Source organism: Actinacidiphila rubida (assembly GCF_900110255.1).
Lineage (GTDB): Bacteria > Actinomycetota > Actinomycetes > Streptomycetales > Streptomycetaceae > Actinacidiphila > Actinacidiphila rubida.
On sequence record NZ_FODD01000003.1, the window covers coordinates 173014 to 229649 of the forward strand.

A 56636-nucleotide genomic window follows, 5' to 3' on the forward strand; every position below is an offset into this window, starting at 1 on the left:
GTCGTCGCGGGCGACGCGGGCGACGCGTCGGGGCTGGCGTTCTCGCCGGACTCCGGCTGGCTGGCCTGGTCGCATCCCGGCCCCGGCTCGCTGCGGCAGATCAGGCTCGCCGCGACCTCCGACCTCACCGTGGTCGACGCGACGCCCCTGCGCTTCCAGGACTTCGCGCCCGCCTTCACCGCCGACGGCAGGCACCTGGCGTTCCTGTCCGAGCGGGCCTTCGACCCCGTGTACGACGCGCAGGTCTTCGACCTGTCCTTCCCCAACGCCTGCCGTCCCTACCTGCTGACGCTCGCCGCCGCGACGCCGTCGCCGTTCGGCCCGCAGCGCCACGGCCGCCCGTACGACGACGACGGCGACGACGCCCACGGCGAGGCCGACGGCGGCGGGCAGCAGGGCGACGACAAGGAGCACGGCGACGGCGACGGCGCCGCGGACCGGCCCCGCCCCACCACCGTCGACGCCGACGGGCTCGCCGACCGCATCGTGCCCTTCCCCGTGGAGGCCGGCCGCTACTCGGGGCTGCGCGCGGCCAAGGGCGGCGTGCTGTGGCTGCGGCACCCGCTGACCGGCGTCCTCGGCTCCGCGCTGGCCACCCCCGAGGCGCAGCCGCCCGGCACCGTGCTGGAGCGCTACGACCTCACGCGGCTGCGGCTGGAGGAGATCACCGACGACGCCGACGACTTCGCGGTCACCGGCGACGGCACGAAGGTGCTGGTCGCCGGTGACGGGCGGCTGCGGATCACGGCCGCCGACAGCAAGGCCGACTCCTCCGACGACTCGGACTCCACCACGAGCGTCGACCTCGGCCGGATCCGGGTCACCGTCCGTCCGGCCGCCGAGTGGCGGCAGATGTTCGACGAGGCGCACCGGCTGATGCGCGACAACTTCTGGCGGGCCGACATGGGCGGCCTGGACTGGGACGCCAGCGCCGCCCGCTACCGCCCGCTGCTGGACGCCGTGGCCACCCACGACGACCTGGTGGACCTGCTGTGGGAACTCCACGGCGACCTGCGCACCTCCCACGCCTACGTCACCCCGCGCGGCGGCTACCGCGACCCGCTGCACCGCCAGGGCCTGCTCGGCGCGGACATCTCCCGCGCGGAGGACGGCACGTGGCGGATCGACCGGGTGCTGCCCGGCGAGTCCTCCGACCCGCACGCCCGCTCACCGCTGGCGGCGCCCGGGGTCGCGGTCCGCGCGGGCGACACCCTGCTGGCCGTCGGCGGCCACCCCGTCGACCCGGTCACCGGGCCCGCGCCGCTGCTCGTGGGCACCGCGGGCAAGCCCGTCGAGCTGTCCGTCGGCCCGGCCGGCGGCGGCGCCGTCCGCCATGTGGTGGTCGTACCGCTCGCCGACGAGGAGCCGCTGCGCTACCACGACTGGGTGGCCGGCCGCCGTGCCCACGTCCACGCCGTGTCCGAGGGCCGGCTCGGCTACCTGCACGTCCCCGACATGGTCGGCAGCGGCTGGGCGCAGCTCCACCGCGACCTGCGGGTGGAGGTCGCGCGCGAGGGCCTGGTGGTGGACGTCCGGGAGAACCGCGGCGGCCACACCTCGCAGCTGGTCGTGGAGAAGCTGGCCCGCCGCATCATCGGCTGGGACGTGCCGCGCAACGGCCTGCCGTTCAGCTACCCGCAGGACGCGCCCCGCGGTCCGGTCGTCGCGGTCGCGAACGAGTTCTCCGGCTCGGACGGGGACATCGTCACCGCGGCGGTGCGCGCCCTGGGCATCGGCCAGGTGGTCGGCACCCGGACGTGGGGCGGTGTCATCGGCATCGACAGCCGCTACGAGCTGGTCGACGGCACCGGGGTCACCCAGCCCAAGTACGCGATGTGGCTGGACGGTTACGGCTGGGACCTGGAGAACCGCGGTGTCACGCCCGACGTCGAGATCGTCACCACCCCGCAGGACTGGGCGCACGACCGCGACCCGCAGCTCGACCACGCCGTCACCCTCGCGCTGGACGCGCTGACCGCCAGCCCCGCGAAGCAGCCGCCGTCGCTGCCCTGACGCCGGTCCGCCCCCCCGGGCCCGCGGCGGCACCTCCCCGCACGCGGCGCCCGGCGGGGCCGCGCCCTGCCGATCAAGGCCCGTGCCGAGCGAGTAGCATCGGCGCTGCCCGGACCCGTGCCCACGACCCGAGGGGGAGCCGCCATGGCGGGAGAGCCGCAGCCCGACTGCCTGTTCTGCAGGATCGTCACGGGGGAGATCCCGGCGACGGTCGTGCGGGAGACGGAGACGACCGTCGCGTTCCGCGACATCAGCCCGAAGGCTCCGACGCACGTCCTCGTGATCCCGCGGGTGCACTACCCCGACGCCGCGTCGCTCGCCGCGGGCGACCCCGCCGCCGCGGCCGACGTGCTGCGGGAGGCGGGCGAGGTCGCCGCGCAGGAGAAGGTCGACGGCAGCGGCTACCGCGTGGTGTTCAACACCGGTCCGGGGGCGGGCCAGACCGTGTTCCACGCGCACGCGCACGTCCTGGGCGGCGGCGACATGCCGCACATGGTCTGACCCGGCACGACCGGCCGCACACCGTGTCCGCCCGCGAGCTCGTCGTCCTCGGCACCGCCAGCCAGGTGCCCACCCGCCAGCGCAACCACAACGGGTACGTGCTGCGGTGGGACGGCGAGGGCATCCTGTTCGACCCCGGCGAGGGCAGCCAGCGGCAGATGCTGCACGCCGGGGTGTCGGCGACCGACCTGACCCGGATCTGCGTCACCCACTTCCACGGCGACCACTCGCTGGGGCTGGCCGGCGTGATCCAGCGGATCAACCTCGACCGGGTGCCGCACCCGGTCACCGCGTACTACCCGGCGAGCGGGCAGCGGTACTTCGACCGGCTGCGCCACTCCACGGCCTATCACGAGACCGCCGACCTGCGGGAGCGGCCCGTCACCGGTGACGGCGCCGTCGCGGAGACGCCCGCGTTCACGCTGTCCGCGGCCAGGCTGTCGCACCCCGTCGAGTCGTTCGGGTACCGGCTCGTCGAACCCGACGGGCGCCGCCTGGTGCCGGAACGCCTCGCCGAGCACGGCATCGCGGGCCCCGACGTCGGACGGCTGCAACGGGAGGGCTCGCTGCGCGGCGTGGACCTGGCGGAGGTCAGCGAGCCGCGTCCCGGCCAGCGGTTCGCCTTCGTGATGGACACCCGGCTGTGCGGCGCGGTCCACGAACTGGCCGCGGACTGCGACCTGCTGGTCATCGAGTCCACGTTCCTCGACGCCGACGCGGAACTGGCCGCGGACCACGGGCACCTGACGGCCGGACAGGCCGGCGCGGTGGCCCGCCGGGCGGGTGTCCGCCACCTGGTGCTGACCCACTTCTCGCAGCGCTACAGCGACCCGGACCTGTTCGCCGCCGACGCGCGCGCCGCCGGCTTCACCGGTGAACTCACCGTCGCCGAGGACCTGATGCACGTCCCCGTCCCCAGGCGCCGCTGACCGCCGCGGTGGTGCCGCGTGCCGTCCGCGGGCCCGGGGACCGGGTGTGCGCGCGACGCGCTACGGCAGGTAGTACATCGGGTTCGGGAGCTTGTAGGACTTCTGCGCGTGCCCGCCGGACAGGTCGCTGTACTGGTCGCCGAAGTTGGCGACGATCGTGTAGCCGAGCGACTCGATGTGCGCGCGGGTCCCCGACTTGTAGTCGATCGTCGTGCAGGACGCGCCGCACGGCAGGTACGCGGGCGGGTTGGCGGGGTTCTTCAGGTACAGGTGGGCGGTGTCGGCCGGGGCGCGGTAGCCCACCGCGGTCAGGTTGCGGACGGTGTCGGCCCGCTGCGCCTCGGGCCGGCCGGTGATCCAGAAGACCGTGTAGCCGTGGTCCGCCGCCCAGTTGGCGAGGGTGTCCATGCCGAACACCGGCGCCATGTTCTTGCTGTCCAGGTACGCCTGGTTGCTGGCGGGGGAGTAGTTGAAGCCCACCTCCAGCTCGTAGTTGTAGGTCAGCAGCGAGGTGTCGTCGACGTCCAGGACGATGGCCGGGCGGTCGGCGTGCCGTCCGGCCCGCGCCAGGTAGGACGTGGCCTTGGACTCGATGCCGGCGAGCTGCGCGGCGTAGTTGCCGGTGGCCGAGGCGTAGTGCTCGCCCGAGGCGTCCACCGTGTCGCCGTAGTACGCCTTGATCTGGGAGATCTCGGTGGTGAGGTTGGTGATCTCCTTGTCGCTGCGCGGCACGGAGTTGTCCGCGGAGGCCGCGCCGACGCCGTAGAGGGTGGCGCCGAGCGTGGCCGCGGCGGCGGCCAGTGCCAGGGAGCGGCGGACGGACAGACGTGCACGGGGCATGGCGGTGCTCCTTCGATGCTCGTTGGTGCGGCGCAACTTAGACCCCCTGATCTGAGCAGGTCAAGGGTTGTCTACGCGCGTCAGGCATCGTTGACGTACCGTCGGTTTTACTTTCGCGTTAATCCCCAGTTCAGGGCGGGTTCACCAGCCGGACGCCCGCAGGATGCGGTCGGCGGCGGCCGCGGAGTCCACCAGCGGGTGCAGGGCCAGCGCCCGCAGCGCGGCCGTCCGCGCCCCCGTCGACGCCGCCTCGATCGCCGCGCGCTCCACCGACTTCACCGCCAGCATCAGGCCCGCCTGGTGCTCGTCGGGCGGCGCCACCGGCAGCGGTCGCGCCCCGAACGCCCCCACCTCGCACGGCACTTCGACCACCGCGTCGGCGTCCAGGAACGGCACCGCGCCGCCCCCCGGCACGTTCAGCACCAGCGTCGTCCGTTCGTCGCGCGCGATCGCCCGCATCAGCGCGAGCGCCACCCGGTCGTAGCCGCCGCCGTCCAGGTCGTGCGGGTCGCGCTCCCAACCGCCGGTCGCCGCGCGGTTCTCCGCCATGTACGTCTCCTCACGCTCCCGCCGCGCCGCCTCCCACAGCGCGAACGCCGAGGCCGGCGCCTCGTCGGCGGCCGCCAGGAACGCCTCCTGCCGGGCGTCCAGGAACTCCCCGCGGGTCCGCCCGGAGGAGCGCACCGCGGCCAGCGCCTCGCGCGCGAAGTAGTAGTAGTGCAGGTACTCGTTGGGCAGCGACCCCAGCGCGGAAAGCCACCCGGCCCCGAACAGCCGCCCCTCCTCGAACCCTTCGAGGGCGGCAGGGTCCGCGAGCAGCCCCGGCAGCAGGTCGGGACCGTCCGGCTCGGCCCACATCCGCCGCAGCCAGCCCAGGTGGTTCAGCCCGACGTAGTCGAAGCCGAAGCCGGGCGCGTCCGGGTCCGCGCCGGCCGCCCGCGCGGCCCGCCGCACCAGACCCACCGGCGAGTCGCAGATCCCGATCACCCGCGGGCCCAGGACCCGCGCCATCGCCTCGGTCACCATGCCCGCCGGGTTGGTGAAGTTCACCACCCAGGCCTCCGGTGCCAGCGCCCGCACCCGCTCCGCGATCGCCACGGCGACCGGCAGCGTCCGCAGCCCGTACAGCACCCCGCCGGCGCCGACCGTCTCCTGCCCGAGCACGCCTTCGCCCAGCGGCACCCGCTCGTCCCGCACCCGGCCCGCGGTGCCGCCCACCCGGATCGCGGAGAACACGAAGTCCGTGTCCCGTACCGCGTCGTCCAGGTCCGCGGCGATCCGCACCGCGGGACCCGGCACCGGCAGCGGCATCGACGCCAGCACCGACGCCACCACCCGCAGCCGCCGCTCGTCGGTGTCGTGCAGCACCACCTCGGTCACCGTCGGATCGCCCGCCAGCGCCCGGTACACCAGCGGCACGCGGAAACCGCCGCCGCCCAGGACCGTCAGCCTCATGACCCCTCCTCCGGTTCACCCGCGGCACCCGCGGGTCCGCCACGCGCCCGCCGCCACCCGCCGGCCTGCTGGGCACTGTCGGTGCCGTCAGGCACAGTGTGAACCATGGACGACCAGCCCGTTCTCGACCCGCTGGGCGCGCTGCGCGCCCCCGGCGACCCGGAGGCCGACGTCTACCTGACCGGCACCGTGTTCCTCGACATCATCTTCACCGGCCTGGACAGCGCGCCCGTGCGCGGCACCGAGTCCTGGGCCCGCGGCATGGGCTCCAGCCCCGGCGGCATCGCCAACATGGCCACCGCCCTGGCCCGCCTCGGCCTGCGCACCACCCTCGCCGCGGCCTTCGGCGACGACGTCTACGGGGACTACTGCTGGGACAGCCTGGAGAGCGGCGAGGGCATCGACCTCGGCCCCTCCCGCAAGGTGCCCGGCTGGCACTCGCCCGTCACCGTGTCGATGGCCTACGAGGGCGAGCGCACCATGGTCAGCCACGGCCACCAGGCGCCGCCGCCCGAGGACACCGTCCCCGCCTGCCCGGTGCCCGCCCGCGCCGCCGTGGCGTCCCTGGGCCGGCGCGGGGAGCCCGGCGAGCACGACGAGGCGTGGATCGCCCGTGCCGCCGCCTCCGGCACCAAGGTCTTCGCCGACGTCGGCTGGGACGACAGCGGCCGCTGGGACCGCGCCGACCTCGACGGCCTGCGGCACTGCGCCGCCTTCCTGCCGAACGCGGAGGAGGCCATGCGCTACACGCGCACCTCCAGCCCCCGCGAGGCCGCCCGCCGGCTCGCCGACCTCGTCCCGCTCGCCGTCGTCACCCTCGGCGCGGAGGGCGCCTGCGCCGTGGACTCCGCGACCGGCCAGACCGCCGAGGTGCCGGCGCTGCTCGTCGAGGCGCTGGACCCCACCGGCGCGGGCGACGTGTTCGTCGCCGGCTTCGTCACCGGCACCCTCGCCGGCTGGCCGCTCGCCGACCGGCTGGCGTTCGCCTCGCTGTCGGCGGCGCTGTCCGTCCAGGAGTTCGGCGGTTCGCTGTCCGCCCCCGGCTGGACCGAGATCGCCGCCTGGTGGGAACAGGTCAAGTCGCTGTCCGGGCAGGCCCACGCCGACCCCGAGGCGCTGCGCCGCTACGCCTTCCTCGACGCGCTGCTGCCGGCCGCGCTGCGCTGCGGCCCGCGCCGCCGCGCCGTCCCCACCATCGGCTTCCGCCATGCCTGAGGGGCCGGGCGGCAGCTCTAAACCCCTCGGCGGCGGGCGCCTCACGTCGTACGCTTGGAACCTCCAGGACACCCTGGGAAACCTCGAACAGCAGAAGGCGGGATGAGCAGGCCCTAGCGCCGGCCCATGACTCAGACACCGACAAAGCACCAGCCGCAGCCGCCGGAGCAGGCGCGCGCGCACTTCGTCGTACCGGCCAAGCACCCCATGGTGACCGTCCTGGGATCCGGGGACGCCCTGCTCCGCGTGATCGAGAAGGCGTTCCCCGCCGTCGACATCCATGTACGGGGCAACGAGATCAGCGCCGTCGGCGACGCCGCCGAGGTGGCCCTGGTCCAGCGGCTCTTCGACGAGATGATGCTGGTCCTGCGCACCGGCCAGCCGATGACCGAGGACGCGGTGGAGCGCTCCATCGCGATGCTGCGGGCCAACGGCAGGGCCGCGGCCGAGGGCGCCGAGACCCCCGCCCAGGTGCTGACGCAGAACATCCTCTCCAGCCGGGGCCGCACCATCCGCCCCAAGACGCTGAACCAGAAGCGCTACGTCGACGCCATCGACAAGCACACCATCGTCTTCGGCATCGGCCCGGCCGGCACCGGCAAGACCTACCTGGCGATGGCCAAGGCGGTCCAGGCCCTGCAGTCCAAGCAGGTCAACCGGATCATCCTGACCCGCCCGGCGGTCGAGGCCGGCGAGCGCCTCGGCTTCCTGCCCGGCACCCTCTACGAGAAGATCGACCCCTACCTGCGGCCGCTGTACGACGCGCTGCACGACATGGTCGACCCCGACTCCATCCCGCGCCTGATGGCGGCCGGCACCATCGAGGTCGCCCCGCTCGCCTACATGCGCGGCAGGACCTTGAACGACGCGTTCATCATCCTCGACGAGGCGCAGAACACCAGCGCCGAGCAGATGAAGATGTTCCTGACCCGGCTCGGCTTCGACTCCAAGATGGTCGTCACCGGCGACGTCACCCAGGTCGACCTGCCGGGCGGCACGAAGAGCGGGCTGCGTCAGGTGCAGGACATCCTGGAGGGCGTCGACGACGTCCACTTCTCCCGGCTCACCAGCACCGACGTCGTACGCCATAAGCTGGTCGGACGCATCGTGGACGCCTATGAGCGGTACGACAACGCCGACGGCGCCGCACCCCGACCGCACGGAAAGTAGCCGAACGACCATCATGGCGATCGACGTCAACAACGAGTCCGGCCGGGACATCGACGAGCAGGCGCTGCTCGACGTGGCCCGTCACGCCCTGCACCGCATGCGCATCCACCCGCTCTCGGAGCTGTCGGTGATCGTCGTGGACGAGGCGGCGATGGAGCAGCTGCACCTGCAGTGGATGGACCTGCCCGGCCCGACCGACGTGATGTCGTTCCCGATGGACGAGCTGCGGCCCGGCAAGGAGGACGAGGAGTCCCCGCAGGGGCTGCTCGGCGACATCGTGCTGTGCCCCGAGGTCGCGGAGAGGCAGGGCGAGGAGGCGCCGACCAAGCACTCCATGGACGAGGAGCTGCAGCTGCTCACCGTCCACGGCGTCCTCCACCTGCTCGGGTACGACCACGAGGAGACCGACGAGAAGGCCGAGATGTTCGGGCTGCAGAAGGCGATCCTGGACGACTGGCGGGCCGGGCGCGGGCTGGAAGGCCCGTCGCCCGCGCCCACCACCCACTGAGCGGCACTCATGATCGTCTCAGCTGTCCTGCTGGTGCTCGTCGCCTGGCTCGCCGCCTGCGCCGAGGCCGGTATCGCCAGGGTGTCCCGGTTCCGGGCCGAGGACGCGGTGCGCTCCGGCCGCAGGGGCGCGGCGAACCTGCTGGCGGTCGCCTCCGACCCGACCCGCTACCTGAACGTGGCGCTGCTGGTCAGGGTCGCCTGCGAGACCGCCGCCGCGGTGCTCATCACCGTCGTCTGCGACCGGCACTTCGCCTCGACGTGGCAGGTGCTGACCGTCGCCATCGGCGTGATGGTGCTGGTGTCGTACGTCGCGGTCGGGGTGTCCCCGCGCACCATCGGCCGCCAGCACCCGCTGAACACGGCGACGGCCGCCTCGTACGTGCTGCTCCCGCTGGCCCGCGTGATGGGTCCGGTGCCGGGGCTGCTCATCCTGCTCGGCAACGCGCTGACGCCGGGCAAGGGCTTCAAGCGCGGCCCGTTCGCGAGCGAGGCGGAGCTGCGCGCACTGGTGGACCTCGCCGAGTCCGAGTCGCTGATCGAGGACGAGGAGCGCCGGATGGTGCACTCCGTCTTCGAGTTGGGCGACACCATCGTGCGCGAGGTGATGGTGCCGCGCACCGAACTCATCATGATCGAGCGGTTCAAGACGGTGCGTCAGGCGATGACGCTCGCGCTGCGCAGCGGCTTCTCCCGGATCCCGGTGACCGGCGAGAGCGAGGACGACGTGGTGGGCTTCGTCTACCTCAAGGACCTCGCCCGGCGGGTGCACATCAACCGCGACGCGGAGTCGGACCCGGTGACGTCGGTGGTGCGGCCGGCCTCGTTCGTGCCGGACACCAAGAACGCCGGCGACCTGCTGCGCGAGATGCAGCAGGAGCGCAACCACGTGGCGGTCGTCATCGACGAGTACGGCGGCACCGCGGGCATCGTCACGATCGAGGACATCCTCGAGGAGATCGTCGGCGAGATCACCGACGAGTACGACCGGGAGACGCCGCCGGTCGAGGAACTGGGCGACGCCCGCTTCCGTGTCACCGCCCGGCTGGACATCGGCGACCTCGGCGAGCTGTACGGCGTCCTGCTGGACGACGACGACGTGGAGACCGTCGGCGGCCTGCTCGCCAAGTCCCTCGGGCGGGTGCCCATTCCGGGTGCGACGGCGGTCGTGCCGCTGCCGGAGGACGCGTCGGGAGCGCGCGAGGTCTCCGCGCTGCGGCTGACCGCGGAGACGCAGGCAGGGCGGCGCAACCGCATCGGCACCGTGCTCGTCGAGCCGGTGCGGGAGCCGGTGCCGTCCTGACCGGTCCGGCCGGCACCCGATGACGGTGCCCGGCCGGTGCGGCCGGTCGCGCTAGTTGCTGCGGATCGCGAAGATCACGCCGATCACGAAGATCGCCGCGATGATCGAGAACCAGATGATGTCCTGCTGGGCGTCACTGGTCAGAGCCAGCTGCACGACGTCGCTGTGCATGGGGCAACCCCTCTCGCGAACGAGCCGTTTCCCCGGACGCTACCCGCGCACGGGCCCTTCACTCGCCCCCGGCCGGGTGACGCCGCCCGCGGTGTGCGGGCGGGCGCACCCGCCGGGGGACCGGAGGGGCGACGTCGCGGGGGACGTCAGATGGTGAACTGGTCGAGCATGCCGAGGAGATTGGCGCTCGCGGCGTGGATGGACCCGGACAGGCTGGTGTCCGAGAGGTAGAAGCCGAAGGCTCCGCAGGCGAGCGCGTGGCTGATCTTCAGCGCGCCCTTGCGGCTCAGGAAGAAGGTGATCAGCGCGAGCGCGATCACCAGGGGCATGTGCAGCAGCATGTCTCATCACCTCAAACCGGGACACTGCTCCCCTCAGGCTAGGGCGAGTTGGCTGTACGCGCATCTTTGACCGCGGAGCGTGACATCGACCGGGAGGGCCTGGTGGCAGGACGTGTGCGGGCCGGCGGCGCGCCCCGCACCGGGCCGTATGATCGCGCCCATGAGCGACGAGAACCCCGAAGACCGCAAGCTCATCACGCTCGCCCGGTCGGCCCGTGCCCGCAACGGCGTGCCGGAGGGCGCGGCCGTCCGTGACGAGACCGGCCGCACCTACGTCGCCGGCACCGTGGCACTGGAGTCGCTGCGGCTGACCGCGCTGCAGACCGCCGTCGCCATGGCGGTGGCCAGCGGCGCGCGGTCCCTGGAGGCCGCCGCGATCGTCACCGCGGCCCAGGCGCCGGCCGAGGCCGACCGCGCGGCCGTCCGCGACCTCGGCGGCGCCGGGACCCCCGTGATCCTCGCGGGGCCGGACGGCACGGTCGTCACCACCGTCACCGCGGGCTGACCCCCGGCCCGCCGGCCGCACCGGCGGACCGTTCGGCCGGGGGGCGGGGTCAGACCGCGTCGGGCCCGCGCTCGCCGGTGCGCACGCGCACCGCCGTGTCCACCGGCACCGCCCAGACCTTGCCGTCGCCGATCTTGCCGGTCCGCGCGGCGGCCACCACCGCCTCGATCACCGCGTCCGCCTCGGCGTCCTCGACCAGCACCTCGATCCGCGCCTTGGGCACCAGGTCGACGCGGTACTCCGCGCCCCGGTACACCTCGGTGTGCCCGCGCTGGCGGCCGTAGCCGCTGGCCTCGGTGACGGTCAGGCCCTGCACGCCCATCTCCTGCAGGGCCGTCTTCACGTCGTCCAGCTTGAAGGGCTTGATGACGGCGGTGACCAGCTTCATCCCTGGGGGCTCCTGTCCTGGGCGGGCGCGACGAGGTGGTGCGCGGCGGCCGTCGCGGCGCCCGTGCGGAGCAGGCCGTGCGTCGTGCCGTGCGTGAGTACGCCGTGATCGTAGGCGGTCTCCGCGTGCACGGTGAGGTCCAGGCCGGTCCTTTCCTCGTCCTCGCCGGCCCGGAAGCCCATCAGCCGCTCCACGGCCCAGCCGATGCCGTAGGTGACGGCGAACGCGTAGCTGCCGACGGCCGCCACCGCCACGGCCTGGCGGCCCAGCTGGCCCAGCCCGCCGCCGTACAGCAGGCCCTCGGGGCCGCCCGTCATGGTGGCCGTGGCCAGCAGGCCGATCAGCAGGGTGCCGACGATCCCGCCCATCAGGTGCACGCCGACGACGTCCAGCGAGTCGTCGACGCCCCAGCGGAACTTCCAGCTGACCGCGTACGAGCACAGCACGCCGGCCGCCAGGCCCACCACGACGGCGCCGAGCGGGTCGACGCTGCCGCACGACGGGGTGATCGCCACCAGGCCGGCGACCGAACCCGAGGCCGCGCCCAGCGTCGTCGCGTGCCCGTCCCTGCGCTTCTCCACCGCCAGCCAGCCGAGCAGGCCCGCGCAGCCGGCGGCCTGGGTGTTGAGGAACACGGCGGCCGCCGGCCCGTTGGCGCCGAGCGCCGAGCCGGCGTTGAACCCGAACCAGCCGAACCAGAGCAGGCCCGCGCCGAGGACGACCAGCGGCAGGTTGTGCGGCCGCATCGCGTCCTTGCGGAAGCCCAGCCGCGGCCCGAGGACCATGGCCAGGGCGAGCCCCGAGGCGCCCGAGCAGACCTCGACGACGGTGCCGCCCGCGAAGTCCAGGGCGTGCAGCTTCGCGGTGATCCAGCCGCCCGCGCCGAACACCCAGTGCGCCACCGGCACGTATACGGCGAGGGTCCACACCAGCACGAACACCACCCACGCGCCGAACCGGGCCCGGTCCGCGACCGCGCCGCTGATCAGCGCGGCGGTGATGATCGCGAAGGAGAGCTGGAACGTGGCGAACAGCAGCGTCGGCACGTGCCCGGTGACGTCGGCCGGCCCGATGCCGTGCATCCCCAGGTGCGCGACGTCGCCGATCAGGCCCAGGCCGCCCGCGTCGTGCCCGAACGCGAGCGTGTAGCCGGCCACCAGCCACACCATGGTGACCAGGGCGATCGACACGAAGCTCATCATGAGCATGTTGAGGACGCTCTTGCTGCGCACCATGCCGCCGTAGAACAGCGCCAGGCCGGGAGTCATCAGGAGCACGAGGGCGGTGGCGGCGAGCAGCCACGCGGTGTCGCCCGCGTCGACGGCGGACGGGCCGGCGGACAGCAGCACGGGGGGGGGTCCCTTCGGTCGGCGGCGCGGGCGGGCCTGCGTGACGAGCGTCGGGCGTACGCGTTACCGGACGTGGGCGGCCGTGTTTCCGCCGTGTTTCGTGTCGCCTGGGTGTCTCCGGGTCCGCGACGCGTCCGCGGAGGGCTCCCGCGTCAGGGAGAATGAGCACATGAGCGCTCGTACCCCCGCCCCCACCGGATCCCAGGCCGACCACCGCTCCGGCTTCGCCTGCTTCGTCGGACGGCCCAACGCCGGCAAGTCCACCCTCACGAACGCTCTGGTCGGCCAGAAGGTGGCGATCACCTCCAACCGCCCGCAGACCACCCGGCACAGCGTGCGCGGCATCGTGCACCGGCCCGAGGCGCAGCTGGTCCTCGTCGACACCCCGGGGCTGCACAAGCCCCGCACCCTGCTCGGCGAGCGCCTCAACGACGTGGTCCGCACCACCTGGGCCGAGGTCGACGTGATCGGCTTCTGCCTGCCCGCCGACCAGAAGACCGGCCCTGGCGACACCTTCATCGCCCGCGAGCTGGCCGGCATCAAGAAGACCCCCAAGGTGGCCATCGTCACCAAGACCGACCTGGTGGACGCCAAGCAGCTGGCCGCCCAGCTCATCGCCGTCGACAAGCTCGGCCGCGACCTGGGCATCGAGTGGGCCGAGATCGTCCCGGTCTCCGCGGTCGACGGCACGCAGGTGCAGCTGCTGGCCGACCTGCTGGTCCCGATGCTCCCCGAGGGCCCGGCGCTGTACCCCGAGGGCGACCTCACCGACGAGCCCGAGCTGGTCATGGTCGCGGAGCTGATCCGCGAGGCCGCGCTGGAGGGCGTGCGCGACGAGCTGCCGCACTCCATCGCCGTCGTCGTGGAGGAGATGATCCCGCGCGAGGGCCGGCCCGCGGACAAGCCCCTGCTCGACATCCACGCCAACCTCTTCATCGAGCGCCCCAGCCAGAAGGGCATCATCATCGGCCCCAAGGGCGCCCGCCTGAAGGAGGTCGGCACCAAGTCCCGCCACCAGATCGAGGCGCTGCTGGGCACGCCGGTCTTCCTGGACCTGCACGTGAAGGTGGCCAAGGACTGGCAGCGCGACCCCAAGCAGCTGCGCAGGCTGGGGTTCTGACCGCCGGTCAGCAGGGCGAGCGGGTGCGCTGGGTGTCGTAGAGCGGCCCCGGGCCCTTGAGCATGCGGTGGACGGGCGCGGTCTCCGTGCGGCGGATGCCGGGGAGTTGGGCGACCGGGCCGGTGAGGTAGCGGTAAAGGGCCGCCGGGCTCGCGCAGTTGATGGCGGCGTAGACGTTCGACGACCCGGTGGTCGCCGAGGCGAACGCGACCTCCTCGTGCCGGGCCAGCGCCTCGCCGACCTCGGCCAGGTGGGCCGGCTCGACCTCCAGCCACAGGGCGCTGCGCAGCGCCCTGGCGTGGGTGTCGCCGTCGAAGGCCAGGTCGAAGTAGAGGGCGCCGGACGAGCGCAGCTCCGCCATCCGGCGGCGGACCGTCGACTGCGACCAGCCGGTGGCGGCGGCGAGGCCGGGGACGGGCGTGCGGCCGTCCTCCGCCAGCGACTCCAGGAGCTTGCGGTCCCCCGCGTCGAGCGGGAACGGCTCGGCCGCCTCCGTCGCCCGCCCCCTCGGTGCCTCGGCCGGGGCGAGCGCCTCCGCCCGCGCCGCGTCGAGGGGGCCGTTGCGGCTCACCGGGCTCAGGGCCTGGCCGAAGAACACGTGCACCAGGGCGTGCGCGGTCACCTGCACCACGCGCGGGGTGCGCGGCAGCTTCTGCAGCAACAGCTCGTCCTGGCCGGGCCGTTCGGGCTGGACCAGGCAGAAGATCTCGGTGCCGCCGGAGATCAGCGACACCCAGCGGGTGTCCAGCCGCCTGGCCAGCGCCTCGCCGACCGAGGCCGCCGCGTCCGGGGTGCAGCGCACCCGCACGAACCACGGCGTCACGCCGATCCGCAGCGGATCGACCAGGCCGAGCACCCGCAGCACCCCCGAGCCGCGCAGCCGCCCGTACCGCCGCGCGACGGTCTGGTCCGAGACGTCCAGCACCTCCGCGATCCGGCTGAACGCGGCCCGTCCGTCGATCTGGAGGGCGTGCACGATCTGCCGGTCGAGGAGGTCGAGACCGGACAGCGGCTCCCAGCCCAGCGGAGTGGCCATGTCGGATTCCATCTCCCCACGCTAACGGATGTCGGATTCCGTCACGCGTCCTCGATCGGCTGGGGATCTCGCGCAGCGACCCGGAAGGTGGAGCCACCGGCACCCGCCGGGCACACCGACGAACCGGGAAACCCGGGAAACGGAGCCCCCTCCCATGCGCAAGTGGCTGCCCCTCGTGGCGATCTGCCTGGGCGCCTTCATCCTGCTGGTCGACGTCACCATCGTGAACGTCGCCCTGCCGCGGATGGCCGACGACCTGCACGCCTCCTTCTCCTCCCTGCAGTGGGTCATCGACGTCTACGCCCTGGCGCTGGCGGCCCTGCTGATGGTCACCGGATCGCTCGCCGACCTGTTCGGCCACCGCCGGCTCTACACGGCCGGCCTGACCGTCTTCGCCCTCGCCTCGCTGGCCTGCGCCCTCGCACCGAACGCCGCGGTGCTCATCGCCGCGCGCGGCGTCCAAGGCGCCGGCGGCGCCGCGATGTTCGCGACCTCGGCCGCGCTGGTGTCCGTGACGTACAAGGGGCGGGACCGCGGCGTCGCGTTCGGCGTCTGGGGCGCCGTCAACGGCGCCGCCGCCGCGGCCGGCCCGATCATGGGCGGGCTGCTGACCGAGGGCTTCGGCTGGCAGTCGATCTTCCTCGTCAACCTGCCGGTCGCGGCCCTCGCCGTGGCCCTGACGCTGCGGGTGCTGCCCGCCGGTGCGCGCCGCAAGGGCTCGCTCGACGTGCCCGGCGCGCTCGTCTTCACCGTCGCCGCGGCCGCGGTGACCTACGCCCTGATCCGCGGCGGTGAGCACGGCTGGGGCGACGGGCTGACGGTGACCGCCTTCGTGGTCGCCGGGGTCGCCGCGGTGGCGTTCGTGCCGGTGGAACTGCGCGCGCCGCAGCCCATGCTCGACATGGCGCTGCTGCGCCGTCCGGCCTTCGCGGGCCTGCTCACCGGCGCGCTGCTCTACCAGATGGCGGCGTTCGGCGGCATGGTCTTCATCTCGCTGTGGCTGCAGAACGTGCTCGGGCTCAGCCCGGTGCGCAGCGGTCTGGCCCTGATGCCGCTGGCGGGCACGGCCTTCGTGGTCGCCGCGGTCGCCGGCCGCTTCATGCACCGGCTCCAGCCGCGCGTCCCGATCGGCGTCGGCCTGATCGTCATCGCGGCCGGCTCGCTGATGCTGTGGGCGACCGTGCACCCCGGGTCCGGCCAGTCCGCGCTGTTCGCCGGGCTCGCCGTGGCCGGCGCGGGCGTGGGCCTGACCACCCCGGTCCTGGTCTCGGCGGCCGTCGACGCGGTCCCGCCGGCCCGCGCCGGCATGGCCGGCGCCGCCGTCAACACCTTCCGCCAGCTGGGCCTGACGCTCGGCATCGCCCTGTTCGGCGCGGTGTTCACCGACCGCCTGCGCGCCACCCACTCGCTCCGCGCCGGCTACGCCTCCGGCATCGACCGCGTGTCGCTGCTGTGTGCCGCGGCGGCGCTCGTCGGCGGCCTCACCGTCCTCCTGACGCTCCGCCCCTCCCGATCCGAGGCGCCCGCGCACGACGCCGCGACTCCGCTGCCGAGGACGACGGCCTCGCGCTGACGGGCGGCCCGCCCGTCACCACGCCTGACGGGTTCCGACGGCCGGCCCCGACGGCCGGTTCCGCCCGCCACGAACACCGGGTCCGGGCCCCGGACGCGGGCGCCGGACGCGGGCGCCGGATCCGGACGTCTCACGCGGAGTCGGCGAGCAGCCGCTCGACGCGGCCGCGCAGCGAGGCGGCACGGGGATCGTCGTACGGGCCGAGGTGCGTGAGCGCCTCGGCCCGCAGACGCTGTGCCCCGGCGAAGTCCTGGACCTTCAACGCGTCGGCCAGGTCGCACAGTTCGACGGCGAGTTCCCAGGTGTCGTTGAGCTCGCGGTGCACGGCGGCGGCCCTCCGGTGGAACGCGGCGGCCTCCTCCGGGCGGTCCGTCTCCCGGTAGGTGCGGCCCGCTCCCCGCCACGCCAGGGCCTCCCGGCTGCGGTCGCCCAGCCGGCGGTGGAGCATCGCCGACCGCTGGTAGGCGGCGAGCGCGTCGCCGTGTTCCCCGTACGCGCGGTGGACGTCACCGCGGGTGAGCAGCCAGAAGCCCTCCAGCCGGTGGTCGCGCAGGGCCAGGGCGATGTCGAGGGCGTCGCGGATCGCGGCGCGGGCGGCCGCCGGGTCGCCCTGTTCGAGGCGGACCGCCGCGTCGATGGTCAGCGCGTTGCCCTCGCCCTTCCGGTCGTGGAGGCCGCGGTGGGCCGCGAGGGCCTCGCGGACGGCCGTCGCCGCCTCGGCCAGGCGGCCCGCGTCGAGATGGGTGTTCGCGAGGTTGGACAGCGCGGTCGCCGCCAGCCGGTGCTCCTCCTGGGCGCGGAACAGGGCCCCGGCCTGGCCGAAGTGGTCGGCGGCCAGGTCGAGCCGGCGGGTGAGCAGGTGGATCAGGCCGACGAGATTGAGTACGCGGCCCTCCGCCGCACGGCGGCCCGACGACCGGGCGAGTGCCCGCGCGCTCCCGAGGACGTCCAGCCCCTCGTCGAAGAGACCGGCCATGCGGCAGGCCGTGCCCAGGGCGATGAGGAGGCGGAGGCGGGTCGCGTCGTCACCCGAGCGCACGGCGGCGTCGAGGCCCTGCCGCCCGCTGCCGAGCCAGTCGGCCAGGGCGGCGGACGGCGCCAGCGCGATCCAGGACGCGACCGCGAGACGGGCGGCGAGGCCGTCGAGCCCGGCGGCCACGGCCGCGGGGACGAGCCGGGGATACGTCATGAGTTCGTGCTCGGACCAGTCGGCCGCCGCGTCGTAGTCGGCGAAGGACAACGGCGCCACGGCACCGGGCGGTGGGCCCGCGGCGGCGGCACCCTCCGCCGGCCTGAGCCAGGCGCCGGCGGCATCGGCGGTGCGCAGGTACCAGTCGAGGAGGCGGCGCAGCGCCGCCCGCTGCTCCTCCGGTGACTCCTCGGCGCGGGCCTGGGCGGTCGCGTAGGCCCGCAGCAGGTCGTGGAACTGGTAGCGGTCGGGGGCGGTCTGCTCCAGCAGGTGCGCCCCGACGAGGTCGTCCAGGAGCTGGCGGGTGCGCGTCCGGGGCAGGTCCGCGATGGCCGCCGCCGAGTGGAGGCTGAACTCGGGGGCCGGATGAAGGCCCAGGAACCTGAAGAGGCGGGCGGCCGGCCCGGCCAGGGCCCGATAGGACCAGGCGAAGACGGTGCGGACGGCGTCGGTGTCGGCCTCGTCCTCGCCGCCGGTGCTGAGCGCGTCCCAGAGCGCGGACTCGTCGCGCAGGTCGGCGATCAGGTCGTCCAGGCGCATGTGGGGGCGGCTCGCGGCGCGCTCGGCGGCGATCCGCAGGGCGAGCGGCAGTCCCGCGCACAGGCGGGCCAGCTCGGCGAGCCGGGCGTCGTCGTCGTGCGTCCGGTACCCGCTGGTGACGGTGCGCAGCAGCGCGACGGCCTCCGCCTCCGGCAGGGTGCCGAGGGTGAAGTGCCGGGCCCCGTCCCTTATGGCGAGTCCGGCCAGGCGGTTCCTGCTGGTGACGATGACGAGACTGCCACCGCTGCCCGGCAGCAGCGGCCGGACCTGGCTCGGCGTCGCGGCGTTGTCGAGGAGGATGAGGACCCGGCGGTCGGCCAGTAGCGACCGGTACAGCGCCGCGGCGTCGTCGGCGTCGGCCGGGACGTCGGCGGCGGGCACGCCGAGGGCGCGCAGGAACCCGCGCACCGCCTGCTGGGCGGTGACCGGCTCGCCGGGATCGTAGCCGCGGAGGTTGACGAACAACTGCCCGTCGGGGAAGCGGTCCTTCACCTGGTGCGCCCAGTGCAGGACGAGGGACGTCTTCCCGGCGCCCGCCGTGCCGGCGACCACGTGCACCGTCACCGACACCTGGCCCCCGTCCTCGCCGGTCAGGACGGCGTCGAGACGGCCGAGTTCGTCCGTGCGGTTGACGAACGCCCTGATGTCCGCGGGCAGTTGCCGGGGAGTCGGGCCGGAACGCGGCTCGGGGCCGTGGCCGGGGTGGAAGTGGATGCCCCCGTGCACGCTGCCGGCCTGCACGACGTCGCCGGACGTCCCCGAGAGGTCGTTCCGCGCTCCGCGCGCGTCTCCGGGGCCGTTGCCGTTGCCGTCGTCGTCGGTGGGGGAGGACGGGGCGGACGGGGGGGACGGGGGGGACATCGTCTGCTCCGCCTACTCCACGGGCATCGTCAGCAGGGGCGCGGGCAGCGGGGCGACCACGCGGGGGAAGTACGTCCGGATGTCCTCGGCGGCCGCGTACGCCTTCGCGACGAACGCGGCCCAGGGACGGACGATCTCCGGGTCGGTGTAGCGCAGCGCGCCCTCGGGGGCGCCGGTGGCCGTGTACAGGACGCGGTAGAGGGTGCGGTCGTCGAGCACGACGAGCTCCGGCAGCAGCCCGTCCGCCTCCGCCCAGGCCACGGCCTCGGCGGGCAGGACACGGATGCGGTGCCCGCACCGCGCCCGCTGGTGCAGCGTGTGCAACTCCCACTGCACGTAGGGAGTCAGCGGCTCCTCGACGACGCGCACGCGGTGGAAGCGGGAGCCGCGGCGGTCGGCGTCGGCGGCCGACGCACGCAGGGCCTCGCCCCGGCCGCCCGCGACGCGCAGCGCCTCGTCCCAGTCACCCCGGTTCATGGCCTCCCAGCTCGGGTCGCCGTACTCCTCGAAGTGCTGGAGGCGTTCGAGCTTCCACGAGTCCCCGTTGCGGATGGCGGTGTGCCGCGGCCGGAAGTCCTCGGTGTACTCGTCGTCACCGAGCCGGTGCCCCCGGTGCGCGGGCAGCGGCGGAGGGAGTTCACGCATCGGGGATGTCCGCCTTCGCCGCGCTGAGCATGTTTCCGGGGATCACGACGAGGCGCTCGTCCGCGCCGAGCCGGACCTCGCCCGGCAGGCGCCCGGCGTAGGCCGCGGTGAGGTCCCGGCCTATCACGGCGACGTCGCCGTTGCTCAACTGCCAGATGTCCGGGCACTTGTCGTCGGCCGACGAGTTCCCGAGTTCGGCCGCGGACCTGCCCAGCCGGCGCACGAACACGGCGGAGGGATCGGGATCCCAAACGCGAGCCACGGCGGCCTCCCAGACTTCCGGATGTCACGGAACGTATCGCACCAGATTACCGAACGTGGCTCCCTTCGGCGTGGGCGGAATCGGCCATTACCGGGCGATGACGGCGGAACGGTGTCGCGGTGCGCGCGCCGGGGCATCAGCCGGGCGGAAGGGAGCGCGGCGACACGGGTGGCAGGGGGGCGGGATGGAACCGGTGCCGGCGGCGCTGCTGGCCGCGCTGGCGGGCGGAGCGGGGACCGCGGCGGGACAGCAGGCGTGGGAGGCCCTGCGCGCCCTGGTGCTGCGGCCCTTCCGGCGCGGTGCGTCGGGGGCGGACGCCGTGACCGCGCTCGCCGAGGCGCCGGGCGACGGCGCGCGGGCCGAACGGCTCGCCGCGGCACTCGCGGCGCGGGCCGCGCAGGACCCCGAGTTCGCCCAGGCCATGCGGGCGTGGCTGCGGGTGGCCGAAGGCGCGGCGGACGGTCCGTCCGAGGCCCGCAACACCGTCAGCGGCGGGACCCAGAGCGCGGTGGTGCAGGCGCGCGACATCCACGGCGGCGTGTCCTTCCGCCTGCCGCCTGAGCCGCCCCGGAGCGCCTGAGCACCCCGTGCGGGCCGGGCTGACCTCGGGGTGCCGGCAGGAGTGGTGTCGGGGCGGTGTCCGGGGCGCTGTCCGGGGCGGTGTCAGAGGGCGCGGGTAGCGTCGGCGGGGTGAGTGCGCGTACGGGGACGGGCGGATGGCGGGCCGCCGGGATGGGCTGGCCCGGGGGCGAGGCCGTCATGGAGTGGGCGCCCGCGGGGGCGGCCCGGCGGAAGGGCAGGGCCAGCGGCCTGGAGCTGGGGGCGGCGCTGGGATTCCGTGTGGGCGAGGACCGGCGGTGCCTGGGCGTGTGGCGGGCCGGGCGGCGGGTGAGGTGCGCGCAGGACGCGGAGCTGGCGCCCGAGGCGCGCTCCGGGCAGTGCGCGTCCTGCGCCGCCCTCGACCGTTCCAGCTCCATCGCGGCCGACACCCGGCCGGAGGACCCGCGCACCTTCGCCGTCTATCTGGCGCACCACGGCACGGCCGTGAAGGTCGGCATCACCGGCGCGGAGCGCGGCATCGCGCGGCTGCTCGAACAGGGCGCCCTGGCCTCGCTGTTCCTGTCCGCCGGCACCCTGATGTCCGCCCGCCGCACCGAGCACCTGCTCGGCGCCGCGCTCGGGCTGCCCGACCGGGTGGCCGCCGAGCGCAAGCGGGACGCCCGGCGGCGTCCCGGCACCGCCGGCGCGCGCGCCGCGGAACTCCTCGACCTCGCCGCCCGCGTCCGCGCGCTGCCCGACTGGCCGCCGGCCGGCCAGCAGCCGCGCGACCCGCACGTCACCGACCACACCGCGGCGTACGGCCTGCCGGACGAGGGCGTCCAGCCGCGGGCCGCCGTCGCGCCGCTGCGGCCCGGTGCCACGCTCACCGCGCGGATCGCCTGCCGCGTGGCCACCGACCTCTACCTCGACGCTCCCGGCGGCCCCGTCCTCCTCGACACGCGCCTGCTCGCCGGCTGGTCCCTGCACCCCGCCCCGCCGGAGGCCGTGTTCACGGCCGCGACGCAGCCGTTGACGATCCGCCCGCGGCACGACGCCGACCCGCTGTTCTGACGCGGCCGGTCCCGCGGCCGCCCGGGCCGGTGGCACACCGGGTCAGTCCGCCAGCAGGTGCCGGCGGACGGACGCCATCGCCCGCCGGGCCGCGGCACGGGTCTCGCCGGTGTGGTCGAGAACCTCGAAGCCGTGCTGGGCGAGGCGCAGTTCGAGGACCTCCAGGGGGATGGACGCGCGGCGCGCGGCGGCGAGGAACGCGTCGACGGTCGCGGCGATCTCGGGGAGTTCGAGGCCCGGGCGCGTGAGGACCAGGGGGAGGGCCCCGGCCGTGCCGAGGGCGTCGGCCGGGCGGAAACGCCCCGCGGGCAGGCCCCAGTTGGGCAGCGGCGCGAGGACGGGATAGGAGAACGCGGCGCAGCGCAGCCACGGCGGCGGCGCGGCCAGCCAGTCCGCGGACAGCAGGCCGCCGGCCGACAGGAACCACAGCGCCACGCGGTCCGCGTCGACGCGGGGATCGGCGCGGACGGTGTCGACGGCCGCGGCGACGTCCGCGGCGGCGGTGGGGAACGAGGACAGGTCGTGCAGCCGGTGGTCCAGGGTGACGCCGACCAGGCCCAGGGAGGCGGCGTGACGGGCGTGGCCGAGGAACAGGGGCGTGTCGCGCGGGGTCGGCCGGCGGTCGGCCGGGACCGGGCCGCCGTGGACGAACACGACGGCGGGGCGCGGCTCCTGGGCGTCCGGCAGATGGAGGTCCACCCGCCCGACCCGCTCGCGCGGGCACTCGGGCACGTCCAGCAGAAACGTCCCCGGCGGCGCGGACGCGGCGTCCCTGCGTTCCGGGACCGCGAGTTCGCGGCCCTCGCCCGCGGCCGCCGCGAGCAGGACACCCGCCAGCTCCGCGGGGTGGGACAGCATCGGCCAGTGACCGGACGCGAGGTCGAACAGGCGGGCACGGCGCTCGATCAGCGTCGCGATGCGCGGATCGCCCATGCCGGCGAGGAGTTCGACGAGCGCGATGCTCGTGCCGTTCGCCGTGCACAGCACGCCGGTCGACGGCACCGCGTCCACCGCGCCGGTCAGCCGCAGCGGTTGCGTGAGGGTCCGCACGGGCTGCGGTACCGCCCGCGCCAGGAGGCGTTCCGCCGCGGCGGCCGGGACGCCGTCCTGACTGCCCCACCGCTGCAGGTCGCCCGCGGCGGGCGGCGCGAGGACGTCGCCGGTCAGACGGTCGCGCAGCGACTGGTCGGGGACGAGGGCGAGCGGCGGGTCGCCGTCGCGGGGGAGACCGGCGTCCAGGTGGACGACGCGGGCGACGCGGTCCGGGCGGCGGTCGGCCGCGCCGAGTGCGGGGTGGATGCCGTAGCCGTGGCCGACGAGCACGACGGGGTGCGCGGGGGCGGCGGGGGGCCCGTCGTGTGCGTCGAGCGCTTCGAGCGCGGCCAGGACGTCGGCGATGTGCGTCTCCAGGTCCGCGTCGGGGTCGGGCGACAGCTGCACGGGGTGGGCGTGGCCGCCCGACTCCCGCAGTGTCACGGCCAGTTCGTCCCACACCCAGGCGGTGGTGTGGAGCTCGGGCACCAGCACGAAGACGGGCGCGGCGGCTGGTGCGGGTGCGGGAACGGACGGGGGTGCAGGGCTCATGGGACGTCTCCTCGCCGCGCGGCGGCTCCGCGCTCGCGGGTACCGTAGGAACTCCCCCTGAGGGAGGTTCAAGCCGTGGCCGCTGACGGCACCTGGAGCATCGGCGAACTCGCCGCGCGGGCGGGGACGACCGTCAAGACGGTGCGCTTCTACTCGGAGCAGGGCTTGTTGCCCGAGGCGGCGCGCAGCATCGGCGGCCATCGGCGGTACTGGCCCGAGGCGCTGGGGCGGCTGGCGACGATCCGCTCGCTGCGGGCGCTGGACCTGCCGGTCGCCGAGGTGCGACGCGTGCTGGAGCGCGACGAGCTCGACGGCCCCCTGGAGGACGCCGTCGCACGGCAGTTGGGGCAGGTGGGAGAGCAACTGGCCGCTCTGCGCTGGCGGGAGGCGGCGCTGCGGCTGCTGCACGAGTGCGGGCCGGCCGAACGCGCCGAGCGGCTGCGGCTGGTGGGCGCGGTGACGGCACCGCCCAGCACGGACGTGATCGCCCGCTTCTGGCGGCGCTGGCTGCCGGCGCGGATGCCGCGGGCGGCGGTGGCGCTCGTCCTGGAGCGGACGGTGCCGCAGATTCCGGCGGACCCCACGCCGGAGCAGGTGCTCGCGTTCGCGCGGCTGCACGCGATGACGCGGGGCGAGTGCGAGGGCGGCGACCGCGGGCAGCCGGCGGCGCACCGCTCCGGCCGCGGGTTCCGCCCCGCGGTGCTGTACGCCGGGCTCGACGAGGCGTACGCGCTGGCCGCGCCGGCGGTGCGGGCCGGGCGGGCGCCGGGGGGTGGTGACGCGCTCGACTGCTTCGTGGCCGCGTACGCCGCGGCGGGCGGCGGTGCCCGCGACACGGCGGCGTTCCGCCGCGGGCTGGGGCCCGTGCTGGCCGCGGATCCGCGGATCGACCGCTACTGGGACCTGGTCGCGGAGATCGCCGGGCCCGGCGAGGTGACGCCAGGCGCGGCGCACGCCTGGCTCGTCGCCGCGCTTGCCGTTCCCCTCGGGTAAGGGGTGCGGCCGGTGCGCAGGGGGCGCGGGGCGCCCGTCGGGCCGGGCGCTGCCGGTCGTCGCCTCTGGGTCAGGCGCCCTCGTCGAGGAGGAGGCGGATGAGTTCGCGCTGCGGGTGGGTGAGTTGGGGGTCGGCGCAGTGGACGGTGCGGGCGTCGACGGTGATGTCGTAGCTGTAGCCGTCGGGGGTGGGGGCCTGCGGGGGGCCGGGGGCCAGCGCGGCTTCCGCGAGGGCGTGGAGGTGGCCCGCGTCCGGGCGGCCGGCGGTGTCGAGCGCGGCGTGGGCCGGAATGCCGCTGAAGCCGCCGGAGCGGACCACCTCGATACGCATACGCGTCACGCCTCCTGGGTCTGCTCGCCCGGCTGCTGGCGGGGCACCGCGGAACCGGGCGCGGGGGTCACACCGACCTGCTGCCAGGCCGAGGCGACCGCGCGGGACTGGTCCCCTTCACCGTAACGCGCGGTGGCCGCCGCCACCGTGGCCGCCGCGAAGTCCGCGAACTGCGCGCGCGTGGAGAGCGAGCCGCCGGTCAGCGTGTCGTACCAGATCTGGCCGGCCTGCTCCCAGGCGTGGCCGCCGATCGCCGCCGCGGCCAGGTAGAACGCCCGGTTGGGGATGCCGGAGTTGAGGTGCACACCGCCGTTGTCCTCCGAGGTGGAGACGTAGCCGCTCATCGAGCCGGGCTGCGGGTCCTTGCCGAGGTTCGGGTCGTCGTACGCCGTGCCGGGGGCCTTCATCGAGCGCAGCGCCTCGCCGTGCACGCCGGGCGCGAGGAGCCCGGCGCCGATGAGCCAGTCCGCCTGCTCGGCGGTCTGCCCGAGGCTGTACTGCTTGATCAGGCTGCCGAAGACGTCCGAGACGGACTCGTTGAGCGCGCCGGACTGCCCGAAGTAGTCCAGGTTGGCGCTGTACTGCGTGACGCCGTGGGTCAGCTCGTGGCCGATGACGTCGACGGGGAGCGTGAAGTCGAGGAAGATCCGGCCGTCGCCGTCCCCGAACACCATCTGCTCGCCGTTCCAGAACGCGTTGTTGTAGTCCTTGAGGTAGTGGACGCTGGCGACCAGCGGCAGCCCCTTCCCGTCGACGGAATGGCGGCCGTACGCCTTCAGGTACGTCTCGAACGTCGCGCCGAGGCCGTCGTAGGCCCGGTTGACGCTGCCGTCCTTCGAGGGCTTCGCACCCTCCTCGCGGACGGTGGTGCCGGGCAGCGTGTCGAGGTGCGCGGCGTCGTGGATGGTGCGCCGTGGCCCGTCCGACGGGCCGGCGGCCGGAACGCCCGTCGGACGGGCCGCGGCCAGGGTGGGGCCGATCACCGTGGTCAGCCGCCGGCGGGTGCGCTCCCGCGCGTCGTGCTCCAGGGTGCGGCGAGCGTACGCGGAGAGCGTGGCGTCGCCGGAGCGGGCGAGGGCGTCGAGGACGTGAGGCGGCACGATCGTGCAGAAAACTCCCATGCGCGCAATGTGGCACTTGCCCTACGCATTGTCACGAGTTGCGGCCATGATCCACGAAAAGGAGCGAATGGTCACTCTTTGTGTGGACGGTCCGCCCGGACCCGTCCGTCTTGCATACTGAGAGGACGCCCCCATCGGCTGTGTGATCCCGCGGCGAGCGGCTAGGGTCGACCCATCATGCGTTTCGGGCTGCTTCTCCTTAGCTGCCGCGGCGAGGGCCTGTAGTCGTAGGCCGACCCCCTCCCCGCGGAGTTCGGCGTTTCCAGCCGTCGGCCGTCCCCCTGCGGACCTCCGAGGAGCCAGAGCCCCCATGACCACACCGAACCGTGTCGGCCGCGCCACGCCCATCACCGCCGCGACCGTGCGCCAGCGCCCCACCGCGATGCCGATCCACAAGTACGGCCGGTACGAGCAGGTCGACATCCCCGACCGCACGTGGCCGGACGCGCGGATCACCCAGGCACCCCGGTGGCTGTCCACCGACCTGCGGGACGGCAACCAGGCGCTGATCGACCCGATGTCGCCCGCCCGCAAGCGCGAGATGTTCGACCTGCTGGTGCGCATGGGCTACAAGGAGATCGAGGTCGGCTTCCCGTCCTCCGGCCAGACCGACTTCGACTTCGTGCGCTCCATCATCGAGGACGGTGCGATCCCCGAGGACGTGACGATCTCCGTCCTGACGCAGGCCCGCGAGGAGCTGATCGAGCGGACCGTCGAGTCGCTGCGCGGCGTGCCCCGCGCCACCGTGCACCTGTACAACGCGACCGCGCCGGTCTTCCGCCGCGTGGTCTTCCGCGGCACCCGCGACCAGGTACGGCAGATCGCGGTGGACGGCACCCGCCTGGTGATGGAGTACGCCGACAAGATCCTCGGCGACGAGACGGTCTTCGGCTACCAGTACAGCCCGGAGATCTTCACCGACACCGAGCTGGACTTCGCGCTGGAGGTCTGCGAGGGCGTGATGGACGTCTGGCAGCCCGAGGAGGGCCGCGAGATCATCCTCAACCTGCCGGCCACGGTGGAGCGCTCCACCCCGTCCACGCACGCCGACCGGTTCGAGTGGATGTCCCGGAACCTGTCGCGGCGCGCGCACGTGTGCCTGTCGGTGCACCCGCACAACGACCGCGGCACCGCGGTGGCCGCCGCCGAGCTGGCGATCATGGCCGGCGCCGACCGCATCGAGGGCTGCCTGTTCGGCCAGGGCGAGCGGACCGGCAACGTCGACCTGGTCACTCTGGGCATGAACCTGTTCAGCCAGGGCGTGGACCCGCAGATCGACTTCTCCCAGATCGACGAGATCCGCCGCACCGCCGAGTACTGCAACCAGATGGAGGTCCACCCGCGCCACCCCTACGCGGGCGACCTGGTCTACACCTCCTTCTCCGGCTCCCACCAGGACGCCATCAAGAAGGGCTTCGAGGCGATGGAGGCCGAAGCGGCCGCCGCCGGGAAGACCGTGGACGACATCGAGTGGGCGGTGCCGTACCTGCCGATCGACCCCAAGGACGTCGGCCGCTCGTACGAGGCGGTCATCCGCGTCAACTCGCAGTCCGGCAAGGGCGGTGTGGCGTACGTGCTGAAGAACGGGCACAAGCTGGACCTGCCGCGCCGGATGCAGATCGAGTTCTCGAGGATCATCCAGGCCAAGACCGACACCGAGGGCGGCGAGGTCACGCCCGGGCAGATCTGGTCGGTGTTCCAGGACGAGTACCTGCCCACCCCGGACAACCCGTGGGGCCGCATCGAGCTGCGCTCCGCGCAGGCGTCGACGTCCAGCGACGGCACCGACGCGCTGACCGTCGAGGCCGTGGTGGACGGCGCGGAGACCGGCCTGACCGGCACCGGCAACGGCCCGATCTCGGCGTTCTTCGACGCGCTGGCCGGCGTCGGCGTCGACGCCCGGCTGCTGGACTACTCCGAGCACACGCTGAGCGAGGGCGCGTCCGCGCAGGCCGCCTCGTACATCGAGTGCGCCATCGACGGCCGCGTGCTGTGGGGCATCGGCATCGACCCCAACACCACCCGCGCCTCGCTGAAGGCGGTCGTCTCGGCCGTCAACCGCGCGTACCGCTGATCACCCCGGCGGGTCCCGCGGAGTCGCGGATCCGCCGATCGCCGAACCTCCGCCGCGACCGGGGCGGGCCGTACGGTCCGCCCCGGTCGCGGCCCCGGTCACCGGCCCGCCCACGCTCGGCTGAATTGCCCCCGTACGCGGTACTGACCGCGCGCCGGATGTGTGGCTAACATCACGGCAGTACGGCACCGTTGCCGGAGGCGTTTCGCGCGCGTGCGGCCACAGGCAGGGTGCGTACCGGGACGTAGCCGGCCGGAGGGTGCAGCGTGATGAAGCTGGGGCTGTGTATCTGGGGAGTGCGCACCGCATGGCGCACCGAGGACGACGGCGAGTTCTACTGCTCCGACTGCGGCGGCGACCGCGCCTACCACCGCAGAACCGGCACCCGCAGGCTGACCGTGCTCAACGTCCCGCTGCTCACCCGCGGCCCGGCCGGCACCGTCATCGAGTGCACCGCCTGCCACCGGCAGTTCGGCGCCGAGGTGCTGCTGCGGCCCACCACCACCCGCTTCTCGGCGATGCTCAGGGACGCCGTGCACACCATCGCGCTGGCCGTCCTCACCGCCGGCGGCGCGACCGGGCGGGCCGCCCGCGAGGCCGCGGTCGGCGCGGTCCGCTCGGCGGGCTTCAGCGACTGCACCGAGGACCAGCTGCTCGGCCTGCTCGCGGCGATCGTCGCCGACGAGGGCCGGTTCCGCCGCTCCGAGGAACTCGGCCCCGACTCCTTCGCCGAGGCCGTCGACGGCTGCGGCAGCTGGCTGTCCATCGAGCTCCACGAGGCCCTCGAACCGCTCGCCGACCACCTGCTCACCCAGGGCCGTGAGCGGGTCCTGCTGCAGGGCGCGCACATCGCCCTCGCCGACGGCCCCTACCTGCCGGCCGAGCGCGAGGTGCTGGAGGCCATCGGCCGCTGCCTGTCGCTGCACACCGACGAGATCGACCGGCTGCTGACGGCCGCCGCGGCCACGGCGTCCTGACCGCGGCCACGGCGGCGTCACGGCGTCCGCACCGCGGACCCGCCCGGCACGACCGGTCCCGCTACTCCCGGGGGAGTACCGCGCCCTCGGTGAACCCCGCGGAGTAGCGCGCGTCTCGGCCGTCCGCGCGACGCGGGCGGCCCCCTTCCGACGGGACGCTGGTGAACGTCTCACCAGCCGATCCCCAGGAGCCACGCGATGCGGGCCGAGCCGACGCCACCGATGTCCCCGAACCCACCGGACTCCCTGATCCCCCCCGGCTCACCGGGCTCCGCGCTCCGGGTGTCCCCTGCGGGCGCGGCGGCGGACCAGGGCACCGCGCGGCCCGTGCCGCCGGCTCCGCCGCCCGCCGCCGGCGCCCGCCGGCGGGCCCTGCCCTGGGCGGTGATCGCCCTGTGGATCGTCGTGCTCGCCGTCTCCGGGGTGTTCGCCGGCAAGCTCGGCGGGGTCAAGCACGACGAGGCCGTCGACTACCTGCCGGCCAGCGCGCAGTCGACGCAGGTCGCCAGGATCCAGCAGGCGATGCCCGGGGGCGGCGCCACCGACCTCGTCCTGGTCTACCGCCGCGCGAGCGGGCTGACCGCGGCGGACCAGGACGCCGTCCGGCGGCAGACCGCGGCGCTCGGCACCGCCTACGCCCTGGTCGGGGCCGCGCCGCACACCGTCACCGCCGCCGACGGCCGCACCGCGATGGTGCCGGTCGCGATCGCGGAGAGCGCCGGCAAGCCCGAGGACGTCGTGAAGGCGGTCCGCGCGCGACTCGCGGACGGACGGCCCTCGGGCCTTCAGGTGCTGGTCGGCGGGCCCGGCGCGGCCCAGGCCGACGCCAAGGGGGTGTTCGCGAGCATCGACGGCACGCTGCTGATGTCGACCGCGGCGGTCGTGGCGCTGCTGCTGATCCTCACCTACCGCAGCCCGTTCCTGTGGCTGGTGCCGCTGGGCGTCGTCGGCGTCGCCGCGGGCACGGCGACGGCCGTCGTCTACGGGCTCGTCGAGGCGTTCGGCCTGACCGTCTCCAACATGAGCTCGTCGGTGATGACCGTGCTCATCTTCGGCGCGGGCACCGACTACGCGCTGCTGCTGATCTCCCGCTACCGGGACGAACTGCGGCACCGGGCCGAGCCGTACGAGGCGATGACCGCGGCCCTGCGCGGCGTCGGCCCCGCGGTGCTCACGTCCGCCGCGACGGTCGTCGCCGGCCTGCTGTGCCTGCTGGCCGCCGACCTCAACAGCAGCCGCGGCCTCGGCCCGGTGGGCGCGGTCGGCATCGTGTGCGCGCTCGCCGCGATGACGACGCTGCTGCCGGCCGTCCTCGTGCTGCTCGGGCGCCGGGTGTTCTGGCCGCTCGTCCCCTCGTACGGGAGCGAGTCGCGGGCCGGGCGCGGGGTGTACCGCAGGATCGGCGGGCTGGTCACCCGGCGGCCGCTGGTCGCGCTGGCCGCATCGGTGATCGCGGTCGGCGCGCTGGCACTCGGCATCGGCAACCTGCCCGGAGCGCTGCGGCAGGACGACACGTTCACCACCACGCCCGACTCGGTGGCCGCGGACACGATCCTGCACCGGGCGTTCCCCTCACGGAGCACCCAGGCGGTCACCGTGGTCGTGCCCACCGCGCGGGCCGCGGCGGCCGCGGCGGCGGTGCGCGGCACCGCGGGCGTGGCGAGCAGCACGTCCGGCCGCAGCGGCGGCGGCTGGAGCGAGATCTCCGTCTTCCCGGCGGCCGCGCCGGACAGCCCGGCGGAACACGACACGATCCGCCGGCTGCGGGCCGCCACCGCGCCGGAACACGCGCTCGTCGGCGGCGTCAGCGCGCAGCGGCTGGACACGGCGTCGACGTCGTCGCGGGACCGCACGCTGGTCGTGCCGCTGGTCCTCGGGGCGGTGTTCCTGCTGCTGGCCGGGCTGCTGCGCAGCCTTGTCGCGCCGCTGCTGCTGACCGCGGCGATGGTCGCGGTGTGGGCCGCCGCGCTCGGCATCGGCGGGCTGCTGTTCGGCCCGGTGCTGGGCCTGCACGGCATGGACCCCGGACTGCCGCTGCTCAGCTTCGTCTTCCTGGTCGCGCTCGGCGTGGACTACGGGATCTTCCTGATGCACCGGATGCGGGAGGAGACGGTGCGGGGCGCGGAGCCGCGGCGCGCGACGGTCACCGCGCTGGAGGCGACGGGCGGGGTGATCGCGTCCGCGGGGATCGTGCTGGCGGCGACGTTCACGGTCCTGGCGTCGCTGCCGCTGGTGATGATGGAGGAGATGGGGGTGGTGATCGCCCTCGGGGTGCTGCTCGACACGTTCGTGGTGCGGACGTTCCTGGTGCCGGCGGCGGCGGTGCTGCTCGGGGAGCGGGTGTGGTGGGGCGGCGGGTCGGCTGCGCCGAGTCGCCTCCGGCGTGGGGTGGCGATGTCGTCGTCGGCTTCCCGCCGGTAGGTGGTCCAGGCGGGCTGCGCCCGCCTGGTGTTCCCACCCGCACCACCCGTGCGACTCTCGTCGTCGGGTGCGGGTGGCCCCCGCGGGGGCGGGGTGTCGTCGGCGGCTGCCGGCCGGTGGGTGGGTGGCGGGCTGTGCCCGTGAGGGCGGCGGTCGGGCAGCGGGTGCGGGAGCGGGAGGATGGGGGAGTGGCGGTGAGGTGGGCGGTGGAGGGGCGCGGAGCGCGGGTCGGCGGCAGCGACCTGGCGGTCGCCGGGGGAGTGCTGGCGGTGGAGGCGGCGGTGGCACTGCTGCTGCCGGAGTCGGACGTGAGTCACCGGCCGGACCTGCTGGGATGGGCGCTGCTGGCGGGCAGCTCGGCCGTGCTGGTGTGGCGGCGGCGCGCCCCGATGTGGTGCCTGCTCGGCATGGTCGTGACCGTCGCGCCTTACCACTACCTGCAGTACGTGCAGCAGGCCCCGATCGTCTCCAGCATGGTCGCGCTGTTCGCGCTCGCGGTCGCCGGGCCACCGGTGCGCACCTACGTGGTCGTGCCGAGCGTCGTCCTCACCATGACCGCGGTGATGTCGACGATCGGCAAGCCGCACGCCGGCTCCGAGATGCTGCAGAGCGCAGGCTGGATCGTGGCGGTGGCGGTGGCCGGCGACGTCGTCCGCATCCACCGCAACTACGTGGCGGCGATCATGGAGCGCGCCGAGCGGGCGGAGCGCACCCGCGAGCAGGAGGCGGCCCGCCGGGTCGCCGAGGAACGGCTGCGGATCGCCCGGGACCTGCACGACCTGCTCGCCCACAGCATCACGCTGATCGGGGTGCAGACCTCGGTGGCCGCGCACGTCCTGGTCGCCGACCCCGAGCGGCTGGACCGGACCGCGGTCGCGTCCGCGCTCGACGCCATCGCGGACACCTGCCGCGAGGCCCGCGCGGAACTGCGCACCACGCTGCGGGTGCTGCGGACCGACGGCGACGGGCCGCTGCCCGACCTGGCGGGGCTGGCGTCGCTGGCCGGGGCCGCGGAGGCGGCCGGCGCCCGCGTCGAGCTGGCCGTCGACGTCGGCGGGGAGCCGGTGCCGCCCGCCGTCGGCGCGGCCGCGTACCGGATCGTGCAGGAGTCGCTGACGAACGCGGTGCGGCACACCGGTGCCGCGCAGCCGCTCGTCACCGTCCGCGTCGGGCGGCACGGCGGCGGGCTGCGGCTGGAGGTCCGCGACGACGGCGGCCGCGAGGACCTGCTGCCCGCACCACGTGCCGACGCCCACCGCGCCGACCCGCACGGCACGGACCCCGACCGCCGCCCGGAGGGCTTCGGCATCGCCGGGATGCGCGAGCGGGCCCGCAGCGTGGGCGGCACCCTCGCCGCCGGGCCGTGCCAGGACGGTCCCGGTTTCGCCGTGACCGCGGACCTGCCGTTCGCCGCCGACCTCCAGGGAGACCCGCGATGACCCCCTCCCAGCCGCCGTCCCAGCCGCCGCAGCCGTCGTTTTGTCCGCCGTCCCAGCCGCCGCCGATCCGGGTGCTGCTCGCCGACGACCAGACGCTGGTGCGCGCCGCGTTCGCGATGCTCGTGGAATCCGCCGGGGACATGGAGGTCGTCGGGCAGGCGGGCAACGGCGCCGAGGCCGTCGCGCTGGCCCGCGCCGCCCGCGCGGACGTGATCGTGATGGATGTGCGGATGCCCGAGCTGGACGGCATCGAGGCCACCCGCAGGATCGCCGCGGACGACGGCCTCACCGGGGTCCGCGTCCTGGTGCTGACCACGTACGACGACGACGAGAACGTGCTGGCGGCGCTGCGGGCCGGTGCCTCCGGTTTCCTGGTCAAGGACACCCGGCCCGCGGACCTGCTGGACGCGATCCGCACGGTGGCGGCCGGCGACGCCCTGCTGTCGCCGGGGCCGACCGCCCGGCTGATCGCCCGGGTGCTGCGGCTGCCCGACCGGCCGCCGGCCGGGGCGCCCGCACCGGCCGGCCTGGCCTGCCTGTCGGAGCGCGAACGCGAGGTGCTGACGATGGTCGCCCGCGGGCTGAACAACGCCGAGACCGGCGAGGCGCTCGGGCTGAGCCCGCTCACCGCGAAGACCCACGTCAGCCGGATCATGGGCAAGCTGGGCGCCCGTGACCGGGCCCAACTCGTCATCGCCGCCTACGAGTCGGGGCTCGTGGCGCCGGGCGCGGGCGGCTGATCCGGCGGATCGGGCACCCCGGCCCCCGGCGGACCCGCGGTACGCGAGAATGGACCCATGAGCCTGTTCCGCGACGACGGCATCGTGCTGCGCACCCAGAAGCTGGGTGAGGCGGACCGGATCATCACGCTGCTGACCCGGCGCAACGGCCGGGTGCGCGCGGTGGCGCGGGGCGTGCGCCGCACCAAGTCGAAGTTCGGCGCGCGGCTGGAGCCGTTCAGCCACGTCGACGTGCAGTTCTTCGCGCGCGGCGGGGACCTGGTGGGCCGCGGGCTGCCGCTGTGCACGCAGGGCGAGACGATCGCGCCGTACGGCAGCGGCATCGTCACGGACTACGAGCGGTACACCGCGGGCACCGCGATGCTGGAGACCGCCGAGCGGTTCACCGACCACGAGGGCGAGCCGGCGGTGCAGCAGTACCTGCTGCTGGTCGGCGGCCTGCGCACGCTGGCCGCCGGCGACCACGACCCGCGGCTGGTGCTCGACGCGTTCCTGCTGCGTTCGCTCGCCGTCAACGGCTACGCGCCCAGCTTCGACGACTGTGCGAAATGCGGGATGTCCGGGCCGAACCGGTTCTTTTCGGTCGGCGCGGGAGGAGTCGTCTGCGGCGACTGCCGGGTGCCCGGAAGCGTCGTACCCTCCAGGGAGTCACTGCAACTGCTCGGCGCGCTGCTGGGCGGCGACTGGGAGACCGCGGACGCCTGCGAGCCCCGCCACTGCCGTGAGGGCAGCGGGCTGGTCGCGGCCTATCTGCAGTGGCACCTGGAACGCGGCCTGCGGTCGCTGCGTTTCGTCGAGAAGTAACCCGAGGACCCGGGAGCTCGGGAAGCCGAGAACCCGGGGGCTCGGGAACCGGTCCACACCGTCAGGAGAAGCACGACCATGGCACGTCGCGGGATTCTGGCCCGTAGCCGACCCTCGTACCGGGCGCCCGACCCGCACCCCTCCGGCGCGCAGCCGCCGAAGATCCCCGGCGAGCTGGTGCCCAAGCACGTCGCCGTCGTCATGGACGGCAACGGGCGCTGGGCGCAGGAGCGCGGGCTGCCCCGCACCGAGGGCCACAAGGTCGGCGAGGGCGTCGTGCTCGACGTGCTCAAGGGCTGCCTGGAGATCGGTGTGAAGAACCTGTCGCTGTACGCGTTCTCCACCGAGAACTGGAAGCGCTCGCCGGAGGAGGTGCGCTTCCTGATGAACTTCAACCGGGACGTCATCCGCCGCCGCCGCGACGAGATGGACGAGCTGGGCATCCGCATCCGCTGGGTGGGCCGGATGCCGAGGATGTGGAAGTCCGTCGTCCAGGAGCTGCAGGTCGCGCAGGAGCAGACCCAGGGCAACGACGCGATGACGCTGTACTTCTGCGTCAACTACGGCGGCCGGGCGGAGATCGCCGACGCCGCGCAGGCCATCGCCCGGGACGTCGCGGAGGGCCGGCTCGACCCGGCCAAGGTCAACGAGAAGACGTTCGCGAAGTACCTGTACTACCCCGACATGCCGGACGTCGACCTGTTCCTGCGCCCCAGCGGGGAGCAGCGCACCTCCAACTACCTGATCTGGCAGAGCAGCTACGCGGAGATGGTGTTCCAGGACGTGCTGTGGCCGGACTTCGACCGGCGCGACCTGTGGCGGGCCTGCCTGGAGTACGCGCGGCGCGACCGGCGGTTCGGCGGCGCGCTGGCGGCGGAGGACGCGGACCCGGCGGCCGGCTGAGCCGGCCGCTCGCCCGGGGGTGCCGGCGTCCGGCGGGTTACCGGACGGCGGCGGCCGCGGCGCAGTCCGCGCAGGTCCCGAAGATCTCGACGGTGTGGGCCACGTCCACGAAGCCGTGCTCGGCGGCCACCGCGTCCGCCCAGCTCTCCACGGCAGGCCCCGCCACCTCGACGGCCTTGCCGCACGCGCGGCAGACCAGGTGGTGGTGGTGGCCGCCTTCGGAGCAGCGGCGGTAGACCGATTCGCCGTCGCCGGTGCGCAGCACGTCGATCTCGCCGGCGTCGGCGAGGGACTGAAGGGTGCGGTAGACGGTCGTCAGTCCGACGGAGTCACCGCGGTGCTTGAGAATGTCGTGCAGGTCCTGGGCGCTGCGGAACTCGTCGACCTCGTCGAGTGCGGCCGCCACCGCCGCCCGCTGCCGCGTCGACCGGCCGGCCACGGAATGCTTGGCGGTGCTCACCGTGATCTCCTCATGCTTGTCATTGTGCCAGGGGCACGGCCGGGCTCCGACGATCCGCCGCCGCGTTCCGGGCCCAGGTGTACCCTAAATGTATATGATAGTCGTTTTCACCTCTGATCGTCCTTGCCGGTGGCGGAACGGATTTGATATGAGCCCCGCACCCGCCGGTAATCTGGGACAACTGACCGCTTCGTCGTACTGAAGAGAGCACCGTGGCCGCCGACAAGATCGACACCATCGTCAGCCTGAGCAAGCGCCGTGGCTTCGTTTTCCCGAGCAGCGAGATCTACGGCGGATCCAAGGCCGCCTGGGACTACGGCCCGCTCGGCGTGGAGCTCAAGGAGAACGTCAAGCGCCAGTGGTGGCGTGCCATGGTCACCTCGCGCGACGACGTGGTGGGTCTCGACTCGTCGGTGATCCTCGCCCCCGAGGTCTGGGTCGCGTCGGGCCACGTGGCCACGTTCTCCGACCCGCTGACCGAGTGCACCTCCTGCCACAAGCGCTATCGCGCCGACCACCTGGAAGAGGCGTACGAGGCCAAGCACGGCAAGCCGCCGGCCAACGGGCTGGCCGACATCAACTGCCCGAACTGCGGCACCAAGGGCGCGTTCACCGAGCCCAAGCAGTTCTCCGGCATGCTGCAGACCCACCTCGGCCCGACCCAGGACGCCGGCTCCGCCGCCTACCTGCGGCCCGAGACCGCGCAGGGCATCTTCGTCAACTTCGCGCAGGTGCAGACCACGTCGCGCAAGAAGCCGCCGTTCGGCATCGCCCAGATGGGCAAGTCGTTCCGCAACGAGATCACGCCCGGCAACTTCATCTTCCGGACCCGCGAGTTCGAGCAGATGGAGATGGAGTTCTTCGTCAAGCCGGGCGAGGACGAGAAGTGGCACGAGTACTGGATGCAGGAGCGCTGGAACTGGTACACCGACCTCGGCCTGCGCGAGGAGAACATCCGCTGGTACGAGCACCCGGCCGAGAAGCGCTCGCACTACTCCAAGCGCACCGTGGACATCGAGTACCGCTTCAACTTCGGCGGCCAGGAGTTCAGTGAGCTGGAGGGCCTCGCCAACCGCACCGACTTCGACCTGTCCGCGCACGCCAAGGCGTCCGGCCAGGACCTGTCGTACTTCGACCAGGAGGCCGGCGAGCGCTGGTTCCCGTACGTGATCGAGCCGGCGGCCGGCGTGAACCGCGCCATGCTCGCCTTCATGCTCGACGCGTACAACGAGGACGAGGCGCCCAACGCCAAGGGCGTCATGGAGAAGCGCACGGTCATGCGGCTCGACCCGCGCCTGTCGCCGGTCAAGGTCGCGGTGCTGCCGCTGTCCCGCAACCCCGAGCTGTCCCCGAAGGCCAAGGGCCTGGCCACGGCGCTGCGCAAGCACTGGAACATCGAGTTCGACGACGCCGGCGCGATCGGCCGCCGCTACCGCCGCCAGGACGAGATCGGCACGCCGTTCTGCGTCACCGTCGACTTCGACACCCTCGAGGACAACGCGGTGACCGTCCGCGAGCGCGACTCCATGAAGCAGGAGCGCGTCTCGCTGGACCAGGTCGAGAGCTACCTCGGCTCCCGGCTGCTGGGCTGCTAGCCGTTCCGTCTTCGGCGCGGCGTCCCGGTACCTGACGCAGCGGAGCCCGGCGGGGGATCATCCATCCCCCGCCGGGCTCCGTCGTCTCGCGGCCCGCGTCTGCCGGCCCATGTCTCGCGGTGCCGGCCCACGTCTTGCGGTACGTCTCGTCCGGGACGCGTCCTGCGGGACGGGGCGGCGACTCACACCGTGCGGTCGGAGGCGGGCGCGGCGGTGCCGCGCTCGGAGAAGGTCCCTACGGGGGCGGGCAGCCGGGACACGGTGGCGGTGCGCGCCGCCGGCACCGTCTCCGGGGTGCCCGCCGTCGCGGGCGCCCCGGGGACGGCACCCGCCGCGCGGTTGCCGGCGGCCGCCGCGCGGACGGCGAGCAGCGCGCAGACGGCGGCCAGCGGCAGTTCCGCCGTCGCCGCCATCACCAGGGCCACGACCAGGTCGCCGCCGGTGGAGGTGGACACGTCGAACCAGGCGTCGACCACCAGCAGCATCGAGGTGGCGGCGGCCGCCACCACCCGCAGCGGGTGACGGCGCAGCGTCAGCACGCCGGTGCCGATCAGCCCGGCCGCCTCCATCGTGTCCAGCCCCACCCAGGCCGCCATCCAGTGCGGCGTGTTCTCGGCGGCCGGCAGCGCCACGGCCAGCACCACCAGCCAGGGGATGAGGGCCACGCCGCAGACGATCAGCGCGTACGCCGGCCAGCGGCGGCCGGCTCGGGCTCGGGCCCGCGACACCTCGCGCTCCTCCCGGGGAACCGGCAGTTCGATGACCTCCGCCAGATGCGGCACGGACACGTCGCCGACAGACATCGCCCATCTCCTTCCAGTTCCCTCGAAAGGGACAACGTCGCTTCGCCGTCGACTCTTCCGCGTTCCCGGTGTGAGGGCAGTAACGCGTGGTGCCGGATCGAGGTGCAGACAAGTGCACCTCGAGCGCGGGGGCTGGGCCCATGTCGCCCGCAGGGCGGGCCGCATACGGTGTGCGTCATGCGATCAGCACTGGGCCGCGCGGCCGGGTACGCGCCGTGGTCGGCGCGCGCCTGGCGTGAGACGGCGTTCACCGCGGCCGGTGTCGGGCCGGCCGCCGCGCTGCCGTTCGTGATGCTGTGCGCGGTGCCCTATCCGCAGTTCGCGATCGTGCTGGTGCCGCTGCTGCCGGCGCTGGCCTCCGTGCTGACCGCGGTTCAGCGCAGCCGCTTCCACGCGCTGCTGGACCTGCACATACCGCCGACCCGGCACGGGGAGTCGTGGTACACCCCGGCCGGGATCGGCCGCCGGCTCCGGTCCGAGGCCACCTGGCGCCAGGTCTGCTACCACGCCGTGGTGGCACCGACGGCCGCGGTGGGGGCGGTCGCGGTGGTGTGCTGCTGGACGTTCGGCGCGCTGTGCGCGGGCGTCCTCTCCTGGGCGTGGGCGGTGCCCGGCACGCTGCGGCTGCCGGGCTGGGTGAGCGGCGACCACGTGCCGCTGACCGTCCTCGGCGTCCTCCTGGTGCTGGCCGCGCCGCCGCTGGCGCACCTGCTCACGCGGGCCGAGACGGCGTTCGCCGCGGCGCTCCTCGGACCCAGCAGGACCCGCGAACTGGCCCGCCGCGTCGAGGACCTGGCGGTCAGCAGGGCCGAGGTGGTGGACGCCGCGGACGCCGAGCGCCGCCGCATCGAACGCGACCTCCACGACGGCGCCCAGCAGCGCCTGGTGTCGCTGGCCATGAACCTGGGCCTGGCCCGCGCCACCCTCAAGGACCTGCCGCCCGAGGCCCGGTCGGTGATCGACGAGGCGCACCGCGAGGCCAAGGAGGCGATCGAGGAGCTCAACGGCCTGGTCCGCGGGCTGCATCCGGCGGTCCTGGAGGACCGCGGCCTGGACGCCGCGCTGTCCGGCGTCGCGGCCCGCGCGCCGCTGCCGGTGCGGCTGTCGGTGGACCTCCCCCGGCGCCCGGCGGCCACCGTCGAGGCGGTCGCGTACTTCGTGGTGTCCGAGGCCCTCGCCAACGTGGCCAAGCACGCCCGCGCCTCCCGTGTGGAGGTGGCCGTGCGGGTCCGCGCCGGCCGGCTGCTGGTGACCGTCGAGGACGACGGCGCCGGCGGCGCCGACCCGTCCCGGGGCACCGGGCTGAGCGGACTGGCCGGCCGGGTACGGTCGGTCGACGGGACGCTGCACCTCGACAGCCCCGTCGGGGGACCGACCGTCATCACCGTGGAGTTGCCGTGCGCGCTGTGATCGCCGAGGACTCGCTGCTGCTCCGCATAGGCCTGGTCAAGGTCCTGGAGGCGGCCGGCTTCGAGGTGGCCGCGGAGGCCGGCGACGCCGACGAGGTGCTGGCCGCCGTGGGCGAGCACCGGCCCGACCTCGTCCTGCTCGACGTGCGCATGCCGCCGTCGTTCACCGACGAGGGGGTTCGGGCCGCGCTGGTGATCCGCGCCCAATGGCCGGGCACCGCGGTGCTGCTGCTGTCCCAGTACGTCGAGGAGCGGTACGCGGCCGACCTCCTGGCCACCCAGACCGGCGGGATCGGCTACCTGCTCAAGCAACGTGTGGCCGACGTCGAGGAGTTCGTGGACGCGGTCCGCCGGGTCGCGGCGGGCGGCACCGCGCTCGACCCCCAGGTGGTGGCCCAGCTGCTGCTGCGCCGCCAGGCCGATCCGCTGGAGCGGCTCACGCCGCGCGAGAAGGACGTGCTGCGGCTGATGGCCGAGGGCCGGTCCAACACCGCGATCGCCGAGCAGCTGGTGGTCAGCGACAGCGCGGTCTCCAAACACATCAACAGCATCTTCACCAAGCTGGGCCTGCCCCAGGCCGAGGCCGACCACCGCCGGGTGCTGGCCGTCCTGCGGTTCCTGGAGGGCGCGTGAGCGGGCCCATGAGCGGGGGCGTGCGCAAAGGCGCGAGCCCGAGCATGAGCGTGGGCGCGATCGGCGGCGGCGGCCGGCCGGGCACCGAGGACCGGCGCCGGGTGGTGTGGGTGACGGTCGCCGTGCTGACCGCAGTGGTCACCGCGCTGTTCTGCGGCAGCCAGGCGTGGGCGATGGCCAACCGGCACACCGCGACCCGGACGTACGCGATGACGCACCACGGCGTCCGGACCGTGGAGATCTACGGCGGCGTGGGCTCGGTGCGCGTGGTGCCCGGCGGCCGGGACCGGGTCGAGGTCGCCGAGAAGCTGGTCTGGTCGAAAGGCACGCCGCGCGTGGACCGCACCTGGGTCGGCGACACCCTCCAGGTCCGCACCGGTTGCCCGGGCACCGGGTTCGTCCTCGTCCAGGCCCTCCAGTGCCAGGTCGCGCTGGTCGTCACCGTCCCGGAGGCCGCCTCGGTGTACGCGGCGACGTCCGCCGGGACGGTGGACGTGCGGGGCGTCGTCGGCGACGTCACCACCCGCACCGGGTCGGGGTCGACGCGTCTGGAGGGGCTGCGGGGCGCCGTCGACGCGCGGACCGGGTCCGGGGAGATCACCGGCGACTCGCTGGAGTCCGCCCGCACCACCGCGCGGGCCGGCTCGGGGAGCGTGCTGCTGGGCTACGCGGCCGCGCCGGCGGCCGTCACCGTCGTCACCGGCTCGGGGTCCGCCGAGGTGGTGGTGCCCCCCGGCGGCCGGTACCGGACGGAGGGCGCCACCGGATCCGGCAGCCGCACCATCGCCCCGGGACTCCAGGACCCCGGGGCGACCGGGGTCCTGGACCTGTCGGCCGGGTCGGGCAGCGTCAGCGTCCACTACCGGTAGCCGCGGCCACCTCGGCCGGGCGGTCGTGTCCCGGCCCGTTCAGCGTTCGCTGTCCAGGTGGGCCATCTGCCCGGCGTCGTAGCGGGAGCCGGAGACCGCGTCGGCCGGCACGGCCTCCTCGACGGCGGCCAGGTCCGCGTCGTCCAGCGTCACGTCCAGCGCGCCCAGCGACTCGGCGAGCCGGTCGCGGCGGCGGGCGCCGACCAGCGGCACGATGTCGTCGCCGCGGGACAGCACCCACGCGATCGCGGCCTGGGCGACGGTCACGCCCTTGCCGTCCGCGACCTTGCGCAGCGCCTCGACCAGCGCCAGGTTGCGGTCCAGGTTGTCGCCGGAGAACCGCGGGCTGCGGCTGCGGAAGTCGCCCGCGCCGGGGCTGCGTTCGCGGGTCCAGTGACCGCTGAGCAGCCCGCGGGACAGCACGCCGTACGCGGTGACGCCGATGCCCAGCTCGCGGGCGGTGGGCAGGATCTCCGCCTCGATGCCGCGCGAGAACAGGCTGTACTCGATCTGCAGGTCGCTGATGGGGGCGGCCGACGCGGCCCGGCGCAGGGTCTCCGCGCCCACCTCGGACAGCCCGATGTGCCGGACCCGCCCGGCCTGGACCTCCTCGGCGATGGCGCCGACGGTCTCCTCGATCGGCACCGCCGGGTCGACGCGGGCGATCCGGTAGACGTCGACGTGGTCGGTGCCGAGCCGGTTGAGGGAGTAGGCGAGGAAGTTCTTCACCGCGCCGGGCCGGCCGTCGTAGCCGTACCAGCCGCCGGCGGCGTCGCGCAGGGCGCCGAACTTCACGCTGATGGCGACCTGGTCGCGGCTGCCCGGGCGGGCCCGCAGGGCGTCGCGGATGAGCAGCTCGTTCAGGCCCATGGCGTAGAAGTCACCGGTGTCCAGCAGGCTGACGCCGGCGTCCACGGCCGCGTGGATCGTGGCGATCGACTCGGCGTCGTCGGCCTCGCCGTACAGCGCGGACATGCCCATGCAGCCCAGGCCGATCGCCGAGACGGCCGGGCCGGTCCTGCCGAGGGTGCGGGTGCGCATCGGGGTTCTCCTTCGCGCCGCGGTGCGGCGGATTCCGGGGGATGACGGGAAGGGGGGTGACGGGGGCGGGCCCGCGGGGGGCGGGGGATCGGGGCGGACGGCGGGCGCGGTGCGGAGGCGGATCACCGGCCACCGCCGCCACGGTCGCACACGGGCCCGGTGGATGTCCTCACGTCCCATCCGCCGGGCCCGGCGCGTCACTTCGCCACGTCGCCACGTCGTCACGTCGCCACGTCGTCACTTCACGGTGCGTGGCAGCCGCAGCGTCAGCGCGGTGGTCAGCACGACCGCCGCGAGCTGGGCGAGCAGCGTCCACACCAGCGCGTCCCGCACGCCCACCGACGACGACAGCGTCAGGAACAGGGTGCCGAGCGTCGCCACGCCCAGCGCCAGGCTGGACTGCTGCGTGGTGGCCATCGCGCCGCCGCCCACACCTGCCTGCGCCGGCGGCACCTCGCTGAGCACGATCCGGAAGATCAGCGGCAGCACGAAGCCCTGGCCGAAGCCGGCGATCGCCATGCCCGGCGCGAGTGCCCACACCCCCAGGTGCGGCCAGCCCCACAGGAACGTGCCGGCCAGCACCAGCAGGCCGGCGCCCTGGATCAGCGAACCGGCGGTCACCGTACGGCGGCCGAAGCGCGCCACCGCCCGCGGGCCGAGCAGCGAGGCGGCGAAGAACGCCGCGCACAGCGGCACCAGGGCGGCGCCCGCCTTCAGCGCGCCGAAGTGCAGGCCGTCCTGCATGGCCACCGCGAGGACGAACATGAAGCCGCCGAAGCCCAGGCAGAACGGGACCACCAGCATCAGGCCGCTGCGCACGCTGTGCAGCCGCAGCAGCGACGGCGGCAGCAGCGGGTTGCCGCCGGTCCGCTCGCCGCGCCTCTCCACCGCCACGAACGCCGCGGCGAACAGCGGCGAGAGCGCCAGCAGCACCCACGCCCACACCGGCCAGCCGGCCGCGCGGCCCTCGGTGAGCGGCAGCAGCAGCGTGATCAGCGTGGCGCCGAGCAGCACCGTGCCCGGCCGGTCGACGCGGGCCGGGTGCGGGGAGCGGGTCTCGGGCACCGCCTTGAGCGCGAGCACCAGGGCGACGGCCGCCACCGGCACGTTCACCAGGAAGATCGCGCGCCAGCCGCTGCCCGCGATGTCCGCGGAGACCAGCACGCCGCCGAGCACCTGCCCGACGACGCTGGCCACGCCCGCGGTCGCCCCGTAGTAGCTGAGCGCCGTGGCGCGCCGGCTGCCGGAGGTGGCCGCCTGGATGGTGGCGAGGGCCTGGGGCAGCAGCAGGGCCGAGGCCGCGCCCTGGGCGACCCGCGCGCCGACCAGCGTCCAGGCGCTGGGTGCGATGCCACAGGCCAGCGAGGTCAGGGCGAAGGTCGCCAGGCCCCACAGGAAGAGCGTCCTGCGGCCGAACATGTCGCCCAGCCGGCCACCGAGCACCAGCAGCACGGCGTACGCGACGCCGTAGCCCGCGACCACCATCTCCAGGACGGCGGGCCCGGCGTGCAGGTCGCGGTCGATGGTGGGCAGGGCGACGTTGACGATGAAGAAGTCGACCATCGGCAGTGCCGCGCCGAGCAGCACGGTCAGCAGGCCGAGGGCACCGAGCGCGGAGGCGCCGGCGGGGGGCGGGGTGGTCCGGGCAGGGCTGCCGATGCGGGTCACGCGGGGCAGCACCTGGGCCCGTGAGGTCATGCTCTGTTCCATTCGGTCGGTCACCCGGCCTACTCTGGCTCCGATCCCAGAGGGGTACCAGAGAGCGTTTATCCAGGTATACAGACCACCTGGCAACCGGCTGGCGCATGCCGCACTCTGGGAACATGACGCCGAAGACGAGTGTTGCGCCCGCCGCGGAGCGGTCCGGCGCCGGCCGGCCGGACACCGCCACCCCGGCGGCCGCACGGGCCGCGACCGGACACGTGCCGCTGTCCGCGGCGTCCGCGGTCCGGCGCCGCGAGCTGGCGTCGTTCCTGCGCAGCCGCCGCGAGCGGATCTCGCCGGACCAGGTGGGGCTGCCGCCCGGGCGGCGCCGCCGCACCCCCGGCCTGCGCCGCGAGGAGGTCGCGCAGCTCGCCGCGGTCGGCGTCACCTGGTACACGTGGCTGGAGCAGGCCCGCGAGATCCAGGTGTCCGGGCAGGTCGCCGACGCGATCGCCCGCGCCCTGATGCTCGACACCACCGAGCGGCAGCACCTGTTCACGCTCGCCGGCACCGCCGACCCGCACCCGCACCTGGACTGCCCCGGCATGTCCCCGGCGGTGCGCGCGATGCTCGACCAGCTGGAGCCGCTGCCCGCCGCGGTGGTCAACTCGCGGTACGACATCGTCGCGTACAACCGCACCTACGGGCGGCTGGTCAGTGACCTGGACGCGCTGCCGCGCGAGGACCGGAACCTGATGTGGCTGGCCTTCACCGACCCGCAGTGGCGGGAGCGGATGGTCGACCGCGAGGAGAACATCCGGCTGATGGCCGCGAAGTTCCGTGCGTCGATGGCCGAACACCTGGCGGAGCCGGCCTGGAAGACGCTGCTGAAGCGGCTGCAGCAGACCTCGCCCGACTTCTGCGAGATGTGGGAGCGGCACGAGGTGCTCAAGCCCGACGGCCACATCAAGCGCTACCTCAACCCCGAAGTCGGCCTGCTGGCCTTCGACTTCACCCACCTGTGGCTCGGCCCCGGGCCCGGCCCGCGGCTCGTCACGTACACGCCCGCGGACGACACCACGCGCGAGCGCCTGGCGCGGCTGCACGCGGTGCTGACCGCCGAGACCGCGGGGGCCGCCGAGAACGGCGGGACCGCCGGGCCGTCCGCGAGGCCGTCCGGCGCGGACGCCGGGTAGCGGGCTGCGACGCCGGTGGCAGGCCGCGTGGAGCGGACGGCATGCCGCGGGCCGCGCCCGCCCGCGCGGCGGGTCAGTCCCCGGCCGTGATCACCGCGGTGATGCGGTCCAGCGCGGCCAGGTCCTCCGGCGGCAGCGCGCTGACCGCGTCCGGGGGAGTGCTGAGGATCGCGTCGGCGCGGGCCGCCGCCGCCTTGCCGTCCGGGGTGACGGTGACGATCTTGCTGCGGCGGTCGGTCGGGTGCGGGTTGCGCTCCACCAGGCCGCGCTTGACCAGGTCGTCGACCACGAGCGTCACGTAGGGGCGGTCGCTGCCCAGCTCCACGGCCAGCTCGCTCATCCGCATGGGCTCGGCCGCGATCCTGCGCAGCGCCTTGACGCGGAAGAAGCTCATGCCGAGCGCGTCCGCGGTCTCCTTGCGGCGCTCGTTCTGCTCCAGCACCAGCGCCCGCAGGCGCCGCCACACGCGCTCGGCCGTGGCCGTCGCGTCATCCGTGCCGGCCGTCCCGGGTGTGCCTGGCGTGCCCGGCGTGCCCCCCGTGGTCTTCGTCATGATGTGCCCACGGTAGCGCGGGAGTCCGCGGCGCGTTCGGCCTCCGGCACCATCAGGGCGGCCGCGGTCCGCTCCGCGGTGCCGCGGGCCCAGCGGCCGGTGGTGAGCAGGCCGAGCACCAGCACGGCCAGGCCGCAGCCGGCGATGATCCACCACGCGCCCTCGTGCAGGCCGGCCGCGAGGGCCGCGCCGAGCACGGCGACGCCGAGGGACTGGCCGACCTGCCGGCTGGTCGAGGCGACGGCGGCCGCCACCCCGGCCTGCGCGCGCGGCATGCCGGACACCGCGGTGTTGGTGATCGGCGCGTTGACCAGGCCGAAGCCGATGCCGAACAGCACGTACGAGGTGAACAGCAGCGCGTTGGAGGACTGCGCGTCCAGCGCGGCGAACAGCACGCCGCTGGCGGTCATCGCGGCGCCGGCCAGCACCAGCGACAGCCGCGGCCCGCGGGTGCCCACCAGGCGTCCGGACAGCGGCGCGAAGACCAGGCACATCAGCGCCATCGGCACCATGTAGAGGCCCGCGTCGAGCGCGGACAGCCCGCGTTCGTCCTGCAGGTAGAGGGTGTTGAGGAAGAGGAAGCCGCCGAGCGCGGCGAACGCGCTGACCGCGATGACGGTCGCGCCGGCGAACGGCGCGCTGGCGAAGAACCGGGTGTCGATCAGCGGGTCCCTGCGGCGCGGCTCGTAGACGACCAGTGCCGCGACGGCCAGCACCGCCACCACGAAGCAGCCGACGATCGGCGCCGAGCCCCAGCCCGCGTCCGAGCCCTCGATGATGCCGTAGGTCAGGGTGCCGAGCAGCGCGATGACCAGGAGCTGCCCGACCGGGTCCACCCGGCGGGCGCGCGGCGCCCGGGACTCCGGCACGAACCGCGCGGTGAGCACGAGCGCCACCAGGCCCACGGGCAGGTTGATCCAGAAGATGGACCGCCAGCCGACCGACTGCACGAGCGCGCCGCCGACGATCGGCCCGGCCGCCATGCTGATGCCGACGACGCCGCCCCACACGCCGATCGCCCGGGCCCGCTCGCGGGCGTCGGTGAAGGTGTTGGTGATGATCGACATCGCGACCGGGTTGAGCATCGAGCCGCCGACCGCCTGCACCATGCGGAAGACGATGAGCCAGCCGAGGCTCGGTGCGAGGCTGCACAGCACCGAGCCGGCGGTGAAGAGCACCAGGCCGGTCTGGAAGACCTTCTTGCGCCCGATCCGGTCGGCGGTCGACCCGGAGAGCAGCAGGAGGGAGGCGATCACCAGCAGGTAGGCGTCGATCGTCCACTGGAGTCCGGAGACGCTGGAGTGGAAGTCCTTCTGCAGTGACGGCAGTGCCACGTTGAGGATCGTGTTGTCCAGGCTGACGATCAGCAGGCTCATGCAGCAGATGGCCAGGATGAGCATGCGGCGCCGGTAGGTGAGGTCAGGCATGGCGTGCGGTTCCCAAGGTCGTGCCGTTCCGTGCGGGTGTTCCGGAGCGCGGGCCGCGAAAGTACGTGGCCCCCACACTGCTTGTAGCTGTGTAATCATTTCAATCGTACAACCAAGCGCCGGGCCGGTGCCGCCGTACGGGACAATGGGCGGCATGACCGTTGACGCCACGCTGACCCGCCCCGCCGCGGGCACCCTCCGGATCGGTCCGCACACGGTGTGGCCGCCGGTCGTCCTCGCGCCCATGGCGGGCATCACCAACGCGCCGTTCCGCACCCTGTGCCGGGGGTTCTCCGGCGGCAAGGGCCTGTTCGTGAGCGAGATGATCACCACGCGGGCGCTGGTCGAGCGCAACGAGAAGACCATGCACCTGATCCACTTCGACGCGTCCGAGACGCCGCGCTCGATCCAGCTGTACGGCGTCGACCCGGTGACCGTCGGCAAGGCCGTCCGGATGATCGTGGACGAGGACCTCGCCGACCACATCGACCTCAACTTCGGCTGCCCGGTGCCCAAGGTGACCCGCAAGGGCGGCGGCTCCGCGCTGCCGTTCAAGCGCAACCTGCTGCGCGCGATCCTGCGCGAGGCGGTCGGCAACGCCGGCCGGCTGCCGGTCACCATCAAGATGCGCAAGGGCATCGACGACGACCACATGACGTACCTGGACGCGGGCCGGATCGCCGTGGACGAGGGCGTCACCGCGGTCGCGCTGCACGGCCGCACCGCCGCCCAGCACTACGGCGGCACCGCCGACTGGGACGCGATCGCCCGGCTCAAGGAGCACGTCCCGGAGATCCCCGTGCTCGGCAACGGCGACATCTGGTGCGCCGAGGACGCCGTGCGGATGATGCGCGAGACCGGCTGTGACGGCGTGGTCGTCGGTCGGGGCTGCCTGGGCCGGCCGTGGCTGTTCGGCGACCTGGTGGCCGCGTTCGAGCGGGGCGCCGACGGCACTGACGGCGCCGCGGCCGCGGGCCCGGCGGAACCGCGCTTCGGCGAGGTCGCCGCGGTGATGCGGCGGCACGCGGACCTGCTCGGGCAGTGGCTGGGCGACGAGTCGCGCGGCGTCATCGACTTCCGCAAGCACGTGCCCTGGTACACCAAGGGCTTCGCGGTCGGCTCCGAGGCCCGCCGGGCGCTGGCCACCGCCTCCTCGCTGGCCGAACTGGACGAGCACCTGGGCGGGCTGGACCACGACCAGCCGTGGCCGGCGCACGCCGACGGCCCGCGCGGCCGCACCGCCCCCGGCAAGCGCGTCGTGCTGCCCGACGGCTGGCTTGACGACCCGAACGCGTGCGAGGTGCTGAGCGAGGACGCCGAGGCCGACACCTCCGGCGGCTGACCGCTCCCGGCCCCCGGGCCGGTACCTCCCCCTGCGGACTCCACCTCCTGCGGACCCTTCTTTCTGCGGACCGCCCGAGTCCCCCCGCCCGTGTCCTCGCCGGCGGTGGGCGACTCGGGCGGTCCGTGTGGTTTCCGTAGTTTCGCTACGTCCGTGGCGGGAGGCGCACCCTCCCGGCGGCACGTGATTCCCGCCACGCCTGATGCCTCTTGCGCTCAGATGAGCGCCCAAGTGAGCCGTCCACAACTCGAATGCGTACCGCCGGGCACGGGTGCCGCCGCGTCCATCCGGCGGCCTCATCGTCACTGAAAGTGACGGAATCCGCTCTCTCGGCCGAACGTACCGGCGTCATCCGTTCGAGTAGTGAACGCGGACTCACTCCTCCGCCGCGACCTGCTGACTTTCGATCTGTCGGCAGACGGGCGGTTACACCCGTGTGTCGTGATGATGGACGTACTGCAGAGCCTTCGAGATGGGTACGCTCCCCGCCGTCAGGGCATCCAGCACGCGAGGAGTCGAGGCCCGTGCCGTCGCGACCGCAGCAGCAGAAATTCGTCTACGACTTCACTGAGGGCAACAAGGACCTGAAGGACCTGCTCGGCGGGAAGGGTGCGAACCTCGCCGAGATGACCAACCTCGGTCTGCCGGTCCCTCCCGGGTTCACCATCACCACCGAGGCCTGCAAGGAGTACCTGGAGACGGGCAGCGAGCCGGCCGCGCTGCGCGACGAGGTGAGTGCGCACCTCGACGCGCTGGAGCAGCGGATGGGCAAGAAGCTCGGCCAGGCCGACGACCCCCTGCTGGTCTCCGTGCGGTCGGGCGCGAAGTTCTCCATGCCGGGCATGATGGACACCGTCCTCAACATCGGCCTGTCCGACGCCTCCGTGCAGGGCCTGGCCGCGCAGGCGGACAACGAGCGCTTCGCCTGGGACTCCTACCGCCGCCTGGTGCAGATGTTCGGCAAGACGGTGCTGGGTGTGGACGGCGACCGGTTCGAGGACGCGCTGGAGGACGCCAAGCGGGCCAAGGGCGCCGACAGCGACCTGGGCCTGGACGCCGCCGATCTGCGGCAGCTCGTCGAGGACTTCAAGGCGATCGTCGCCAAGGAGGCCGGCCGGGAGTTCCCGCAGGAGCCGCGCGAGCAGATGGACCTCGCCGTCCGCGCGGTCTTCGACTCCTGGAACACCGAGCGCGCCAAGCTCTACCGCCGCCAGGAGCGCATCCCCGGCGACCTGGGCACCGCGGTCAACATCTGCTCGATGGTCTTCGGCAACCTCGGCCCGGACTCCGGCACCGGCGTCGCCTTCACCCGCGACCCGGCCAGCGGCCAGCAGGGCGTCTACGGCGACTACCTGCAGAACGCGCAGGGCGAGGACGTCGTCGCCGGCATCCGCAACACCGTGGCGCTCGCCGAGCTGGAGCGCATCGACAAGACGTCGTACGACCGGCTGCTGAGCATCATGGAGACGCTCGAGACGCACTACCGCGACCTGTGCGACATCGAGTTCACCATCGAGCGCGGCCAGTTGTGGATGCTGCAGACCCGGGTGGGCAAGCGCACCGCGGCCGCCGCGTTCCGGATCGCCACCCAGCTCGTCGACCAGGGCCTGATCGACGAGGCCGAGGCGCTGCGCCGGGTCACCGGCGGGCAGCTGGCCCAGCTGATGTTCCCGCGGTTCGACCACGAGGCCGCCGACAGCGGCCGGGCCAAGCGGATCGGCTGGGGCATCGCGGCCTCGCCGGGCGCCGCGGTCGGCAGGGCGGTCTTCGACTCGTACACCGCCGTGAAGTGGTCGCGCTCGGGCGAGAAGGTCATCCTGATCCGCCGCGAGACCAACCCGGACGACCTCAACGGCATGATCGCCGCCGAGGGCATCCTCACCTCGCGCGGCGGCAAGACCTCGCACGCCGCGGTCGTCGCCCGCGGCATGGGCAAGACCTGCGTGTGCGGCGCGGAGGAGCTGGAGGTCGACACCAAGGCCCGCCGGCTGACCGCGACCGGTCCCGACGGCAAGCCCGTGGTGATAGAGGAGGGCGACCTCGTCTCCATCGACGGCTCGTCCGGCAAGGTCTACCTCGGCGAGGTCCCGGTCGTGCCGTCCCCGGTCGTGGAGTACTTCGAGGGCCGGATGCACGCCGGTGCCGACGAGGCCGACGAACTGGTCCGGGCCGTGCACCGGATCATGGCGTACGCCGACCGGGTCCGCCGGCTGCGGGTGCGGGCCAACGCCGACAACGCCGAGGACGCCATGCGGGCCCGGCGGTTCGGCGCCCAGGGCATCGGGCTGTGCCGCACCGAGCACATGTTCCTCGGCGAGCGCCGGGAGCTGGTCGAGCGGCTCATCCTGGCCGACACGGACGCCGAGCGCGAGGAGGCCCTGGGCGCGCTGCTGCCGCTGCAGAAGGCCGACTTCATCGAGCTGTTCGAGGCGATGGACGGGCTGCCCGTCACCGTCCGGCTGCTCGACCCGCCGCTGCACGAGTTCCTGCCCGACATCACCGAGCTGTCGGTCCGGGTCGCGCTCGCCGAGGCCCGCAAGGACGCCAACGAGAACGACCTGCGACTGCTGCAGGCGGTGCACAAGCTGCACGAGGCGAACCCGATGCTGGGCCTGCGCGGGGTGCGGCTCGGCCTGGTCATCCCCGGCCTGTTCGCCATGCAGGTACGGGCCATCGCCGAGGCCGCCGCGCACCGCATGGCCGCCAAGGGCGACCCGCGGCCGGAGATCATGATCCCGCTGGTCGGCACCGTGCAGGAGCTGGAGATCGTCCGGGACGAGGCCGTCCGGGTCATCGCCGAGGTCGAGGCCGCGACCGGCACGTCGCTGCGGCTCGCCATCGGCACGATGATCGAGCTGCCCCGGGCGGCGCTGACCGCCGGGCAGATCGCGGAGGCCGCGCAGTTCTTCTCCTTCGGCACCAACGACCTGACCCAGACGGTGTGGGGCTTCTCCCGGGACGACGTCGAGGCGTCGTTCTTCACCGCCTACCTGGAGAAGGGGATCTTCGGGGTCTCGCCCTTCGAGACCATCGACAGAGACGGCGTGGGCTCACTGGTCCGCGCGGCTGCCGCAGACGGCCGGGCAACCCGACCCGACCTGAAGCTCGGCGTCTGCGGCGAGCACGGCGGTGATCCGGAGTCCGTCCACTTCTTCCACGAGGTGGGCCTGGACTACGTCTCCTGCTCCCCCTTCCGCATCCCGGTCGCGCGCCTCGAAGCAGGCCGCGCGTCCGCCACCGCCCCCTTCGGGGGCGCCCGTTGACCACCTGACCGGGCCGGGTCCGCAACCCGCCGGCGGAGGCCCTTGCCCTGGGGCCGACCCTCACCGGCCGGCGGCTGCGCCCCGGCCCCCCACCGCCGGGGGCGGCGTTTCGTGCGGAGACGCCGCCCCCGGCCTTTGCGTTCCCGGGTGCGTTCCCCGGTGCGGGTGCGGGTGCGGGTGCGGGTGCCGGCGCGGGTCGGTGCCGGGCCGGGAGGGCTCGTGCGGGCGGTGGTTCCGGGAGGTCAGGCGGGGGTGACGCGGCCGCCGACGTCGACGGTGCCGTCGGGATGGGGGCGGGTGACGATGCGGGAGGCGGTGCCCTGGTGGATGGTGAGGGGGCGCCCCAGGCGGGCGGTGAGGACCGTGGCGGAGGCACCGGTCGCCTCGTCCTCGACGATGGCGTCGCCGCGCCGCGGGAAGCCGCGGGCGCGGACGTGGCCCGCGGCTTCGTCGATCCAGGCCCACGCGTAGAGCCAGCCCTCGCCCGGCGGCGGGGCGGGCAGGGCGTCGACGGCGGCGGGGGAGTCGTACCGGTCGGTCAGCCGGCCCGGCGCCCACTCGGCGCGGCCGCGGATCCACACCAGGCCGTCGTCGTCCGTCCACGTGGGGACCTCGCCGGCGGGCGGCCGCAGCACGCCGGTCCCGAGCAGCCAGGCGACACCGACCAGCGGGTGGCCGGCGAAGGGCAGTTCGGCGCTCGGCGTGAAGATCCGCACCCGGCCGCTCGCCGCGTCGTCCACGAACACCGTCTCGCTGTAGCCGAGTTCAGCGGCCAGGTCCTGGCGCCGTGCGGGCGGCACCGAGCCGCCGTCGCGGACGACGCCCAGCAGATTGCCCCCGGCGCCGCCGGGGCCGGTGAAGACGCGCAGAACCTCGACGGTGGTCATCCGCCGATTGAACCATCCGGCCCGTGGACCCCGGTACGAGGGCAGGTCGGTGGCGAATGTTTCGAGGAGGTTGCCGAAAGATGGAAAGTGCCTGATGGACACCCTCCGGGCCTTCTCGGCATCGGACAGAACCCGCCGCTACGGCTACGATCGCTGGCATGAGTGCCCCCAGCGTTCAGCAGCCCCGCGATGACCAGCCGGGAAACCCGTCGGACGGCACGGCGACGCTCGCCGAGATCGCCCGGGCCGCCGGTGTGTCCGCGCCGACTGTTTCGAAGGTCCTCAACGGTCGCGGCGACGTCGCCCCCTCGACCCGCAGCCGGGTCGAGGAACTGCTGCGCGCGCACGGCTACCAGCGGCGGCGCGGCAGCGTGCAGCCCGCGCCCCTGCTCGACCTGGTCTTCCACGAGCTGGAGAGCTCCTGGGCGATGGAGGTCATCCGGGGCGTGGAGAACGTGGCCCGCCAGGAGGGCCTGAGCGTGGTGCTCTCGGAGTCCGCGGGGCGGCTGAGTCCGGGGCAGACGTGGGTCGACGGGGTGCTCGCCCGCCGGCCGACCGGCGTGATCCTCGTGCTGTCCGGGCTCGACCCGGCCCAGCGCGCCCAACTCACCAGCCGCGACATCCCGTTCGTGGTGCTCGACGCGGCCGGCGACCCCGGCGAGGACGTGCCGGCGATCGGCGCGACCAACTGGCAGGGCGGTCTCGCCGCCACCCGGCACCTGCTCGAACTCGGCCACCGCAGGATCGGCGTGATCGGCGGCCCGGCCGGCATCATGTGCAGCCGCGCCCGCATCGACGGCTACCGCGCCGCCCTGGAGACCGCCGGCGTTCAGTACGACTCCGCGCTCGTCGTCAACGGCGACTTCCACCACGAGTCCGGCTACACCAAGGGCCTGGAGCTGCTCCGGCTCAAGGACCGTCCCACCGCCGTGTTCACCGGGAACGACCTCCAGGCGCTCGGCCTGTACGAGGCGGCCCGTGAGACGGGGCTGAGCATCCCCGGCGACCTCAGCGTGGTCGGCTTCGACGACCTGCCGCTGGCCCGCTGGATCAGCCCGCCGCTGACGACGGTCCGGCAGCCGCTGACGGAGATGGCCGAGGCGGCCGCCCACCTGGTGCTCGACATCAGCCGCGGCAACCAGCCGAGCACCCTGCGGGTGGACCTGGCGACCCGGCTCGTGGAGCGGGCCAGCAGCGCCCCGCCGCCGCAAGGCGCCTGACGACGACGAGCCGGCGGCGGCGGAGACGGCGGCGGTCCCGGCCCCCGCTCCGGCCTCCGGCCCCGCCCCCGCCCTGGCGTCCGGAACGTACGGCGCCCGTTCCGCCGCTTTTCTCCCCTCAGTCGTGGGAGCGCTCCCGCGCGCTGACCTGCGCTTCCTGTCGCATCTGTTGACGCTCCCTGGGGGTGGACGTAGGGTCACGCCGCTGATCGGAATGCGCTCCGAAACGTTCGGTGCCCGGTCCGCCCGGTCCGCCCGGCGCGCTTCCCGATCGCACGTGCTGATCCACCTGCCTGATCCAATCCCCCACTTGGAGAGAGGTACCCCCGATGTTCTCGAAGCGCACCCTGAGATCCGCCCTCGGCGAATCCGGCGCCGCCCTGCTGGCCACCGCGGCCGCGGTGCTCGCGTTCACCGTCCCGGCCGCGAACGCCGCCGGCACCCCGCTGCGCGACCTCGCCGCGGCCAAGGGCGTCTACATGGGCACGGCCCTGATGCAGAACGAGCTGACCGGCACCTCCGGGTCCATCGCCGGCGCCCAGTTCGACTCCGTGACGCCCGGCAACGAGATGAAGTGGGCCTCCGTCGAGCCCACCCGCGGCACCTACAACTGGGGCCCGGCGGACCAGATCGTCAGCTTCGCGCAGGCGAACCACATGCAGGTGCGGGGCCACAACCTGGTGTGGCACAGCCAGTTGCCCAACTGGCTGACCTCCGGCAGCTTCAGCAACAGCGAGCTGCACGACATCATGATCAAGCACGTCACGGACGAGGTCACCCACTTCAAGGGCGAGGTCGTGCACTGGGACGTGGTCAACGAGCCGTTCAACGAGGACGGCACCTACCGGTCCGACCTCTGGTACAACCAGCTCGGCTCCTCCTACATCGCCGACGCCCTCACCGCGGCGCACGCCGCCGACCCGGCGGCCAAGCTGTACATCAACGACTACAACGTCGAGGGCCAGAACGCGAAGAGCAACGCGATGTACGCCCTGGTCAAGTCGCTGAAGGCGCAGGGCGTGCCGATCGACGGCGTCGGCTTCCAGGCGCACTTCATCCTCGGCCAGGTGCCGTCGGACTTCAAGGCGAACCTGCAGCGGTTCGCCGACCTCGGCGTGGACGTCGCCGTCACCGAGCTGGACGTGCGCATGCAACTGCCGTCCGACGCCACCAAGCTGCAGCAGCAGGCGAACGACTACACGACGGTGATGAACGACTGCCTGGGCGTGTCCCGCTGCGTCGGTGTCACGGTCTGGGGCTTCAACGACGCCACCTCGTGGGTGCCCAGCACCTTCCCGGGCCAGGGCGCGGCCACCCCGTACGACGAGAACTACCAGCCCAAGCCGGCCTACACCGCCATCCAGACGGCGCTCGGCGGGACGACGACACCGCCGACCACGCCGCCCACGACGCCGCCGACCACACCTCCGACGACGCCGCCCGGCGGGTCCGGCTGCGCGGTCAGCTACGGCGTCAACCAGTGGAACACCGGCTTCACCGCCAACATCACGGTGACGAACGGCGGTTCGTCGGCCGTCAACGGCTGGACGCTCACCTGGACGCAGTCGTCCGGCACCCAGACGGTCACCCAGGCGTGGAACGCCACGGTGACCAGGAGCGGCACCGGCTACACGGCGACGAACCTGTCCTACAACGCCGCCATCCCCGCCGGTGGTTCGACGAGCTTCGGGTTCAACGCCAACTGGTCGGGCGCCAATCCCGCGCCGACCGGCTTCGCACTCAACGGCGCGGCTTGTAGCGTCAGTTGACCGAGACGGGCCCTCATGCGCCTGCCGGGACACCGGAGGGGATGTTCCGGCAGGCGCCGCCGCCCGCGCCGAACGGTGCCGTGTCCGTGCGCCGTTCCGGCAGCGTGGCGCGCCGCTGTCAGGAGACCCGCAGCGGGTAGCTGGCCACGGCGGCCGCGTCGTCGTCCAGGCACCGGCCGTCCGCGAGCGCGAACCGCTGCTTGAGCAGCGGCGAGGCCACGTAGGGCCGGCCGCCCGCCGAGCCCAGCAGGCCGTGGCAGAGCACTCCCGCGCCGGTGAACGGGTCCACGTTGCCGATCGCGTAGAGGCGTCCCGTGCTGTCCTTGAACACCGCGGCCTGCGCGCCGTCGGGGAGCAGCACGGCCACACCGCGCCCGGGTTCCAGGTCGGCGGTCGCGCACACGGCGAGCCAGCCGGAGGAAGTGCGGAGTTCGACCGTGCCGGTGAGGACCGGGGCGAGGCCGGTGAGGGTGGTCATACGGGCACCGTTTCCGTGAGGGCGACCGGCAGGGGCTCCGGCCGGATCTGGTCGCGTTCGGGGACGAAGCGGACGGTGGGGTCGGGCGTGCCCGGCGCGTTGACGAACGATACGAACCGGCGCAGCCGCTCCGGGTCGTCGAGGGTGTCCGCCCACTCGTCCCGGTAGCCGGCCACGTGCGCGGCCATCAGCGCCTCCAGCTCGTCGCAGATGCCGAGGCTGTCGTGGACGACCACGTCGCGGACGTGGTCCAGGCCGCCGGGAATCCGCTCCAGCCACACGCTGGTGCGCTCCAGCCGGTCCGCGGTGCGGATGTAGAACATCAGGAACCGGTCGATCAGCCGCACCAGTTCGGCGTCCGAGAGGTCCTTGGCGAGCAGGTCGGCGTGGCGCGGGGTGGCGCCGCCGTTGCCGCCGACGTACAGGTTCCAGCCGGACGCGGTCGCGATCACCCCGAAGTCCTTGCTCTGCGCCTCGGCGCACTCCCGGGCGCAGCCCGACACGGCCGACTTCAGCTTGTGCGGTGCCCGCAGGCCCCGGTAGCGCAGCTCCAGGTCGATGGCCATCCGCACGCTGTCCTGGACACCGAACCGGCACCACGTCGATCCCACGCAGGACTTCACGGTCCGCAGCGCCTTGCCGTAGGCGTGCCCCGACTCGAAGCCGGCGGCCACCAGCCGCGCCCAGATCAGCGGCAGTTGCTCCACCCGGGCGCCGAAGAGGTCGATCCGCTGACCGCCGGTGATCTTGGTGTAGAGGCCGAAGTCGCGGGCCACCTCGCCGATCACGATCAGCTTCTCGGGCGTGATCTCGCCGCCGGGGATGCGCGGCACCACCGAATACGAGCCGTTCTTCTGCATGTTGGCGAGGAAGTGGTCGTTGGTGTCCTGCAGCGCCGCCTGCTCGCCGTCCAGCACGTGCACGCTCGCGCCGATCACCGGGGCCAGCGACGCCAGGACCGAGGCCACCGCGGGCTTGCACACCTCGCAGCCCTCGCCACCGCGCGCGTCCTCGCGGCCGTGCCGGTCCAGCAGGTCGCGGTAGGAGGTGAGACGCAGCGTCCGCACGATCTCGTACAGCTCGGCGCGGGTCTGCCCGAAGCACGGGCACAGGCCCCTGTCGACCTCGACGCCGCC

50 protein-coding genes (2 of these 50 only partly in view) are annotated in these 56636 nt (G+C 74.0%); 29 read left to right on the forward strand and 21 right to left on the reverse strand.

Going from position 1 to position 56636, the window contains the following annotated elements:
• The 3 genes from BMW99_RS03815 to BMW99_RS03825 all read left to right on the forward strand — a co-directional run.
• Positions 1–2013, forward strand: partial view of a S41 family peptidase gene (locus BMW99_RS03815; RefSeq protein ID WP_075016271.1) — the 3' portion only. It extends 1260 nt beyond the left edge of the window; the window shows 2013 of its 3273 coding nt (coding positions 1261–3273); its start codon lies off the left edge, out of view; it ends in the stop codon at positions 2011–2013.
• A 144-nt stretch (positions 2014–2157) separates the two neighbouring features.
• On the forward strand, positions 2158–2514 hold the full coding sequence (locus tag BMW99_RS03820) for a histidine triad nucleotide-binding protein (RefSeq protein ID WP_069465890.1): 357 nt from the start codon (positions 2158–2160) through the stop codon (positions 2512–2514).
• Positions 2515–2537: 23 nt separating this feature from the next.
• On the forward strand, positions 2538–3443 hold the full coding sequence (locus BMW99_RS03825) for a ribonuclease Z (protein WP_069465891.1): 906 nt from the start codon (positions 2538–2540) through the stop codon (positions 3441–3443).
• 60 nt (positions 3444–3503) lie between these two features.
• Here BMW99_RS03825 and BMW99_RS03830 read toward each other — a convergent pair whose 3' ends face one another.
• Both BMW99_RS03830 and BMW99_RS03835 read right to left on the reverse strand, forming a co-directional pair.
• Entirely contained in the window at positions 3504–4283 is a 780-nt protein-coding gene (locus BMW99_RS03830) for an HAD family acid phosphatase (RefSeq protein WP_069465892.1), read from the reverse strand.
• Between the two features lie 141 nt (positions 4284–4424).
• Positions 4425–5738, reverse strand: coding sequence for a family 4 glycosyl hydrolase (locus BMW99_RS03835; RefSeq protein ID WP_075016219.1), 1314 nt, complete (start codon positions 5736–5738; stop codon positions 4425–4427).
• A 105-nt stretch (positions 5739–5843) separates the two neighbouring features.
• Between BMW99_RS03835 and BMW99_RS03840 the strand changes: the two genes are divergently transcribed.
• The 4 genes from BMW99_RS03840 (at position 5844) to BMW99_RS03855 (ending at position 9933) form a co-directional block, all read left to right on the forward strand.
• Positions 5844–6953, forward strand: coding sequence for a carbohydrate kinase family protein (locus BMW99_RS03840; RefSeq protein ID WP_069464421.1), 1110 nt, complete (start codon positions 5844–5846; stop codon positions 6951–6953).
• Between the two features lie 126 nt (positions 6954–7079).
• A complete protein-coding gene (locus BMW99_RS03845) occupies positions 7080–8123 on the forward strand; it encodes a PhoH family protein (RefSeq protein ID WP_069464422.1) in 1044 nt (347 codons plus the stop codon).
• A 13-nt stretch (positions 8124–8136) separates the two neighbouring features.
• Entirely contained in the window at positions 8137–8631 is a 495-nt protein-coding gene (gene ybeY / locus BMW99_RS03850; protein WP_069464423.1) for an rRNA maturation RNase YbeY, read from the forward strand.
• Between the two features lie 9 nt (positions 8632–8640).
• Positions 8641–9933 (forward strand): hemolysin family protein, encoded by a 1293-nt coding sequence (locus BMW99_RS03855; protein WP_069464424.1) that lies wholly within the window; start codon positions 8641–8643, stop codon positions 9931–9933.
• Between the two features lie 317 nt (positions 9934–10250).
• On the opposite strand, the gene BMW99_RS03860 is transcribed toward BMW99_RS03855, so the two are convergent.
• A complete protein-coding gene (locus BMW99_RS03860) occupies positions 10251–10445 on the reverse strand; it encodes a hypothetical protein (RefSeq protein ID WP_069464425.1) in 195 nt (64 codons plus the stop codon).
• A gap of 148 nt (positions 10446–10593) precedes the next feature.
• On the opposite strand from BMW99_RS03860, the gene BMW99_RS03865 reads away from it, so the two are divergent.
• A complete protein-coding gene (locus BMW99_RS03865; RefSeq protein WP_079138557.1) occupies positions 10594–10950 on the forward strand; it encodes a cytidine/deoxycytidylate deaminase family protein in 357 nt (118 codons plus the stop codon).
• 49 nt (positions 10951–10999) lie between these two features.
• Here BMW99_RS03865 and BMW99_RS03870 read toward each other — a convergent pair whose 3' ends face one another.
• Positions 11000–11338: a P-II family nitrogen regulator gene (locus BMW99_RS03870; RefSeq protein ID WP_069464426.1), complete on the reverse strand. Its 339-nt coding sequence runs from the start codon at positions 11336–11338 to the stop codon at positions 11000–11002.
• A complete protein-coding gene (locus tag BMW99_RS03875) occupies positions 11335–12606 on the reverse strand; it encodes an ammonium transporter (protein ID WP_079138558.1) in 1272 nt (423 codons plus the stop codon). The genes BMW99_RS03870 and BMW99_RS03875 overlap by 4 nt, the downstream gene beginning before the upstream one ends.
• Positions 12607–12856: 250 nt before the next feature.
• On the opposite strand from BMW99_RS03875, the gene era reads away from it, so the two are divergent.
• Positions 12857–13807 (forward strand): GTPase Era, encoded by a 951-nt coding sequence (gene era, locus BMW99_RS03880; RefSeq protein ID WP_069464428.1) that lies wholly within the window; start codon positions 12857–12859, stop codon positions 13805–13807.
• A 7-nt stretch (positions 13808–13814) separates the two neighbouring features.
• Here the strand turns inward: era and BMW99_RS42625 are convergent, their stop codons facing one another.
• Positions 13815–14855: an Lrp/AsnC family transcriptional regulator gene (locus BMW99_RS42625; protein WP_265736954.1), complete on the reverse strand. Its 1041-nt coding sequence runs from the start codon at positions 14853–14855 to the stop codon at positions 13815–13817.
• A 142-nt stretch (positions 14856–14997) separates the two neighbouring features.
• On the opposite strand from BMW99_RS42625, the gene BMW99_RS03890 reads away from it, so the two are divergent.
• A complete protein-coding gene (locus BMW99_RS03890) occupies positions 14998–16416 on the forward strand; it encodes an MFS transporter (protein ID WP_079175916.1) in 1419 nt (472 codons plus the stop codon).
• A gap of 130 nt (positions 16417–16546) precedes the next feature.
• On the opposite strand, the gene BMW99_RS03895 is transcribed toward BMW99_RS03890, so the two are convergent.
• Genes BMW99_RS03895 through BMW99_RS03905 form a run of 3 tightly spaced genes read right to left on the reverse strand, consistent with a single transcriptional unit; the run spans position 16547 to position 19913 of the window.
• Entirely contained in the window at positions 16547–19006 is a 2460-nt protein-coding gene (locus BMW99_RS03895; protein ID WP_107485327.1) for an ATP-binding protein, read from the reverse strand.
• 12 nt (positions 19007–19018) lie between these two features.
• Positions 19019–19651: a DUF6879 family protein gene (locus BMW99_RS03900; protein WP_075016220.1), complete on the reverse strand. Its 633-nt coding sequence runs from the start codon at positions 19649–19651 to the stop codon at positions 19019–19021.
• The gene (locus tag BMW99_RS03905) at positions 19644–19913 is read right to left on the reverse strand and encodes a hypothetical protein (protein ID WP_075016221.1); all 270 of its coding nucleotides are present in this window, start codon (positions 19911–19913) and stop codon (positions 19644–19646) included. Before BMW99_RS03905 ends, BMW99_RS03900 begins: the two co-directional genes overlap by 8 nt.
• Positions 19914–20097: 184 nt before the next feature.
• Here BMW99_RS03905 and BMW99_RS03910 point away from each other — a divergent pair, with 184 nt between their 5' ends.
• The gene (locus BMW99_RS03910; protein ID WP_075016222.1) at positions 20098–20493 is read left to right on the forward strand and encodes a hypothetical protein; all 396 of its coding nucleotides are present in this window, start codon (positions 20098–20100) and stop codon (positions 20491–20493) included.
• 110 nt (positions 20494–20603) lie between these two features.
• Complete coding sequence (locus BMW99_RS03915) at positions 20604–21524, forward strand: DUF2797 domain-containing protein (RefSeq protein WP_245791171.1); 921 nt, start codon at positions 20604–20606, stop codon at positions 21522–21524.
• A 42-nt stretch (positions 21525–21566) separates the two neighbouring features.
• Here the strand turns inward: BMW99_RS03915 and BMW99_RS03920 are convergent, their stop codons facing one another.
• On the reverse strand, positions 21567–23108 hold the full coding sequence (locus BMW99_RS03920) for an alpha/beta hydrolase (RefSeq protein WP_075016224.1): 1542 nt from the start codon (positions 23106–23108) through the stop codon (positions 21567–21569).
• Between the two features lie 75 nt (positions 23109–23183).
• Here BMW99_RS03920 and BMW99_RS03925 point away from each other — a divergent pair, with 75 nt between their 5' ends.
• Positions 23184–24101 (forward strand): MerR family transcriptional regulator, encoded by a 918-nt coding sequence (locus tag BMW99_RS03925; protein WP_075016225.1) that lies wholly within the window; start codon positions 23184–23186, stop codon positions 24099–24101.
• Positions 24102–24171: 70 nt separating this feature from the next.
• On the opposite strand, the gene BMW99_RS03930 is transcribed toward BMW99_RS03925, so the two are convergent.
• Both BMW99_RS03930 and BMW99_RS03935 read right to left on the reverse strand, forming a co-directional pair.
• Positions 24172–24432 (reverse strand): protealysin inhibitor emfourin, encoded by a 261-nt coding sequence (locus tag BMW99_RS03930; RefSeq protein ID WP_075016226.1) that lies wholly within the window; start codon positions 24430–24432, stop codon positions 24172–24174.
• 5 nt (positions 24433–24437) lie between these two features.
• On the reverse strand, positions 24438–25553 hold the full coding sequence (locus BMW99_RS03935; RefSeq protein ID WP_075016227.1) for a M4 family metallopeptidase: 1116 nt from the start codon (positions 25551–25553) through the stop codon (positions 24438–24440).
• 310 nt (positions 25554–25863) lie between these two features.
• Here BMW99_RS03935 and leuA point away from each other — a divergent pair, with 310 nt between their 5' ends.
• The 7 genes from leuA (at position 25864) to BMW99_RS03970 (ending at position 34911) form a co-directional block, all read left to right on the forward strand.
• Positions 25864–27627 carry a 2-isopropylmalate synthase gene (leuA, locus tag BMW99_RS03940; RefSeq protein ID WP_069466910.1) on the forward strand — a complete coding sequence of 588 codons (1764 nt, stop codon included), beginning with the start codon at positions 25864–25866 and terminating at the stop codon, positions 27625–27627.
• Positions 27628–27896: 269 nt separating this feature from the next.
• Positions 27897–28604 carry a TerB family tellurite resistance protein gene (locus BMW99_RS03945; RefSeq protein WP_069466911.1) on the forward strand — a complete coding sequence of 236 codons (708 nt, stop codon included), beginning with the start codon at positions 27897–27899 and terminating at the stop codon, positions 28602–28604.
• A 327-nt stretch (positions 28605–28931) separates the two neighbouring features.
• The gene (locus BMW99_RS03950) at positions 28932–31025 is read left to right on the forward strand and encodes an MMPL family transporter (RefSeq protein WP_075016273.1); all 2094 of its coding nucleotides are present in this window, start codon (positions 28932–28934) and stop codon (positions 31023–31025) included.
• Between the two features lie 194 nt (positions 31026–31219).
• Positions 31220–32464, forward strand: a complete 1245-nt coding sequence (locus BMW99_RS03955) for a sensor histidine kinase (protein ID WP_245791172.1) — start codon at positions 31220–31222, stop codon at positions 32462–32464.
• A gap of 116 nt (positions 32465–32580) precedes the next feature.
• Positions 32581–33204, forward strand: a complete 624-nt coding sequence (locus tag BMW99_RS03960) for a response regulator (RefSeq protein WP_069464686.1) — start codon at positions 32581–32583, stop codon at positions 33202–33204.
• A 57-nt stretch (positions 33205–33261) separates the two neighbouring features.
• Complete coding sequence (recO, locus tag BMW99_RS03965; protein ID WP_069464684.1) at positions 33262–34008, forward strand: DNA repair protein RecO; 747 nt, start codon at positions 33262–33264, stop codon at positions 34006–34008.
• Between the two features lie 78 nt (positions 34009–34086).
• Positions 34087–34911 carry an isoprenyl transferase gene (locus BMW99_RS03970; protein ID WP_069464683.1) on the forward strand — a complete coding sequence of 275 codons (825 nt, stop codon included), beginning with the start codon at positions 34087–34089 and terminating at the stop codon, positions 34909–34911.
• Positions 34912–34948: 37 nt separating this feature from the next.
• Here BMW99_RS03970 and BMW99_RS03975 read toward each other — a convergent pair whose 3' ends face one another.
• Positions 34949–35371 (reverse strand): Fur family transcriptional regulator, encoded by a 423-nt coding sequence (locus BMW99_RS03975; protein ID WP_069464682.1) that lies wholly within the window; start codon positions 35369–35371, stop codon positions 34949–34951.
• 212 nt (positions 35372–35583) lie between these two features.
• Here BMW99_RS03975 and BMW99_RS03980 point away from each other — a divergent pair, with 212 nt between their 5' ends.
• Positions 35584–36966 carry a glycine--tRNA ligase gene (locus BMW99_RS03980; RefSeq protein ID WP_069464681.1) on the forward strand — a complete coding sequence of 461 codons (1383 nt, stop codon included), beginning with the start codon at positions 35584–35586 and terminating at the stop codon, positions 36964–36966.
• 182 nt (positions 36967–37148) lie between these two features.
• Here BMW99_RS03980 and BMW99_RS39905 read toward each other — a convergent pair whose 3' ends face one another.
• Positions 37149–37769: a hypothetical protein gene (locus tag BMW99_RS39905; RefSeq protein ID WP_075016230.1), complete on the reverse strand. Its 621-nt coding sequence runs from the start codon at positions 37767–37769 to the stop codon at positions 37149–37151.
• 177 nt (positions 37770–37946) lie between these two features.
• On the opposite strand from BMW99_RS39905, the gene BMW99_RS03990 reads away from it, so the two are divergent.
• From BMW99_RS03990 to BMW99_RS04000, 3 genes are read left to right on the forward strand one after another with little or no spacing between them, the layout of a single operon-like run.
• Positions 37947–39179 (forward strand): sensor histidine kinase, encoded by a 1233-nt coding sequence (locus BMW99_RS03990; protein WP_069464679.1) that lies wholly within the window; start codon positions 37947–37949, stop codon positions 39177–39179.
• Complete coding sequence (locus BMW99_RS03995) at positions 39167–39811, forward strand: response regulator transcription factor (RefSeq protein ID WP_069464678.1); 645 nt, start codon at positions 39167–39169, stop codon at positions 39809–39811. The genes BMW99_RS03990 and BMW99_RS03995 overlap by 13 nt, the downstream gene beginning before the upstream one ends.
• A 44-nt stretch (positions 39812–39855) precedes the next feature.
• Positions 39856–40680, forward strand: coding sequence for a DUF4097 family beta strand repeat-containing protein (locus BMW99_RS04000; RefSeq protein ID WP_075016231.1), 825 nt, complete (start codon positions 39856–39858; stop codon positions 40678–40680).
• 39 nt (positions 40681–40719) lie between these two features.
• On the opposite strand, the gene BMW99_RS04005 is transcribed toward BMW99_RS04000, so the two are convergent.
• Together BMW99_RS04005 and BMW99_RS04010 are read right to left on the reverse strand one after the other, a co-directional pair.
• The gene (locus BMW99_RS04005) at positions 40720–41721 is read right to left on the reverse strand and encodes an aldo/keto reductase (RefSeq protein ID WP_075016232.1); all 1002 of its coding nucleotides are present in this window, start codon (positions 41719–41721) and stop codon (positions 40720–40722) included.
• Positions 41722–41958: 237 nt separating this feature from the next.
• Positions 41959–43419: an MFS transporter gene (locus BMW99_RS04010; RefSeq protein ID WP_245791174.1), complete on the reverse strand. Its 1461-nt coding sequence runs from the start codon at positions 43417–43419 to the stop codon at positions 41959–41961.
• A gap of 125 nt (positions 43420–43544) precedes the next feature.
• Here BMW99_RS04010 and BMW99_RS04015 point away from each other — a divergent pair, with 125 nt between their 5' ends.
• A complete protein-coding gene (locus BMW99_RS04015; RefSeq protein WP_079138150.1) occupies positions 43545–44561 on the forward strand; it encodes a helix-turn-helix transcriptional regulator in 1017 nt (338 codons plus the stop codon).
• A 73-nt stretch (positions 44562–44634) separates the two neighbouring features.
• On the opposite strand, the gene BMW99_RS04020 is transcribed toward BMW99_RS04015, so the two are convergent.
• Both BMW99_RS04020 and BMW99_RS04025 read right to left on the reverse strand, forming a co-directional pair.
• Entirely contained in the window at positions 44635–45114 is a 480-nt protein-coding gene (locus tag BMW99_RS04020) for a MarR family winged helix-turn-helix transcriptional regulator (protein WP_069461766.1), read from the reverse strand.
• Entirely contained in the window at positions 45111–46541 is a 1431-nt protein-coding gene (locus tag BMW99_RS04025; RefSeq protein WP_069461767.1) for an MFS transporter, read from the reverse strand. The genes BMW99_RS04020 and BMW99_RS04025 overlap by 4 nt, the downstream gene beginning before the upstream one ends.
• Positions 46542–46695: 154 nt before the next feature.
• Between BMW99_RS04025 and dusB the strand changes: the two genes are divergently transcribed.
• Both dusB and ppdK read left to right on the forward strand, forming a co-directional pair.
• Positions 46696–47883, forward strand: a complete 1188-nt coding sequence (dusB, locus tag BMW99_RS04030) for a tRNA dihydrouridine synthase DusB (protein WP_107451395.1) — start codon at positions 46696–46698, stop codon at positions 47881–47883.
• Between the two features lie 524 nt (positions 47884–48407).
• Positions 48408–51146, forward strand: coding sequence for a pyruvate, phosphate dikinase (gene ppdK / locus BMW99_RS04035; protein ID WP_075016233.1), 2739 nt, complete (start codon positions 48408–48410; stop codon positions 51144–51146).
• Between the two features lie 242 nt (positions 51147–51388).
• On the opposite strand, the gene BMW99_RS04040 is transcribed toward ppdK, so the two are convergent.
• Positions 51389–52033, reverse strand: coding sequence for a PhzF family phenazine biosynthesis protein (locus tag BMW99_RS04040; protein WP_075016234.1), 645 nt, complete (start codon positions 52031–52033; stop codon positions 51389–51391).
• A 158-nt stretch (positions 52034–52191) separates the two neighbouring features.
• Here BMW99_RS04040 and BMW99_RS04045 point away from each other — a divergent pair, with 158 nt between their 5' ends.
• On the forward strand, positions 52192–53253 hold the full coding sequence (locus BMW99_RS04045) for a LacI family DNA-binding transcriptional regulator (protein ID WP_075016235.1): 1062 nt from the start codon (positions 52192–52194) through the stop codon (positions 53251–53253).
• Positions 53254–53582: 329 nt separating this feature from the next.
• On the forward strand, positions 53583–55022 hold the full coding sequence (locus BMW99_RS04050) for an endo-1,4-beta-xylanase (RefSeq protein WP_069465339.1): 1440 nt from the start codon (positions 53583–53585) through the stop codon (positions 55020–55022).
• Positions 55023–55140: 118 nt separating this feature from the next.
• Here the strand turns inward: BMW99_RS04050 and nirD are convergent, their stop codons facing one another.
• Positions 55141–55500 carry a nitrite reductase small subunit NirD gene (gene nirD, locus BMW99_RS04055; RefSeq protein WP_069465340.1) on the reverse strand — a complete coding sequence of 120 codons (360 nt, stop codon included), beginning with the start codon at positions 55498–55500 and terminating at the stop codon, positions 55141–55143.
• Positions 55497–56636: the 3' portion of a nitrite reductase large subunit NirB gene (gene nirB, locus BMW99_RS04060; RefSeq protein ID WP_069465341.1), read on the reverse strand. The gene runs 1476 nt beyond the window's last position; only the last 1140 of its 2616 coding nucleotides appear in the window; its start codon lies beyond the right edge, outside the window — the gene reads right to left on this strand; the stop codon is at positions 55497–55499. The genes nirD and nirB overlap by 4 nt, the downstream gene beginning before the upstream one ends.

Coding starts and splice junctions, on each gene's coding strand:
- BMW99_RS03830 (WP_069465892.1), bottom strand. CDS start 4,283: ATGCCCCGTGCACGTCTGTCCGTCCGCCGCTCCCTGGCACTGGCCGCC.
- recO (WP_069464684.1), top strand. CDS start 33,262: ATGAGCCTGTTCCGCGACGACGGCATCGTGCTGCGCACCCAGAAGCTG.
- nirD (WP_069465340.1), bottom strand. CDS start 55,500: ATGACCACCCTCACCGGCCTCGCCCCGGTCCTCACCGGCACGGTCGAA.
- BMW99_RS03960 (WP_069464686.1), top strand. CDS start 32,581: ATGCTCGTGGAATCCGCCGGGGACATGGAGGTCGTCGGGCAGGCGGGC.
- BMW99_RS03840 (WP_069464421.1), top strand. CDS start 5,844: ATGGACGACCAGCCCGTTCTCGACCCGCTGGGCGCGCTGCGCGCCCCC.
- BMW99_RS03890 (WP_079175916.1), top strand. CDS start 14,998: ATGCGCAAGTGGCTGCCCCTCGTGGCGATCTGCCTGGGCGCCTTCATC.
- BMW99_RS03845 (WP_069464422.1), top strand. CDS start 7,080: ATGACTCAGACACCGACAAAGCACCAGCCGCAGCCGCCGGAGCAGGCG.
- BMW99_RS04000 (WP_075016231.1), top strand. CDS start 39,856: ATGAGCGTGGGCGCGATCGGCGGCGGCGGCCGGCCGGGCACCGAGGAC.
- BMW99_RS03990 (WP_069464679.1), top strand. CDS start 37,947: ATGCGATCAGCACTGGGCCGCGCGGCCGGGTACGCGCCGTGGTCGGCG.
- dusB (WP_107451395.1), top strand. CDS start 46,696: ATGACCGTTGACGCCACGCTGACCCGCCCCGCCGCGGGCACCCTCCGG.
- BMW99_RS03970 (WP_069464683.1), top strand. CDS start 34,087: ATGGCACGTCGCGGGATTCTGGCCCGTAGCCGACCCTCGTACCGGGCG.
- BMW99_RS03860 (WP_069464425.1), bottom strand. CDS start 10,445: ATGCTGCTGCACATGCCCCTGGTGATCGCGCTCGCGCTGATCACCTTC.
- BMW99_RS03855 (WP_069464424.1), top strand. CDS start 8,641: ATGATCGTCTCAGCTGTCCTGCTGGTGCTCGTCGCCTGGCTCGCCGCC.
- BMW99_RS03930 (WP_075016226.1), bottom strand. CDS start 24,432: ATGCGTATCGAGGTGGTCCGCTCCGGCGGCTTCAGCGGCATTCCGGCC.
- BMW99_RS04010 (WP_245791174.1), bottom strand. CDS start 43,419: ATGACCTCACGGGCCCAGGTGCTGCCCCGCGTGACCCGCATCGGCAGC.
- BMW99_RS04015 (WP_079138150.1), top strand. CDS start 43,545: ATGACGCCGAAGACGAGTGTTGCGCCCGCCGCGGAGCGGTCCGGCGCC.
- BMW99_RS03900 (WP_075016220.1), bottom strand. CDS start 19,651: ATGCGTGAACTCCCTCCGCCGCTGCCCGCGCACCGGGGGCACCGGCTC.
- BMW99_RS03910 (WP_075016222.1), top strand. CDS start 20,098: ATGGAACCGGTGCCGGCGGCGCTGCTGGCCGCGCTGGCGGGCGGAGCG.
- BMW99_RS03835 (WP_075016219.1), bottom strand. CDS start 5,738: ATGAGGCTGACGGTCCTGGGCGGCGGCGGTTTCCGCGTGCCGCTGGTG.
- BMW99_RS04050 (WP_069465339.1), top strand. CDS start 53,583: ATGTTCTCGAAGCGCACCCTGAGATCCGCCCTCGGCGAATCCGGCGCC.
- BMW99_RS04025 (WP_069461767.1), bottom strand. CDS start 46,541: ATGCCTGACCTCACCTACCGGCGCCGCATGCTCATCCTGGCCATCTGC.
- BMW99_RS03895 (WP_107485327.1), bottom strand. CDS start 19,006: ATGTCCCCCCCGTCCCCCCCGTCCGCCCCGTCCTCCCCCACCGACGAC.
- BMW99_RS04040 (WP_075016234.1), bottom strand. CDS start 52,033: ATGACCACCGTCGAGGTTCTGCGCGTCTTCACCGGCCCCGGCGGCGCC.
- BMW99_RS04005 (WP_075016232.1), bottom strand. CDS start 41,721: ATGCGCACCCGCACCCTCGGCAGGACCGGCCCGGCCGTCTCGGCGATC.
- BMW99_RS03945 (WP_069466911.1), top strand. CDS start 27,897: ATGAAGCTGGGGCTGTGTATCTGGGGAGTGCGCACCGCATGGCGCACC.
- BMW99_RS03870 (WP_069464426.1), bottom strand. CDS start 11,338: ATGAAGCTGGTCACCGCCGTCATCAAGCCCTTCAAGCTGGACGACGTG.
- leuA (WP_069466910.1), top strand. CDS start 25,864: ATGACCACACCGAACCGTGTCGGCCGCGCCACGCCCATCACCGCCGCG.
- BMW99_RS03935 (WP_075016227.1), bottom strand. CDS start 25,553: ATGGGAGTTTTCTGCACGATCGTGCCGCCTCACGTCCTCGACGCCCTC.
- BMW99_RS04020 (WP_069461766.1), bottom strand. CDS start 45,114: ATGACGAAGACCACGGGGGGCACGCCGGGCACGCCAGGCACACCCGGG.
- BMW99_RS03875 (WP_079138558.1), bottom strand. CDS start 12,606: ATGACTCCCGGCCTGGCGCTGTTCTACGGCGGCATGGTGCGCAGCAAG.
- BMW99_RS03820 (WP_069465890.1), top strand. CDS start 2,158: ATGGCGGGAGAGCCGCAGCCCGACTGCCTGTTCTGCAGGATCGTCACG.
- BMW99_RS04045 (WP_075016235.1), top strand. CDS start 52,192: ATGAGTGCCCCCAGCGTTCAGCAGCCCCGCGATGACCAGCCGGGAAAC.
- ybeY (WP_069464423.1), top strand. CDS start 8,137: ATGGCGATCGACGTCAACAACGAGTCCGGCCGGGACATCGACGAGCAG.
- BMW99_RS03865 (WP_079138557.1), top strand. CDS start 10,594: ATGATCGCGCCCATGAGCGACGAGAACCCCGAAGACCGCAAGCTCATC.
- BMW99_RS39905 (WP_075016230.1), bottom strand. CDS start 37,769: ATGTCTGTCGGCGACGTGTCCGTGCCGCATCTGGCGGAGGTCATCGAA.
- era (WP_069464428.1), top strand. CDS start 12,857: ATGAGCGCTCGTACCCCCGCCCCCACCGGATCCCAGGCCGACCACCGC.
- BMW99_RS42625 (WP_265736954.1), bottom strand. CDS start 14,855: ATGGAATCCGACATGGCCACTCCGCTGGGCTGGGAGCCGCTGTCCGGT.
- BMW99_RS03920 (WP_075016224.1), bottom strand. CDS start 23,108: ATGAGCCCTGCACCCCCGTCCGTTCCCGCACCCGCACCAGCCGCCGCG.